54 protein-coding genes, 4 tRNA genes and 1 riboswitch (1 of these 59 only partly in view) are annotated in these 56,673 nt (G+C 60.8%); of the genes, 17 read left to right on the top strand and 41 right to left on the bottom strand.

Translation table 11 applies throughout. The features are described 5' to 3' along the window. The 6 genes from VLA07_RS25240 to VLA07_RS25265 form a co-directional block, all read right to left on the bottom strand. Positions 1-2,674: DUF6531 domain-containing protein (locus VLA07_RS25240; protein ID WP_333992267.1), on the bottom strand; the 2,674-nt coding region annotated here is incomplete at its 3' end. 246 nt (positions 2,675-2,920) lie between these two features. Then, complete coding sequence (locus tag VLA07_RS25245) at positions 2,921-3,319, bottom strand: sel1 repeat family protein (RefSeq protein WP_098967903.1); 399 nt, start codon at positions 3,317-3,319, stop codon at positions 2,921-2,923. After that, positions 3,320-3,691 carry a hypothetical protein gene (locus tag VLA07_RS25250; protein WP_003223109.1) on the bottom strand — a complete coding sequence of 124 codons (372 nt, stop codon included), beginning with the start codon at positions 3,689-3,691 and terminating at the stop codon, positions 3,320-3,322. Next, the gene (locus VLA07_RS25255) at positions 3,688-4,029 is read right to left on the bottom strand and encodes a helix-turn-helix domain-containing protein (protein WP_027613366.1); all 342 of its coding nucleotides are present in this window, start codon (positions 4,027-4,029) and stop codon (positions 3,688-3,690) included. The genes VLA07_RS25250 and VLA07_RS25255 overlap by 4 nt, the downstream gene beginning before the upstream one ends. A gap of 112 nt (positions 4,030-4,141) precedes the next feature. Further along, complete coding sequence (locus tag VLA07_RS25260) at positions 4,142-4,597, bottom strand: YkvA family protein (protein ID WP_027613367.1); 456 nt, start codon at positions 4,595-4,597, stop codon at positions 4,142-4,144. A gap of 294 nt (positions 4,598-4,891) precedes the next feature. After that, complete coding sequence (locus VLA07_RS25265) at positions 4,892-5,608, bottom strand: FKBP-type peptidyl-prolyl cis-trans isomerase (protein ID WP_007966725.1); 717 nt, start codon at positions 5,606-5,608, stop codon at positions 4,892-4,894. Positions 5,609-5,878: 270 nt separating this feature from the next. On the opposite strand from VLA07_RS25265, the gene VLA07_RS25270 reads away from it, so the two are divergent. Beyond that, positions 5,879-7,687 carry a di-heme-cytochrome C peroxidase gene (locus tag VLA07_RS25270; protein ID WP_333992279.1) on the top strand — a complete coding sequence of 603 codons (1,809 nt, stop codon included), beginning with the start codon at positions 5,879-5,881 and terminating at the stop codon, positions 7,685-7,687. After that, complete coding sequence (locus tag VLA07_RS25275) at positions 7,684-8,850, top strand: catalase family protein (protein ID WP_442969557.1); 1,167 nt, start codon at positions 7,684-7,686, stop codon at positions 8,848-8,850. Before VLA07_RS25270 ends, VLA07_RS25275 begins: the two co-directional genes overlap by 4 nt. 148 nt (positions 8,851-8,998) lie before the next feature. Here VLA07_RS25275 and VLA07_RS25280 read toward each other — a convergent pair. The 4 genes from VLA07_RS25280 to VLA07_RS25295 all read right to left on the bottom strand — a co-directional run bounded on the left by VLA07_RS25280 (position 8,999) and on the right by VLA07_RS25295 (position 9,542). Continuing rightward, a tRNA-Asp gene (locus VLA07_RS25280) sits at positions 8,999-9,075 on the bottom strand. Between the two features lie 19 nt (positions 9,076-9,094). Continuing rightward, a tRNA-Val gene (locus tag VLA07_RS25285) sits at positions 9,095-9,170 on the bottom strand. Between the two features lie 200 nt (positions 9,171-9,370). Beyond that, a tRNA-Asp gene (locus VLA07_RS25290) sits at positions 9,371-9,447 on the bottom strand. Positions 9,448-9,466: 19 nt separating this feature from the next. Beyond that, positions 9,467-9,542, bottom strand: a tRNA-Val gene (locus VLA07_RS25295). Between the two features lie 159 nt (positions 9,543-9,701). Here VLA07_RS25295 and rdgC point away from each other — a divergent pair. The 3 genes from rdgC to sugE all read left to right on the top strand — a co-directional run bounded on the left by rdgC (position 9,702) and on the right by sugE (position 12,168). Next, positions 9,702-10,622, top strand: a complete 921-nt coding sequence (gene rdgC / locus VLA07_RS25300; protein WP_003223096.1) for a recombination-associated protein RdgC — start codon at positions 9,702-9,704, stop codon at positions 10,620-10,622. Between the two features lie 146 nt (positions 10,623-10,768). Next, the gene (locus VLA07_RS25305) at positions 10,769-11,734 is read left to right on the top strand and encodes a bile acid:sodium symporter family protein (protein ID WP_096797726.1); all 966 of its coding nucleotides are present in this window, start codon (positions 10,769-10,771) and stop codon (positions 11,732-11,734) included. Positions 11,735-11,853: 119 nt separating this feature from the next. Then, positions 11,854-12,168 carry a quaternary ammonium compound efflux SMR transporter SugE gene (gene sugE / locus VLA07_RS25310; RefSeq protein ID WP_003223093.1) on the top strand — a complete coding sequence of 105 codons (315 nt, stop codon included), beginning with the start codon at positions 11,854-11,856 and terminating at the stop codon, positions 12,166-12,168. A gap of 99 nt (positions 12,169-12,267) precedes the next feature. Here the strand turns inward: sugE and VLA07_RS25315 are convergent, their stop codons facing one another. From VLA07_RS25315 to VLA07_RS25330, 4 genes are all read right to left on the bottom strand, one after another. After that, on the bottom strand, positions 12,268-14,142 hold the full coding sequence (locus VLA07_RS25315) for an MFS transporter (protein ID WP_333992281.1): 1,875 nt from the start codon (positions 14,140-14,142) through the stop codon (positions 12,268-12,270). 97 nt (positions 14,143-14,239) lie between these two features. Further along, positions 14,240-15,391, bottom strand: a complete 1,152-nt coding sequence (locus VLA07_RS25320) for a TDT family transporter (protein WP_333992282.1) — start codon at positions 15,389-15,391, stop codon at positions 14,240-14,242. Positions 15,392-15,496: 105 nt separating this feature from the next. Beyond that, positions 15,497-15,808 (bottom strand): cupin domain-containing protein, encoded by a 312-nt coding sequence (locus VLA07_RS25325; protein ID WP_115990372.1) that lies wholly within the window; start codon positions 15,806-15,808, stop codon positions 15,497-15,499. A 51-nt stretch (positions 15,809-15,859) separates the two neighbouring features. After that, positions 15,860-17,047 carry an MFS transporter gene (locus VLA07_RS25330; protein WP_333992284.1) on the bottom strand — a complete coding sequence of 396 codons (1,188 nt, stop codon included), beginning with the start codon at positions 17,045-17,047 and terminating at the stop codon, positions 15,860-15,862. A 91-nt stretch (positions 17,048-17,138) separates the two neighbouring features. Here VLA07_RS25330 and VLA07_RS25335 point away from each other — a divergent pair, with 91 nt between their 5' ends. Together VLA07_RS25335 and VLA07_RS25340 are read left to right on the top strand one after the other, a co-directional pair. Next, complete coding sequence (locus VLA07_RS25335) at positions 17,139-17,681, top strand: TetR/AcrR family transcriptional regulator (RefSeq protein ID WP_103369764.1); 543 nt, start codon at positions 17,139-17,141, stop codon at positions 17,679-17,681. 223 nt (positions 17,682-17,904) lie between these two features. Then, a complete protein-coding gene (locus tag VLA07_RS25340) occupies positions 17,905-21,381 on the top strand; it encodes a hybrid sensor histidine kinase/response regulator (protein ID WP_103369751.1) in 3,477 nt (1,158 codons plus the stop codon). 113 nt (positions 21,382-21,494) lie between these two features. Here the strand turns inward: VLA07_RS25340 and rmuC are convergent, their stop codons facing one another. Together rmuC and VLA07_RS25350 are read right to left on the bottom strand one after the other, a co-directional pair. Further along, entirely contained in the window at positions 21,495-22,859 is a 1,365-nt protein-coding gene (gene rmuC, locus VLA07_RS25345) for a DNA recombination protein RmuC (RefSeq protein ID WP_177325662.1), read from the bottom strand. Positions 22,860-23,034: 175 nt separating this feature from the next. Next, complete coding sequence (locus tag VLA07_RS25350) at positions 23,035-23,358, bottom strand: sel1 repeat family protein (protein ID WP_258679027.1); 324 nt, start codon at positions 23,356-23,358, stop codon at positions 23,035-23,037. Positions 23,359-24,368: 1,010 nt separating this feature from the next. On the opposite strand from VLA07_RS25350, the gene VLA07_RS25355 reads away from it, so the two are divergent. From VLA07_RS25355 to VLA07_RS25365, 3 genes are all read left to right on the top strand, one after another. Continuing rightward, positions 24,369-24,593, top strand: a complete 225-nt coding sequence (locus VLA07_RS25355) for a hypothetical protein (RefSeq protein ID WP_007962908.1) — start codon at positions 24,369-24,371, stop codon at positions 24,591-24,593. A 274-nt stretch (positions 24,594-24,867) separates the two neighbouring features. Next, positions 24,868-25,350, top strand: coding sequence for a hypothetical protein (locus VLA07_RS25360; protein WP_096797718.1), 483 nt, complete (start codon positions 24,868-24,870; stop codon positions 25,348-25,350). Between the two features lie 146 nt (positions 25,351-25,496). Continuing rightward, positions 25,497-26,768, top strand: coding sequence for an OmpP1/FadL family transporter (locus tag VLA07_RS25365; RefSeq protein ID WP_333992288.1), 1,272 nt, complete (start codon positions 25,497-25,499; stop codon positions 26,766-26,768). A gap of 202 nt (positions 26,769-26,970) precedes the next feature. Here the strand turns inward: VLA07_RS25365 and VLA07_RS25370 are convergent, their stop codons facing one another. The 14 genes from VLA07_RS25370 to cobO form a co-directional block, all read right to left on the bottom strand. After that, the gene (locus tag VLA07_RS25370; protein ID WP_247267666.1) at positions 26,971-27,528 is read right to left on the bottom strand and encodes a glutathione peroxidase; all 558 of its coding nucleotides are present in this window, start codon (positions 27,526-27,528) and stop codon (positions 26,971-26,973) included. A 55-nt stretch (positions 27,529-27,583) separates the two neighbouring features. Continuing rightward, positions 27,584-27,709 (bottom strand): hypothetical protein, encoded by a 126-nt coding sequence (locus VLA07_RS25375; RefSeq protein ID WP_256214479.1) that lies wholly within the window; start codon positions 27,707-27,709, stop codon positions 27,584-27,586. Then, positions 27,706-28,914: an MFS transporter gene (locus VLA07_RS25380; RefSeq protein WP_096797412.1), complete on the bottom strand. Its 1,209-nt coding sequence runs from the start codon at positions 28,912-28,914 to the stop codon at positions 27,706-27,708. Before VLA07_RS25380 ends, VLA07_RS25375 begins: the two co-directional genes overlap by 4 nt. Before the next feature lie 52 nt (positions 28,915-28,966). Further along, positions 28,967-29,371, bottom strand: a complete 405-nt coding sequence (locus tag VLA07_RS25385; protein ID WP_007950413.1) for a MarR family winged helix-turn-helix transcriptional regulator — start codon at positions 29,369-29,371, stop codon at positions 28,967-28,969. Positions 29,372-29,544: 173 nt separating this feature from the next. Continuing rightward, entirely contained in the window at positions 29,545-30,276 is a 732-nt protein-coding gene (locus tag VLA07_RS25390) for an adenosylcobinamide-GDP ribazoletransferase (RefSeq protein WP_330208012.1), read from the bottom strand. A gap of 1 nt (position 30,277) precedes the next feature. After that, a complete protein-coding gene (cobC, locus tag VLA07_RS25395; RefSeq protein WP_330208011.1) occupies positions 30,278-30,853 on the bottom strand; it encodes an alpha-ribazole phosphatase family protein in 576 nt (191 codons plus the stop codon). Then, positions 30,850-31,905, bottom strand: a complete 1,056-nt coding sequence (cobT, locus tag VLA07_RS25400; protein WP_333992292.1) for a nicotinate-nucleotide--dimethylbenzimidazole phosphoribosyltransferase — start codon at positions 31,903-31,905, stop codon at positions 30,850-30,852. Before cobT ends, cobC begins: the two co-directional genes overlap by 4 nt. Next, entirely contained in the window at positions 31,902-32,423 is a 522-nt protein-coding gene (gene cobU / locus VLA07_RS25405) for a bifunctional adenosylcobinamide kinase/adenosylcobinamide-phosphate guanylyltransferase (RefSeq protein WP_247267671.1), read from the bottom strand. The genes cobT and cobU overlap by 4 nt, the downstream gene beginning before the upstream one ends. Before the next feature lie 112 nt (positions 32,424-32,535). After that, positions 32,536-33,987, bottom strand: coding sequence for a cobyric acid synthase (locus tag VLA07_RS25410; protein WP_333992294.1), 1,452 nt, complete (start codon positions 33,985-33,987; stop codon positions 32,536-32,538). After that, positions 33,984-34,976, bottom strand: coding sequence for a threonine-phosphate decarboxylase CobD (gene cobD, locus VLA07_RS25415; RefSeq protein ID WP_333992295.1), 993 nt, complete (start codon positions 34,974-34,976; stop codon positions 33,984-33,986). Before cobD ends, VLA07_RS25410 begins: the two co-directional genes overlap by 4 nt. After that, complete coding sequence (gene cbiB / locus VLA07_RS25420; protein ID WP_097087506.1) at positions 34,969-35,877, bottom strand: adenosylcobinamide-phosphate synthase CbiB; 909 nt, start codon at positions 35,875-35,877, stop codon at positions 34,969-34,971. The genes cobD and cbiB overlap by 8 nt, the downstream gene beginning before the upstream one ends. Then, a complete protein-coding gene (bluB, locus tag VLA07_RS25425; protein ID WP_247267673.1) occupies positions 35,874-36,524 on the bottom strand; it encodes a 5,6-dimethylbenzimidazole synthase in 651 nt (216 codons plus the stop codon). Before bluB ends, cbiB begins: the two co-directional genes overlap by 4 nt. After that, positions 36,521-37,903 carry a cobyrinate a,c-diamide synthase gene (locus VLA07_RS25430; protein WP_333992297.1) on the bottom strand — a complete coding sequence of 461 codons (1,383 nt, stop codon included), beginning with the start codon at positions 37,901-37,903 and terminating at the stop codon, positions 36,521-36,523. Before VLA07_RS25430 ends, bluB begins: the two co-directional genes overlap by 4 nt. Further along, positions 37,900-38,511, bottom strand: a complete 612-nt coding sequence (gene cobO / locus VLA07_RS25435; RefSeq protein ID WP_333992298.1) for a cob(I)yrinic acid a,c-diamide adenosyltransferase — start codon at positions 38,509-38,511, stop codon at positions 37,900-37,902. Before cobO ends, VLA07_RS25430 begins: the two co-directional genes overlap by 4 nt. 82 nt (positions 38,512-38,593) lie before the next feature. Further along, a riboswitch (cobalamin riboswitch) is annotated at positions 38,594-38,824 on the bottom strand. Positions 38,825-38,987: 163 nt separating this feature from the next. On the opposite strand from cobO, the gene VLA07_RS25440 reads away from it, so the two are divergent. Beyond that, the gene (locus tag VLA07_RS25440) at positions 38,988-39,572 is read left to right on the top strand and encodes a hypothetical protein (RefSeq protein ID WP_330207380.1); all 585 of its coding nucleotides are present in this window, start codon (positions 38,988-38,990) and stop codon (positions 39,570-39,572) included. Between the two features lie 66 nt (positions 39,573-39,638). Further along, positions 39,639-40,952 (top strand): PQQ-dependent sugar dehydrogenase, encoded by a 1,314-nt coding sequence (locus tag VLA07_RS25445; protein WP_333992300.1) that lies wholly within the window; start codon positions 39,639-39,641, stop codon positions 40,950-40,952. A gap of 133 nt (positions 40,953-41,085) precedes the next feature. On the opposite strand, the gene VLA07_RS25450 is transcribed toward VLA07_RS25445, so the two are convergent. From VLA07_RS25450 to VLA07_RS25470, 5 genes are all read right to left on the bottom strand, one after another. Next, a complete protein-coding gene (locus tag VLA07_RS25450; protein WP_333992302.1) occupies positions 41,086-41,622 on the bottom strand; it encodes a C40 family peptidase in 537 nt (178 codons plus the stop codon). A 221-nt stretch (positions 41,623-41,843) separates the two neighbouring features. Beyond that, complete coding sequence (locus VLA07_RS25455; RefSeq protein ID WP_007962885.1) at positions 41,844-42,458, bottom strand: C40 family peptidase; 615 nt, start codon at positions 42,456-42,458, stop codon at positions 41,844-41,846. 225 nt (positions 42,459-42,683) lie between these two features. Continuing rightward, positions 42,684-43,388 (bottom strand): DnaA regulatory inactivator Hda, encoded by a 705-nt coding sequence (hda, locus tag VLA07_RS25460; protein ID WP_025111852.1) that lies wholly within the window; start codon positions 43,386-43,388, stop codon positions 42,684-42,686. A 219-nt stretch (positions 43,389-43,607) separates the two neighbouring features. Then, complete coding sequence (locus VLA07_RS25465) at positions 43,608-44,681, bottom strand: AI-2E family transporter (protein ID WP_202371114.1); 1,074 nt, start codon at positions 44,679-44,681, stop codon at positions 43,608-43,610. Positions 44,682-44,715: 34 nt separating this feature from the next. Further along, positions 44,716-45,774, bottom strand: coding sequence for a DUF2066 domain-containing protein (locus VLA07_RS25470; RefSeq protein WP_247267678.1), 1,059 nt, complete (start codon positions 45,772-45,774; stop codon positions 44,716-44,718). Between the two features lie 374 nt (positions 45,775-46,148). Here VLA07_RS25470 and purM point away from each other — a divergent pair, with 374 nt between their 5' ends. Genes purM through VLA07_RS25485 form a run of 3 tightly spaced genes read left to right on the top strand, consistent with a single transcriptional unit; the run spans position 46,149 to position 48,579 of the window. Continuing rightward, complete coding sequence (gene purM / locus VLA07_RS25475) at positions 46,149-47,207, top strand: phosphoribosylformylglycinamidine cyclo-ligase (RefSeq protein WP_027614051.1); 1,059 nt, start codon at positions 46,149-46,151, stop codon at positions 47,205-47,207. Then, a complete protein-coding gene (gene purN, locus VLA07_RS25480; RefSeq protein ID WP_047600250.1) occupies positions 47,207-47,857 on the top strand; it encodes a phosphoribosylglycinamide formyltransferase in 651 nt (216 codons plus the stop codon). Before purM ends, purN begins: the two co-directional genes overlap by 1 nt. A gap of 8 nt (positions 47,858-47,865) precedes the next feature. After that, positions 47,866-48,579 carry a DUF3108 domain-containing protein gene (locus VLA07_RS25485; protein WP_007962880.1) on the top strand — a complete coding sequence of 238 codons (714 nt, stop codon included), beginning with the start codon at positions 47,866-47,868 and terminating at the stop codon, positions 48,577-48,579. 193 nt (positions 48,580-48,772) lie between these two features. Here the strand turns inward: VLA07_RS25485 and VLA07_RS25490 are convergent, their stop codons facing one another. Both VLA07_RS25490 and VLA07_RS25495 read right to left on the bottom strand, forming a co-directional pair. Continuing rightward, positions 48,773-50,398, bottom strand: a complete 1,626-nt coding sequence (locus VLA07_RS25490; RefSeq protein ID WP_333992306.1) for a methyl-accepting chemotaxis protein — start codon at positions 50,396-50,398, stop codon at positions 48,773-48,775. Positions 50,399-50,536: 138 nt separating this feature from the next. Then, complete coding sequence (locus tag VLA07_RS25495; protein ID WP_442969558.1) at positions 50,537-51,583, bottom strand: amidohydrolase family protein; 1,047 nt, start codon at positions 51,581-51,583, stop codon at positions 50,537-50,539. Between the two features lie 130 nt (positions 51,584-51,713). Between VLA07_RS25495 and VLA07_RS25500 the strand changes: the two genes are divergently transcribed. Then, positions 51,714-52,130 carry an OsmC family protein gene (locus tag VLA07_RS25500; protein ID WP_027614046.1) on the top strand — a complete coding sequence of 139 codons (417 nt, stop codon included), beginning with the start codon at positions 51,714-51,716 and terminating at the stop codon, positions 52,128-52,130. A gap of 61 nt (positions 52,131-52,191) precedes the next feature. After that, a complete protein-coding gene (locus tag VLA07_RS25505) occupies positions 52,192-53,055 on the top strand; it encodes a pirin family protein (RefSeq protein WP_333992308.1) in 864 nt (287 codons plus the stop codon). A 146-nt stretch (positions 53,056-53,201) separates the two neighbouring features. Here VLA07_RS25505 and VLA07_RS25510 read toward each other — a convergent pair whose 3' ends face one another. From VLA07_RS25510 to VLA07_RS25525, 4 genes are all read right to left on the bottom strand, one after another. After that, a complete protein-coding gene (locus VLA07_RS25510; protein WP_333992309.1) occupies positions 53,202-53,930 on the bottom strand; it encodes a dienelactone hydrolase family protein in 729 nt (242 codons plus the stop codon). 68 nt (positions 53,931-53,998) lie between these two features. Next, positions 53,999-55,903, bottom strand: a complete 1,905-nt coding sequence (htpG, locus tag VLA07_RS25515) for a molecular chaperone HtpG (RefSeq protein ID WP_333992310.1) — start codon at positions 55,901-55,903, stop codon at positions 53,999-54,001. Positions 55,904-55,984: 81 nt separating this feature from the next. Beyond that, the gene (locus VLA07_RS25520) at positions 55,985-56,437 is read right to left on the bottom strand and encodes a PaaI family thioesterase (RefSeq protein WP_330207373.1); all 453 of its coding nucleotides are present in this window, start codon (positions 56,435-56,437) and stop codon (positions 55,985-55,987) included. Further along, on the bottom strand, positions 56,434-56,673 hold the 3' portion of the coding sequence (locus VLA07_RS25525; protein ID WP_333992312.1) for a PaaI family thioesterase. 237 nt of this gene lie beyond the right edge of the window; the window shows 240 of its 477 coding nt (coding positions 238-477); the start codon falls outside the window, past its right edge — the gene reads right to left on this strand; the stop codon is at positions 56,434-56,436. The genes VLA07_RS25520 and VLA07_RS25525 overlap by 4 nt, the downstream gene beginning before the upstream one ends.

Here is a 56,673-nt window from a genome sequence, read left to right on the forward strand (position 1 = left end):
TGATCTTGCGCGAGACGAGGTGCAGGTCGTCGTCATACTCGTAGCGGGTGATGTGCCCGAGTTCGTCGCGCTCGGCAGTGATCTGGCCGTAGGCGCCGTAGCTGTAGGCACGGGTAGCGCCCGTAGGAAAGGTCGTCTGAATTAGTCGGCCAACAGCGTCCCACTGCTGGCGGGTGATCGCGCCGTGCTCGTCACAAGTGGTCGTCCGTCGCCCCAGCGCATCGTAGGAAAAGCGCCGTACTCCACCGTCGGGCAGGGTTTCCTCGATCAGTTGCCCGAGGTCGTTCCACGACAACTTGTGCCGGCTGGTGTCCGGGTAGCGGATCGACAGCAACTGCCCGCGCGTGTCGTAGTAGTGATGGGTGACCTGGCCGTCAGGATCGACCGCCTCGGTGACATCGCCCTCGGCGTTGCGCCGAAACGTCCACACCGCCTCGCCGCGAGAACGGCTGTGCAGGAAACCGTTGCGGTACTCGTAGGACGTTGGCTCATCGTCCGGCGGAAGCAGCGCGATCAGCCGTCCGACGTCGTCGTAGCGATACTCGGTGACCGCGCCCAGCGGATCCTGCTCGGCGATCAGCCGGCCCTGATCGTCATAAGCCTTGAGGTGCTCAGCGCCATCGGCCTCGACCTTGCGCACCAGCCGTGCGCTGTCGTCGTGGACGTAGGTTTCTTCGCTGCCATCGACGTAGTGCACCGCGACACTGCCGTCATCGGCCCAGACGTAACGGGTGTCCATCTGCGCGAACGACGCCCAATGGCGCACGCAACGCGCCGACTTGCCCGAGCGTTCCCACTCCCAGAAAAAGCTCGCGCCGCCGGTCAGTTGCCGCTGCAGGATGACGTGCTGATCGTCGTAGTCGTAACGCTCGCTGTCACCGACCGCATTGGTCGCGGCCAACAACCGCTGACGCGCGTCGTAGCAATAACTGACCAGCGTTTGCTCGGTGCGCCAGCCATCAGCCTCCAACACCTGGTAATCAACCGCGACCAGATGCGCCCGGTCGTAGCGCAACAACAACGACCGACCCGCGCCATTGTCCAGGCGGACAATCCGCTGCTGATGATCGCGAGAAACGCTCAGACGATTGCCATACGCATCACTGATCGCCACCAACCGCCCGGCACGAAAGTGATAAAACCGCGCCGCATCCCCGGCCAGCGCGAGGATCAGTTCCTCCGGCTCATCGCCGAGAAAAATCGCTGCCCGCGACAAGCTGTTGTGAATCTGCGGCCGCTCAACACTGGGCAACGGAAACCGCGTGCGGCGGTTCTCGTGATCGACCCAGACCACCGCCTCGCCATCAAACTCCAGCCGATGCGCCAGCGAATGGCTCCAGCCAAACCCCAGCCCGACATCGATTTCCACCGCGCTGGTGCGGTACAGCCGGGTGAATTCGAACGGCAGCAAGCCATCGAGCGTGCCGTCGGTCAGGGTCAGCAGTTCTTCGCCGGTGACCATCGACACCGGACAGCCGTTGGTGCAGGTCAGCGGCGCGCAGTCGGCGCTGTCGCCGTTGGGGTTTTTCGCTTGATCGGGAGCGTCGTCGTGATGCTCGTTTTTCTTCAGGGCGGCATTGCGCTTCGCATCCCAGCGCAGTTGCATGCGCCCCTTTTTCACTCCGGCGGCAATGCCCCGCGCGGCGACAGTTTTGTATTGATCGACGTAATGGATGAACGTGTTGACGATGCCGAACATCGCCTTGACCAGGCGTTTCACAACCGAGAGCAACTGGGCGGCGCGATCCGCCAGGCGTAGCGTCAGATAAGCGATCCCGGCGCCAGCCCCGACGAATGTCAACACAACGCCGATCAGCACATCGATCAGCACCTGCACGATCATCATCGACGCCGTTTCTGCGGTTTTGCCGGCGATCTGACTGGGCGGCAGCATCTCCAGCCAGAGACTCGCACTGCGCAGCAGCAAACACAGCGCCGCCTCATCACTGACCAGCAACTGCAGCTTTTGCATGACATCCGGAGCTGATTCTGCGAGATGAATCAGATCAGCCGCGCCGCTTCCCAGCCGCTCGGCAAATGCGCCTGGATCCTTGAGAATCTCCGACAGCATGCCGATGCTGTCCCATACCCCCTCGATCGCCGCCCAGCTCCCGGCGAGCATGCCGTTGCCCGCCGCCGTCGCCACCGACTGCGACCACTGCGGCTTGAGCCCCTGCCACTCGCTGCGCAACCAGCCATCCAGCTCGCCGGTCAAGCCGTCGTAGGACTGGAACAGCGCCTCGATCTGCTCCGGGGTAACGTCGCTGTGCACCTGCACGCGATAGAACTTGCCTGGCGTACCGGTGAATGTTCCCCGGCCTTGCGCATCAAGTACGACGGGGAAAGTTTGGCCATCACCCACCGCCACCATATCCACCACGATGTCGCCCAGCGGAATGTCGTACACCGACTCGAATTTGCTCTCGATCGCCAGCACCCCGCTTTTCGGGCACTGCACGACGCCGGTGGCAAACTCACTGTCGCCCGTGCTGACCGCGGTGACGCGATCACCAAAGCGGATAACCCGCTCCATGCCCATCAGCGACGGCAGGTCCGCCGCGTGGCTGACCTGGTCGGCCGCTTTGCTGAACCAATACTCAAGCTGCTGGCGATAGAGGCTGAGGGAGTCGGGGAAGCTGTCGAGTTCCTGCTCGATACGGCTGACGGCTTCCATCAGCGCACGCAACGATGCGGGGTGGAATGAAAAACCGGGTCAAACATGAGCGTTCCCTCGCGCAGAAATTAGGCGCGGGGACTTTGCGGGGGATCAATCAGGAAAGAAGTCAGGCGAGTAGGTGTTTGCTGTAGGACTAATCTGCAAACGGCTGATTACTACAAAACGTATAGCGATAAACGCAAACGTGGCGTGAGGTTTCCCTCACGCCACGTTTATCGAACGATACAAAATGATTTACCGGGTTTAATCCCGAGCGCTCAACTCTTTGAGTTTGAGCTCGGCCAACGGGTGACCGGCCTTGGCGGCCAACGTCCACCAGCGCGCCGCTTCGGCCGGATCCGGCGCTTTGCTCGGCGTACCGGCCAAGCTGATCACGCCGACCTGATAAGCCGCTTTGCCATCACCGGCAAGCGCCGCCAGACGCAACAGCCGCACACCCTCTTCGCGGGCACCCAGGCCAACCCCGCGAAACGTCAGAATGTGCCCATAAAAGCTTTGCGCGCCGACATCGCCAAGATTGGCCATGCGCGCAAACTGCCCTTCGAGCCAGCGCCAGCCCCTGGGCTGGCGGACAAACCACGACCAGTGAAACAGCCTGCGGGCCAACCAGTAACTGGCCGACGCCTTGAGTCGTAAGAACACTCAGGCCTCCGCCGATTCCGGGTACTCGTATTCGAACACCCTGACCACTTCCGACGCATGCCAGGAGGCAGCCGCGACGCCATCGGAGGGCCCGGAGAAGCGTCCCAGGCGCTCGACACATTCAAAAAAACCGGTACGTGGCAAACGGCTGGCACCCTGGCTGATCACCAGCGAACTGCGCAACGGCTGTTCAGCCTTGGCGTCCAGCGCGGCCAGATGCTCAAGTGCCGCGGTCAGCGTCTGCATCGCCGGCGTCGGCAGTTGCAAACGTTCGAGCAAGGCTCGATAGGTCAACAGATGGCGCTGCCTGCGCGCTTGATCCAGCTCCCCGAGCAATCCGTCCCAATGTTGACGACTGATGCGTACGCTCACGATTCATCCCTCCAACCCGGCACCGTCAGTTCCCAGGCCAGGCTGCGACGAATCGCGGCGTCAGGTTGACGCTCGCCGCTTTCGATCATGGCCAGATAAGACGGGCTGATGCCTACCGTGCGGGCCAGCGCCTCGATGGCGATGCCCTTCCCTTCGCGCAAACTGCGTAGTTGATCCAGACCTGGAAGAATCGGGTCTGGCGTTGCGGCGGCCGGCGCTGGCGCCTGCTGCTGCGGTGTTTCGTTGATGCCTGCTGCTTTCAGTAGAGCCTGATACTGAACCCATGGCAGAACCGCATATTCGGGTTCGCCATCGCGTGCAATTATCTGAATATCCATGACTACCCCGTAGGACAACAACACTTAGCGAGTCGGCACTTTTCCCTAGAAGTGTAATCCTAACAGCGGCCAAGGTCGCGGGGGGTATCTATCTGTCTGCAGGCGAAGTGAATCAGGGCTTTTTCGGGCCCTGAAGCTGAAGTTGCTCGGGGGTATCAGGCAGGCGCTCGACCACCGCAAGTTTTTCCGGCTGCTGGCGGTTGCGCCAGAGCCGAAAAGCATTGAGCTCATCGTCGAGGGTTTTCATCAGCCAGGCCAGAACGGCGATGTCATCGAGCATACCGAACACCGGAATGAAATCCGGAATCGCATCCACCGGGCTGAGGAAGTACATCAGGCCCGCCACCACCGAGACGATGGCTTTCGGGCTGATTGCCCGGTATTCGCCACGCCAGTAAGCCAGACACAGCGCCTGGAGCAAACGCAGATCTTCCTTGAGTTTGCCAAGGCGATTGCCTTGCGCCGCTCCTTTGCTCGCCACCGCGAACAACAGGGTCGGCAGACGCCCACGCGCCAGCAATCGACCGGCGAGGGGCAGAAATCGGGCGAAATTCCACGGCGCTTTCATCTATTTCTCCCGTTGAAATGTTATCCACACAAATTGTGGATAACCTTGTGAACAGAGCTGCATTTCAGCGCTGAAAGCCCCGTTTTATAAGGGCCGCGCTCAGATCGGGCGTTTTTTACTCACATAAAAAACCCCAATATTTCATTGACTTGGCGGCTCAGGGCGTCTAGCGCTGGCAGCCTCAATCTCTAGGACTGCTGTAAGCGCCATCCGTTCGCTCTGTTTACCGCCAGCATCGTCCAGATGCAACAACGCCCCGCATATGCGAGGCGTTGTCTTCGAAGCTACAGCCGATTACTTGGCGGCGGCGTCTTCTTTGGCAGGATCCTTGATGGCCAGCAGTTCCAGGTCGAAGACCAGAACCGAGTTGGCCGGGATTGCCGGGCTTGGCGATTGCGCGCCGTAAGCCAGATCGCTAGGAATGTACAGTTTGTACTTCTCGCCAACGTGCATCAGTTGCAGACCTTCAACCCAACCCGGGATCACGCCGCTGACCGGCAGATCAATCGGGCTGCCACGTTCAACAGAGCTGTCGAACACGGTGCCGTTGGTCAGCTTGCCGGTGTAGTGAACAGTCACGACGTCGGTAGGCTTAGGCTGTGGGCCGTCGGCTTTCTTGACCACTTCGTACTGCAGACCGGAAGCGGTGGTGGTGACACCAGGCTTCTTGCCGTTTTCTTCGAGGAATTTCTTGCCGGCGGCTGCCGACTCTTCGCTCATCTTGGCCATGCGCTCTTCAGCACGCTTTTGCAGCGCGGCGAAGGCTTCGACCAGTTCTTCGTCTTTCAGCTTCTGTTCTTTCTTGCCGACGGCATCTTCGATGCCCTGGGCTACCGCTTTGGAGTCCAGATCATCCATGCCTTCCTGAGCAAGGCTCTTGCCCATGTTCAGGCCGATACCGTAGGAAGCTTTTTGCGCCGGGGTTTTCAGCTCTACGCTGGTCTGCGAATCACAACCCGCGAGGACCAGGCTAACCAGGGCTACCGCCGCCGCCAACCGATGCTGTTTCATGCTATTTCCTTGTTCATGCGCCGAAAGGGCAATCGAGTAAAGCCGCGAGCTTATCAGGCCGCCACGACCAATGGCTACCGGCATGAGAGCAGGAAATGTCCGATAAGTTCAGGGATTAAAACGCATTCGGGCCAAGGGACGATGAAGCTTCTGTCATCTGGAGCTGACAAGGGCTGATGAGACTTCATACGACAGTTGGCGTAATGGCCACTTGCCGCACCTGCAACAGCTGAGGCATAACAAGGCAACAACTCGACAAGGATGTTTATCTTGCGCCTCTTATACCGTGTGCTGGCATTGATCATAGTGCTGCTGGGCCTGGCTCTGGCAGTGATTCTGTACTACGTCGCCAACCCGAAACTGCCCTTCTATACCCCGGCCCAACAGGTGCATTACCTGCAGCAGTGGAGCGAGGAGGAACGCCAGACTTACTACTTCACGCCGCAGGGCACACAGGTCAAAGGCCTGCGCTATGAGTGGTTCGAGGCGCTGGAACTGCCCTTCTCGCAGCAGCGTTTCGCGTCCCCGGAATACCTCGCACGCTTCGGATTTCTGGTTGATCCACAGCAGAAAGCCACGTCGAACAACCCCGGCAATCTGCCGGTCGGTTTCGCCCGCCACGCGAATCCCGGTGGCAGCGAGCAATATCTCGATATCACCTGCGCTGCTTGCCACACTGGCGAATTGCGCTTCAAAGGCCAGGCCGTGCGAATTGACGGTGGTTCGGCGCAGCATGTCTTGCCTTCCAGCGTTCCTACATTGCGCGGTGGCAGTTTCGGACAAGCCTTGGTCGCGAGTCTGGCCTCGACTTACTACAACCCATGGAAATTCGAGCGTTTCGCCAAAAATGTTCTGGGCGATGACTACGAGACACGCCAGGAGCAACTGCGCAAAGACTTCAAGCAATCGCTGAACACCTTCCTCAAAGTCGCCTGGAACGACACGCATCGCGGCCTCTACCCGACCGAAGAAGGCCCGGGCCGCACCGACGCATTCGGCCGCATCGCCAACGCCACCTTCGGCGACGCGATCTCCCCCGCTAACTACTGCGTGGCCAACGCACCGGTGGACTACCCGCAACTGTGGGACATGTGGACGTTCGACTGGGTGCAGTGGAACGGCTCGGCGCAACAACCGATGGCGCGCAATATCGGTGAGGCACTGGGGGTCGGCGCCACGTTGAATTTCTTCGACAGCAATGGCCAGCCGCTGCAGGGCGATACCCGTTACGCCTCCAGTGTCCGCGTGCGTGATCTGCACAAAATCGAAGAAACCCTGCAACACCTGCAACCACCCGCCTGGCCGGAAGATGTCTTGGGTGCGGTGGACAAACCACTGGCTGCCAAGGGCCGCGCGCTGTTTGCCGAGAACTGCGCCGGTTGCCACGTGCCACGCGAGACTCAGGAGGGCGAACGCTGGGTGCAGCATTTGCACCTGCTGCCGGTGGAGGTGATAGGCACCGACCCGAATGCCGCGACCAACATTGCCAACCACCGTTTCGACCTGACGCCGCTGCAATGGGATCTGAAGGAGCTTGAGCAGATGGATGTGAAGCTGCATCCAACGCCCAAAGAGCCATTGGATCTGAGCCAGCTATCGGTGGCCAAGGGCCTGGCTTACGTCACCGCATTCGTCGAAAACCGCGCTTATCGCGAGGCTGGTGTCACCCCTCAGGAAAAGCCAAAACTTGATGGCTTCGGTCTGCCGATCGGCGTGCGCGAAAAAGTCGCTTACAAGGCCAGACCATTGGCCGGGGTTTGGGCCACCGCGCCGTTTCTGCACAACGGTTCAGTACCGAGCCTTTATCAACTGCTGTCACCGCAGGATGAGCGTGCCACGACGTTTTATAAAGGTTCGTTCGAATACGACCCGCGTCATCTGGGCTATCGCACCGAAGCCTTTACTAATGGCTTTCTGTTCGACACGCGGATTAGCGGCAACCACAACAGCGGTCATGAATTCCGCGCCGGCGAGCGTGGTAATGGGGTCATCGGCCGACTGCTGCAACCAGAAGAACGCTGGGCCTTGCTGGAGTACCTGAAAGTACTGGGCGGACCGTTGGAGGCGCAATTGCCATGATGATCAACCCGTACAAAAGACCGTCGATGTTCGCCCGCGTCTGGTTATGGCTGGGGCGCCTGCTGGGCAAAGCCCTACTGACATTGCTGATTATCGGCCTGCTGGGCTGGGCCATCGCCAGCGCGTGGTTCGCCTGGCAACACAGAGGTCCGGTGTCAGCGCAGGAACAGGTTCCCGCCGGTGAAGCAGCGATGACCCAGGACGTGATCCAGACCGCCGTACGCATCGTCGATCAACATCGCGAAAGCACGCGTTATCTGCGCGACGCGCATGCCAAGGCCCATGGTTGCGTGAAAGCCGAAGTGACGGTGCTGCCGGAACTGACACCTGCGTTGCGCCAAGGCGTATTCAGTGAGCCGGGCAAAACCTGGCAGGCGATGATTCGCCTTTCCAATGGCAACGCCTACCCGCAGTTCGACAGCATCCGCGATGCCCGGGGCATGGCAATCAAGCTGCTCGATGTGCCCGGCAAACCATTGCTCGGCGACCGTCAGCAGCGCCACGAGCAAGACTTCGTGATGTTCAGCCACCCGAACTTCTTTGTCAGCGATGTCGCCGAGTATCGTCAGAATGTGGCGGCTCAGGCTGACGGCAAAAAGATCATGGCGTTCTTTCCTGGCTGGAATCCGCGCAACTGGCAGATCCGCCACCTGTTCATCGCCATGGCGACCCTGGCGCCGCCACCGAACAGCCCGACGGCGACCACGTACTTTTCGGTATCGCCCTACAAATTCGGGGAGGCAAATGCGAAGTTCCGGGTCGCGCCGGATCCGGACAATTGCCCGGCGTATGCCCTGCCCCCGCAAAACCACGACCTGCCGAATTTCCTGCGCAGCGCCTTGAACCAGCAACTGTCGACGGATCGGGTGCCAGCGTGTTTTGTACTGCAGATTCAGCGCCAGGACGCGAACAAGTACATGCCGATCGAGGACACCAGCATCGAATGGCGCGAACAGGATTCACCGTTCGAAAGTGTGGCGCGAATCACTCTGCCTGCGCAGGACTTCGACACACCGGCGTTGAATCTGGCGTGTGACAACCTGTCGTTCAACCCGTGGTTTGGTATCGAAGCGCACCGACCGATTGGCGGGATCAACCGTTTGCGCAAAGCGGTGTATGAGGCGGTGAGCGATTATCGGCATAGCCGCAATGCTGAACAGTGAGAAGACGAGGAGATGATTTGTGGTGAGGGGATTTATCCCCTCACTACAAAGGCAGTGCAGAAATGCTCAAATCGCAGACAGCAAAAAGCCCGCACTAGGCGGGCTTTCTGTGGTGACCTGGCGTTCAGTGGGTCCAGGTGACCGAATATGGCGCAGCGGACGGGACTCGAACCCGCGACCCCCGGCGTGACAGGCCGGTATTCTAACCGACTGAACTACCGCTGCGCGAAACGCTTGAAACGAATGGTGGGTGATGACGGGATCGAACCGCCGACATTCTGCTTGTAAGGCAGACGCTCTCCCAGCTGAGCTAATCACCCTTCGCTTCGTTACGGGGCGCATTATGCCACAAGTTTTCGTAAAGTGTTGATTTAATTGAAGTTTTTTTTCAAATAAATCCGAAAACCGGTGAAACGATGCAACCCCGGTGGAACAAGGTACAAACTTGAGACAGAAAAAAACCCGCTTCAGCGGGTTTTTCCGTGGTGACCTGGCGTTCAGTGGTCCAGGTTACCGAATATGGCGCAGCGGACGGGACTCGAACCCGCGACCCCCGGCGTGACAGGCCGGTATTCTAACCGACTGAACTACCGCTGCGCTAAACACTTGAAACGAATGGTGGGTGATGACGGGATCGAACCGCCGACATTCTGCTTGTAAGGCAGACGCTCTCCCAGCTGAGCTAATCACCCTTCGCTTCGGTGTGGCGCGCATTCTACGGAGCGACCCAACCTCTGGCAAGCACTTTTTTAATTAATTTTCTCAGGCCTTCCAAAGGCTTAGAGAAGGGTTGGCCTATGACCCGGCGAAGACAATAATGCCCCCCTTTGTATAAAGGAGAGACTCACCCCATGTGGTTCAAAAACCTGCTTATCTATCGCCTGACCCAAGACCTGCCTGTCGATGCCGAGGCGCTGGAAACTGCACTGGCCACCAAACTGGCGCGTCCATGTGCAAGCCAGGAGTTGACCACCTACGGTTTCGTCGCGCCGTTCGGCAAAGGCGAAGATGCGCCACTGGTGCACGTCAGCGGTGACTTCCTGCTGATCGCTGCGCGTAAAGAAGAACGCATTCTGCCGGGCAGCGTCGTGCGCGATGCGGTCAAGGAGAAGGTCGAAGAGATCGAAGCCGAGCAGATGCGCAAGGTCTATAAGAAGGAACGCGATCAGATCAAGGATGAAATCATCCAGGCGTTCCTGCCGCGCGCCTTTATCCGTCGTTCGTCGACCTTCGCCGCGATCGCGCCGAAACAGGGCCTGATCCTGGTCAACTCGGCCAGCCCGAAACGTGCCGAAGACCTGCTTTCCACAATGCGTGAAGTGCTCGGCACCCTGCCCGTGCGTCCGCTGACCGTGAAAACCGCACCGACCGCCGTGATGACCGAGTGGGTCACCACCCAGCAAGCCGCCCCGGACTTCTTCGTTCTGGACGAATGCGAGCTGCGCGATACCCACGAAGACGGCGGCATCGTGCGTTGCAAGCGTCAGGACCTGACCAGCGAAGAAATCCAGCTGCACCTGAGCACCGGCAAAGTAGTCACCCAATTGTCGCTGGCCTGGCAGGACAAGCTGTCGTTCATGCTTGACGACAAGATGACCGTCAAACGCCTGAAGTTCGAAGACCTGCTGCAGGATCAGGCGGAACAGGACGGTGGCGACGAGGCCCTGGGCCAACTGGACGCCAGCTTCACCCTGATGATGCTGACCTTCGGCGACTTCCTGCCGGCACTGGTGGAAGCGTTGGGCGGTGAAGAGACTCCGCAGGGGATCTAAAACCCTTGTGAAATCCCAATGTGGGAGCGGGCTTGCTCGCGAAAGCGGTGTGTCATTCAACATTAACCTGACTGACCCGCCGCTTTCGCGAGCAAGCCCGCTCCCACAATTGGTTTTGTGGTGTAACTAATAATAAGGATCGGGCCATGCGCGCACTGGCTGCACTGAGCCGCTTTGTCGGCAATACCTTCGCTTACTGGGTTCTGATTTTCGCGGTGATCGCGTTCCTGCAACCGGCGTGGTTCCTCGGCCTCAAAGGCGCAATCGTGCCGCTGCTGGGGCTGGTGATGTTCGGCATGGGCCTGACCCTCAAACTCGATGACTTCGCTGCCGTCGCCCGCCATCCGTGGCGTGTGGCTTTGGGCGTGGTCGCACATTTCGTGATCATGCCCGGTGTGGCGTGGTTGCTCTGCCAGATCTTCCACCTGCCGCCGGAAATCGCCGTCGGGGTGATTCTGGTCGGCTGCTGCCCAAGCGGCACCTCCTCCAACGTCATGACCTGGCTGGCCCGCGGCGATCTGGCACTGTCGGTGGCGATTGCCGCTGTCACCACCCTGCTCGCTCCGCTGCTGACCCCGGCATTGATCTGGCTGCTGGCTTCGGCATGGTTGCCGGTGTCGTTCATGGAGTTGTTCTGGTCGATCCTGCAAGTGGTGCTGCTGCCGATCGTGCTCGGCGTGGTCGCGCAACGCGTGCTCGGCGACAAGGTGCGCCACGCGGTGGACGTGTTGCCACTGGTGTCGGTGGTCAGCATCGTGATCATCGTCACCGCCGTAGTAGCTGCCAGTCAGGCGAAGATTGCCGAATCCGGGCTGCTGATCATGGCCGTGGTGATGCTGCACAACAGCTTCGGCTACTTGCTGGGTTACTTCACCGGACGTCTGTTCAAGTTGCCACTGGCGCAGCGCAAGTCGCTGGCGCTGGAAGTCGGCATGCAGAATTCGGGGTTGGGCGCGGCCTTGGCCAGCGCGCACTTTTCGCCGCTGGCGGCGGTGCCGAGCGCGTTGTTCAGCGTCTGGCACAACATTTCCGGGGCGTTGCTCTCGACGTACTTCCGGCGCATGAGCGAGAAAGAAGACCGTGAGGCGCTGGCGCAGCAGCCGGCCGACTGAACGGCAAACTTGATCCCCGGATTAATGCTCGGCAGACTGTTGCGCTACGCGGGGACGACCCTGCGGCTCGATCGAGTTATCAATCTGGGGACGGCCCCGTCAATCGATGGAGGTCTCTTATGTCCTGGATCATTCTGTTTTTCGCCGGCCTGTTCGAAGTCGGCTGGGCCGTCGGCCTGAAATACACCGACGGCTTCACCCGCCCGCTCCCCACCGTCCTGACCGTTGCGGCCATGGCCATCAGCCTTGGCCTGCTGGGTCTGGCAATGAAGGAATTGCCGCTGGGTACGGCTTATGCAATCTGGACCGGGGTCGGTGCCGTGGGCACGGTGATTGCCGGGATCATTCTGTTTGGCGAGTCGATGGCGTTGATTCGGCTGGCCAGTGTGGCGTTAATCATTACCGGGTTGATTGGTCTGAAGGTCAGCGCTTAGGCCACTGGCCTCTATCGCGAGCAGGCTCACTCCTACAAGGGGTACGCGCTTCAAATGTAGGAGTGAGCCTCCTCGCGATGGGGTCATATCAGGTAACAACTACCTGACAGTCCCGCGTAACGCTCCCACCAACCCCTGTAATTTCGCCGGCTGCGCCGCCTCAACCTCGACCGCCGAGCCCGCCACCAACGTCACCCGCGACCACAACCGCTTGAACAGCCCCTTGTTCGGATCGCGGCTGAAGAAACTCCCCCACAACCCTTGCAACGCCAGCGGAATCACCGGCACCGGCGTTTCTTCGAGAATCCGCGTCAGTCCGCCCTTGAACTCGTTGATCTCGCCATCGGTGGTCAACTTGCCTTCGGGGAAGATGCACACCAGCTCACCGTCCTTCAGATACTGGGCAATCCGGGTGAAGGCTTTTTCGTAGATCTGGATGTCTTCGTTGCGTCCGGCAATCGGAATCGTCCCCGCCGTGCGGAAGATAAAGTTCAGCACCGGCAGGTTGTAGATTTTGTAATACATGACAAAGCGAATCGGCCGACGCACCGCGCCGCCAATCAACAGCGCATCGACGAACGACACGTGGTTGCACACCAACAGCGCCGCGCCCTCGTCCGGGATCGCCTCAAGGTTGCGGTGCTCGACGCGGTACATGGAATGGCTGAGCAGCCAGATCATGAAACGCATGCTGAACTCGGGGACGATCTTGAAGATGTAGGCGTTGACGCCGATGTTCAACAGCGACACCACCAGGAACAGCTGCGGAATCGACAGTTTGACCACACTCAGCAACACGATCGAAACAATCGCCGAGACCACCATAAACAGTGCGTTGAGAATGTTGTTGGCGGCAATCACCCGCGCCCGCTCTTTCTCGGCGGTGCGCGACTGGATCAACGCGTACAGCGGCACGATATAGAAACCGCCAAAAATGCCGAGGCCGAGAATGTCGACCAGCACCGCCCAGGTATGCGCAAAGCCCAGCACTTCAGTCCAGCTGTGGCCGGTGACGCTCTCGGGGATTCCGCCGGAATGCCACCACAGCAACAGGCCGAACACGGTCAGACCGAACGAACCGAACGGCACCAGTCCGATCTCGACCTTGCGCCCGGAGAGTTTCTCGCAAAGCATCGAACCCAGCGCAATCCCTACCGAGAACACCGTGAGGATCAGCGTGACTACGGTTTCGTCGCCGTGCATCCATTCCTTGGCGTAGGCCGGGATCTGCGTCAAGTAAATCGCCCCGACAAACCAGAACCACGAGTTGCCGACAATCGAACGCGACACCGCAGGCGTCTGGCCCAGACCGAGTTTCAGCGTGGCCCAGGACTGGCTGAAGATGTTCCAGTTCAGACGCATTTCCGGCGAGGCCGCCGCCGCGCGCGGAATGCTGCGACTGGCGAGATAACCGAGCACCGCAATTCCGACAATCGCGGTCGACACCAGTGGCGCGTAATGGGTCGAGGACATGATGATCCCGGCGCCGATGGTTCCGGCAAGGATCGCCAGAAACGTACCCATCTCCACCAGACCGTTGCCGCCGACCAATTCATCCTCGCGCAACGCCTGCGGCAGGATCGAATACTTGACCGGCCCGAACAGCGCCGAATGCGTGCCCATGGCAAACAGCGCCACCAGCATCAGCTGCAGGTGATCGAACAGGAAACCGATCGATCCTACGGCCATGATCGCGATTTCCGCGAGTTTGATCAGACGGATCAATGCGTCCTTGGCGAATTTTTCCCCGAACTGCCCGGCCAACGCCGAAAACAGAAAGAACGGCAGGATAAACAGCAGCGCGCACAGGTTGACCCAGATCGAACGGTCACCTTCGATGGTCAGCCGATACAGAATGGCGAGGATCAGCGATTGCTTGAACACGTTGTCGTTGAACGCGCCCAGCGACTGCGTGATGAAAAACGGCAGAAAGCGCCGAGTGCGAAGCAGGTTGAACTGTGAGGGGTGACTCATCTTCCGTGTTTCCCTGAGGTCGGTAGAGAATGGCCTGGATCTGCTTATTGGAATCTCGATCGGCGATCCAGGCCACACCTTACCTAAACTTTTCAGGTTATTTCTTCAACCCTGCAATACAAGGTGAGACAAACAGCTCACCGCGCCACGCGCCTTGCACGGTGCGTTTACCGACGATCAGCCACATCACCGCCAGCAGGCTCACCAGCATGCAGCCGACCACGCTGAAAAAACCGAGGTTCAGCGTGCTGGCGAGCTTGAGGGTCGCCAGCGAATACACGCCCAGCGGGAAGGTAAAACCCCACCAGCCGAGGTTGAACGGGATGCCGTCACGCAGGTAACGCGCGGTGATCAGCAGCGCCATCAACATCCACCACAAGCCGAAGCCCCACAGGGTGATACCGGCGACCAGCCCCACGCCAGCAGCGATTTCACCGATGCCCGGCAGGCCGTTGGCGGCGAAGATCGCCGGTGCATCAGCGCCCAGCAGCAACATGCCCAACGCACCGGTACCGATCGGGCCGAGGGCCAGCCAGCTCGAAGCGGCCATGTTTTCGTGGGGCAGTTTATGCAGGGCCATGCGCAGCAGCAGGATGGTAAGAATGCTGAACGCCACCGGCAGGGAAAATGCCCAGAGCACGTAGCTGGTGGTCAGCACCACCAGTTGCGCATGGGCATCAGCCAGATGCGGCGCGAGCAAGCCACCGCTGGCCGCTGCCACTTCTGCGGCGACTACCGGCAACAGCCAGACCGCGGTCATCTGGTCGATGCTGTGTTCCTGGCGGGTAAACATCATGTAGGGGATCAACACGCCGCAGGCCAGCGACATCGCCACGTCGAGCCACCACAGTACTTCGGCAAGATGAATCACCCCCTCACCCCAGCGTGGCAGACCGAACAGCAGAAAGCCGTTGATGATGGTCGCCAGGCCCATGGGAATGGTGCCGAAGAACATCGATACGGTGGAGTGGCCGAAGATCCGCCGCGCTTCATCGAAGAATAAAATCCAGCGCGCGGCATAAGCGAAGGTAAACAGGGTGAACAACAGAATGTTGAACAGCCACAACCCTTCGGCCACCGCGTGCAACCCGGGAATCGCCACCGGCAGTTGCGCCAGCGCCAGGGCCAGCACGCCGGTACCCATGGTCGCGGCGAACCAGTTCGGGGTGAATTGACGGATCACTTCACGCGGATGCTGAAGCTGGCTGAACGGCTTGATGCCGGGTTTGGCAATGTTGGGGCAAGTCATCATGAACTCCTGTCCTCTGGTGAGGTTGAGCCCATGGTAGAACCGAATCGAATATCTATATAACGGGTAATTTCTCTATCTGTTATCTACTTTACAGATAAGCAGTCAAACACTGCCTTCGCTCTCGATCACCAGAATCCGCGCCGCGCCCCGTGGATGCGCCACGTGCTCGGTGCCGACCGAGGCGTAGAAGATATCGCCAACCTCAAGCAGCACCTGTTTTTCTTCGCCCTGTTCGCGATAGTGCATCTGCACCTGCCCATCGAGCACCACGAACACTTCCTCGCCATCGTTGACGTGCCATTTGTACGGCTGATCAGTCCAGTGCAGACGCGTGGTGATACCGTTCATGTTGGCGATGTCCAGCGCACCCCAGGCACGCTCGGCGGTGAACGACTTGCTGCGGATAATCTTCATCGGTCGATCCGTGAAAAGAAGGCCGGACAAAGGTAGCTGAAACCATCACGTTTATGGAGTGCTGCAAGCCTTCACTGCTTGCGGGCGCAGGCTGAGCAACAGCGCGGCGACGGCAAGGACGATCAATCCGGCGCCGTAGCCGTCGGTGGTCGCCAGCAACCCATAGGCTCGGGTCAAATGCCCGGCCAACAAGGCCGGCAGGCAGAACGCCAGATAACTCAGCGCGTAGTACGCCGACATCAAACCGGCCCGTTCATGCGGCAGGGCCAACGGCACCAGGCTGCGCACCGCGCCGAGGAAACCCGAGCCAAAGCCGCAACCGGCAACCAGTGTGCCGAGGAAAAACAGCGCCAGACTGGCGCTGTGCACGCCGAGCAAAATCAGCAGCACGCCGATAGGCAGCAGACTGGCGCCGATTTGCAGGGCTTTGCCGGCGGGACGAATGCGCAAAGTGAAGATCATCAGCGCCCCGGTCACGGTCAACGCCGAAACGGTAGCGCCGCCGATCAGGTTCGAAGTCGAACCGGTAGCAGTGCGCACCAGCGACGGTGCCAGTGAGGCAAAAAAGCCGCCGAGGGCCCAGGTTGCGGTGTTCAGCGGCAGCACACGCCATAAGGTCGAACGCGCCTGAACCGGCACATGCAGGGTCGGCCGCAGTGAAGCCCAAGCCCCGGATTGCGGGGTGACGCTTTCCGGCAGACGCCAGACATACACCGCCTGCAACACAAACAGCGCCAGCAGCAGCCAGTAAGTCAGTTGCAACGGCGCCGGGGCGAACTCGGCCAGCAAGCCGCAGCCCATGCTGCCCAGCGCCATGCCGAGCAACGGTGCGACGCTGTTGATCAACGGCCCTTGCTGACGGTCGGTGTCGAGCAGCGTCGCGCTCAAAACAGCGGTGGCCATGCCGGTGGCAAAACCCTGCAATACGCGGGCGCTGATCAGCCAGGCAACACTGTCGGCGCTGATAAACAGCAACATCGCTAGCGCATTGAGCAGCACGGCAGTGAAAATCACCGGTTTACGTCCCAGGTGATCGGACAGCGATCCGACCGTCAGCAGCGCCGCCAGCAGACTCAGCGCATACACGCCGAAAATCAGGGTCAGCACCGCTGCCGAGAAGTGCAGTTGATCCTGATACAGGTGATACAACGGCGTCGGCGCCGTGGAAGCGGCGAGAAAACTGAGTAAGGTGATCGCCAGAAAAATCAGGCTGCCACGGTTGGAAGCAAGGCTGGTCATGGGCACACTCCGCAAAAGCTAATTTTTTGCTTTTGCGGAGTGTGCTCCCGGCTTTGGCTTAAAGCAAATTCTTTGTGTTAAGGTCTGACGCATGGCTATTAAAGAAGGTTTACGCCCCGGTGGCCGCAGTGCCCGGGTGCAAGAGTCGATTCATTCGGCAGTTCGCGCGCTTCTGCAAGAACAGGAGCGCAGCAGCGTGACCGTCCCGCAAATCGCGGCGCGCGCCGGGGTCACGCCGTCGACGATCTATCGGCGCTGGGGTGATCTGGCGGCGTTGCTCGCCGACGTCGCCCTCGCCCGCATGCGCCCCGACAGCGAACCGGCGGTGACCGGTGACCTGCGCGGTGATATCCGCGCCTGGGCCGAACAGTATCTGGACGAGATGAGCTCGGAGCCGGGGCGCAACATGATGCGCGATGTGCAGGCCAGCGCCACGCCGGGGTACTGCGTGACGATTCTTGGTGGGCAGTTGCAGACCATCATTGACCGCCACCCCGATGAAGCAGCGCCGAGCGTTGATCGGTTGATCAATCTGGTGGTGGCGCCGGTGGTGTTCCGGATTCTGTTTTCGGCGGCGGCGCTGGAGGTGGATGAACTGCATCGGTTGATCGATATCGCACTGCAACAGGACTGACGCCATCGCGAGCAGGCTCACTCCTACTATTGGAATGCGTTCCACCTGTAGGAGTGAGCCTGCTCGCGATGGGGCCTGATGAGTCACCCCAAAAACCACCCGGTTTCAAACCTGCGACACCCCGCCACGCCACGACCTTGGTCGACACTGACTAACCGCCATACTCATGCGAGACTGTCCGCCCGGGCAGGACTGCCGGGGAGTCTTTTGTCGGGAGTGTTGCATGTCGCTGTCCACCGGGCTGATCGCCGCCGTCGCCCTGGCCTATATGGCCATCATGTTCGCCATCGCCTTCTACGGCGACCGTCGCAGCACGCCGTTGCCGCCGCGGATGCGCGCGTGGGTGTACAGCCTGTCACTGGCGGTTTATTGCACCAGTTGGACGTTCTTCGGCGCCGTCGGCCAAGCCGCCGAACAGCTGTGGTCATTCCTGCCGATCTACCTCGGACCGATCCTGTTGCTGCTGGGCGCGCCGTGGGTCCTGCAGAAAATGGTGATGATCAGCAAGCAGGAGAACATCACCTCGATTGCCGACTTCATCGCCGCGCGCTACGGCAAATCTCAATCGCTGGCGGTGGTGGTGGCGCTGATCTGTCTGGTTGGCGTCCTGCCCTATATCGCTCTGCAACTCAAAGGCATCGTCCTTGGCGTGAACCTGCTGATCGGCGCCGGGGCCGACGCCATGGGCACCCGCGCCCAGGACACCGCGCTGATCGTCTCGCTGGTATTGGCGCTGTTCACCATCGTCTTCGGTACGCGCAACCTCGATGCCACCGAGCACCACCGCGGCATGGTGCTGGCGATTGCCTTTGAATCGCTGGTCAAGTTGTTCGCCTTTCTCGCCGTTGGCGCGTTCGTGACCTATGGCCTGTACGACGGTTTTGACGACCTGTTCAATCAGGCGATGCTCGCGCCGCGCCTTGAGGAATACTGGAAGGAAACGATCAACTGGCCGTCGATGGTGGTGCAGACCGGGGTGGCGATGATGGCGATCATCTGCCTGCCACGGCAGTTTCACGTCACGGTGGTGGAGAACATCGACCCGCAGGACCTGCGCCTGGCCAAGTGGGTGTTTCCGGCGTATCTGGCGCTGGCCGCGCTGTTCGTGGTGCCGATCGCCCTCGCCGGGCAGATGATGCTGCCGAGTCACGTGTTGCCCGACTCGTTCGTGATCAGCCTGCCGCTGGCCCAGGCCCATCCGGCCCTGGCGTTGCTGGCGTTCATCGGCGGCGCGTCGGCGGCCACCGGCATGGTGATTGTGGCCAGCGTGGCACTGTCGACCATGGTTTCCAACGACATGCTCTTGCCGTGGTTGCTGCGCCGTAACAACGCCGAGCGCCCGTTCGAAGTGTTCCGCCAGTGGATGCTCTCGGTGCGCCGCGTGAGCATCGTGCTGATTCTGTTGCTGGCCTACGTCAGTTACCGCTTGCTCGGCTCCACCGCAAGCCTCGCAACCATCGGCCAGATCGCCTTCGCCGCCGTCACCCAACTGGCCCCGGCGATGCTCGGCGCGCTGTACTGGAAACAGGCCAACCGTCGCGGGGTGTTCGCCGGTCTGGCCGCCGGCACGTTCCTCTGGTTCTACACGCTGATTCTGCCGATTGCCGCCCACAGCCTCGGCTGGTCGTTGAGCACGTTTCCCGGTCTGGCGTGGCTGCACAGCAACCCGCTGAACCTGCCGATCACCCCGCTGACCCAAGGCGTGGTGCTGTCGCTGGCGGGCAACTTCACGTTGTTCGCCTGGGTCTCGGTGCTGTCGCGTACGCGGGTTTCGGAGCACTGGCAGGCCGGGCGCTTCATCGGTCAGGAAATCAGCGCGCGGCCGAGTGCGCGTTCGATGCTCGCAGTGCAGATCGATGATTTGCTGCAACTAGCGGCACGCTTTGTCGGTGAAGAACGTGCGCGGCAGAGCTTCATTCGTTTCGCTTACCGCCAGGGCAAGGGCTTCAACCCGAACCAGAATGCTGACGGCGAATGGATCGCCCACACCGAACGTCTGCTGGCCGGTGTGCTCGGCGCTTCGTCGACGCGCGCGGTGGTAAAAGCCGCGATCGAAGGTCGGGAAATGCAGCTGGAGGACGTGGTCCGTATCGCTGACGAAGCCTCGGAAGTCCTGCAGTTCAACCGCGCCTTGCTGCAAGGCGCGATCGAAAACATTACCCAGGGCATCAGCGTGGTCGACCAGTCGCTGAAGCTGGTGGCCTGGAACCGCCGCTATCTGGAGCTGTTCAACTACCCGGACGGTTTGATCAGCGTCGGCCGGCCGATTGCCGACATCATTCGCTACAACGCCGAACGCGGCTTGTGCGGTCCGGGCGAGGCGGAAGTCCACGTTGCCCGGCGCCTGCACTGGATGCGTCAGGGCCGTGCGCACACCTCCGAACGCTTGTTCCCCAACGGCCGGGTGATCGAGCTGATCGGCAACCCGATGCCCGGCGGCGGTTTCGTCATGAGTTTCACCGACATCACCGCGTTCCGCGAAGCCGAGCAGGCGCTGACCGAGGCCAACGAAGGTTTGGAGCAACGGGTCAGCGAGCGTACGCAAGAGCTGTCGCAGCTCAACGTTGCACTGACCGAAGCCAAGGGCCATGCCGAGGCCGCGAATCAGTCGAAAACCCGTTTCCTCGCCGCCGTCAGCCATGACTTAATGCAGCCGTTGAACGCCGCGCGCCTGTTCTCTGCCGCCCTGTCCCATCAGGACGACGGCTTGAGCAGCGAGGCGCAGAAACTGGTGCAACACCTCGACAGTTCGCTGCGCTCGGCAGAAGACCTGATCAGCGACCTGCTGGATATTTCCCGCCTGGAAAATGGCAAGATCAACCCCGATCGCAAACCGTTCGCGCTCAATGAGCTGTTCGATACGCTCGGCGCCGAATTCAAGGCGCTGGCCCAGGAACAAGGCCTGAAGTTCCGTGTGCGCGGCAGCCAGTTGCGCATCGACAGCGACATCAAATTGCTGCGGCGGATTCTGCAGAACTTCCTGACCAACGCTTTCCGCTATGCCAAGGGCCCGGTGCTGCTGGGCGTACGTCGGCGCGATGGCGAGTTGAGCCTGGAAGTGTGGGATCGCGGGCCGGGAATTCCGGAAGACAAACAACAAGTGATTTTCGAGGAGTTCAAGCGCCTCGACAGCCATCAGACCCGCGCCGAAAAAGGTCTTGGGCTGGGCCTGGCGATTGCCGACGGTTTATGTCGCGTGCTCGGCCATACCCTGCGCGTACGTTCGTGGCCGGGGCGCGGCAGCGTGTTCAGCGTCAGCGTACCGCTGGCCCGGGCGCAGTCGGTGCCGCTGCCGGTGCACACTGCGGTCGAGTTGAATGGCAAGTTGCACAGCGGTGCGCAGGTGCTGTGCATCGACAACGAAGACAGCATTTTGATTGGCATGAACAGCCTGCTGAGCCGTTGGGGCTGTCAGGTATGGACGGCACGCAATCGCGAGGAATGCGCGGCGCTGCTTAACGAGGGTGTGCGGCCGCAACTGGCACTGGTCGACTATCACCTCGATCACGGCGATACCGGAACCGAGCTGATGGCGTGGTTGCGCACCACGCTGGGTGAGCCGGTACCGGGTGTGGTGATCAGCGCCGATGGTCGCCCGGAGACGGTGGCGCAGGTGCATGCGGCGGGGCTGGATTATCTGGCCAAACCGGTGAAACCGGCGGCGTTGCGGGCGTTGTTGAGTCGGTATGTGCCGCTGTAACCGTTTGACTTGAGTGTTGCAGCGCTACCACTGACGCCTTCGCGAGCAAGCCCGCTCTCACCTTTGGAATGCATTTCACTGTGGGAGCGAGCCTGCTCGCGAAGCTCTTCGGGTTATTCCGGGAGCTCGACCAGCCCATCGACATCGGTCATCGCCCGCTCCAGCAGATCCGCGGGCAAACTCTTGCTGGCCCGCGCGCCGAGCAATTTGAGCTGCTCACTGCGGCTGACCAGGTTGCCGCGCCCTTCCGTGAGTTTGTTGCGCGCCGAGCTGTAGGCCTTGTCCAGCTGCTGCAGGCGATTGCCGACTTCGTCCAGATCCTGAATGAACAGCACGAACTTGTCGTACAGCCACCCGGCCCGCTCGGCGATTTCCCGGGCGTTCTGGCTTTGTCGCTCCTGCTTCCACAGGCTGTCGATCACCCGCAGAGTCGCCAACAGCGTGGTCGGGCTGACGATCACGATGTTGCGGTCGAACGCCTCCTGGAACAGCGCCGGCTCGGCCTGCAATGCGGCCGAAAACGCCGCTTCGATCGGCACGAACAGCAAGACGAAATCGAGGCTGTGAAGGCCTTCCAGACGCTTGTAATCCTTGCCGGCGAGGCCTTTGACGTGGCTGCGCAGAGACAGCACGTGCTGCTTGATCGCGACCTGCCCGAGGGTGTCATCTTCGGCGGCAACGTACTGCTGATAGGCAGTGAGGCTGACCTTGGAATCGACCACTACCTGCTTATCGCCCGGCAGGTAAATGATCACATCCGGCTGGAAGCGCTCGCCGTCCGGCCCCTTGAGGTTGACCTGCGTCTGGTACTCGCGGCCCTTCTCCAGACCGGCGTGTTCCAACACCCGCTCAAGAATCAGCTCACCCCAGTTGCCTTGGGTCTTTTGGCCTTTGAGGGCGCGGGTCAGGTTGGTCGCTTCGTCGCTCAGGCGCAGGTTAAGCGCTTGCAGACGCTCCAGCTCCTTGGCCAGCGAAAAGCGTTCACGGGCTTCGGCCTGATAGCTTTCTTCCACACGTTTTTCGAAAGACTGGATGCGTTCCTTCAGCGGATCGAGCAACTGGCCAAGGCGCTGTTGACTGGTTTCGGCAAAGCGCTGTTCACGCTCATCGAAGATCTTCCCCGCCAGCTCGGCGAACTGCGCGCGCAGCTCATCGCGCGAGCCTTGCAGGTCGTTGAGGCGCTGCTGATGGCTTTCCTGTTGCTCGCGCAGTTCGGCGTTGAGCGACGCGGCCTGAGCGTCGAGACGGCGCAATTCGGCCTCTTTGTTGGCGCGCTCGATGTTCCAGGCGTGGGAAGCGTCACGGGCGTCATCGCGCTCGATCTGCAGCAGCTCGACTTCGCGGCGCAGAGCCGCCAGCTCCGCCTGCTTGGCGGCATTGGCCTGGCCGAGGTCGACGATTTCATCGCGGCTGGCCTCCAGCTGTGCGTTGAGCCCGTCCTGCGCCAGTTGCGCCATGGCCAGGCGCTCTTCAAGCAAGGCGACCTCGGCTTGCCGGTCGCTGGCCCGCCGCTGCAGTTGCCAGGCCAGCGCCAGCAGCGGCAATCCCGCGCCCGCCAGACCCAGCAACACGCTGGTCAAGTCCATAGCCATAGCCACTCCTGCCGATTCGATAAAGCCTGAAGGTTAACCAAGGCGTGGGGCGTTGGACAGCTCAGTCTTCGAGCAGACCAAGCTCCCGTTGTGCACGGCGGTCACCGGCGCGAGCGGCCTGACGCAGCAGATCCTGCCCGATGCGCCGATCACGGGCATTGCCGCACTCGCGGCACATCAATTGGCCGAGACGACTTTGCGCGGCGACCACGCCTTCGCGCGCCGGTTGCTTGAGCAGACGCCCCGCCAGATGTTTGGCATTACGGCTTTCGCCCAGGCGCGGGCTGTCGAGCAGCCATTCGGCCACACGCACGGAAAATCGCTTGGGAGGGGTAACACGGGGGTGTTCGGAGGTAACAGAGTCTGATACTGAGCGAAACTTCATAAAACACTGTGGGACAGATCGGAAGGCGCGCCACTCTACTCTCTTTTTCGTACAGGTAAAGTCGAAAAAAACCCGGCACGCCCGTCCTAGAGCAAGCGCTAGGGACAATCCACAGAAGCTGTGGATAACTCAGTGGACAACCGCTCTCGAACCTCCGCAAAGCCTTGTGGAATGGGGCTCGCAGTCAAACTGACGATTTTTTCACCAACAAAAAAAGACGATATTTTTCATTGACTTAAACTTTTGATACAGGCAGCCATCGGGGTCAGGATTGATATGACAGCAAGGTTACCGTCTGCGCAACTAATGTGCACAAGTACCTGTTACCCGGTTATATCGATGCGCTTTTTTGGCCCGTTTTGCGCTTCGGACTGGGGATAAGCGGGTTGGCGCTGGGCATGGCTGCACGCTTTTGTGGCGACGGATGGTTTCTTCGCGAGCGGGCTCGCTCCTACAATCGGCCCCGTTCTCCTGGGGGAGCGAGCCTGCTCGCGAAGGGGCCAGCCCTGTCCCCCGTGATCCGCGCCACCGACCGAAATCTTTTTTTGCCGCCGGGTTTGCATTGCCCAGGACGTTCCGTTACTATCCGCGGCGTTAGTACCAAGCTGAAAGTCAATTCCGGTCGAACACATCCCCACGGTCAACCTTCTTCCCAGAAGCCCTTCACCGAAAAAAGCGGGAACGACCCCTCGATGGTTTCTAGGTAAATCTTGCGCCGACACTGCCTTTGAATGAATGCAAAGGGTGTTGCGAAGACCACTTACTCTGACCGAACCAGCCTGCAAATTGATCAGGATCTTCACCCCGGGCCCAGAACCTTTGCCCTCGATGTGTTGCCTGTCCTCCTAAGTACCTACCTGCCAGCCCAAGCGCGCCAACTTATCAGCGCTTCAAACTGGCTGCTTTGTTCCAGTCGGGTTCTTTGTACGACCAATGGTGGTCGACATTACTGGAACGTTTTAACGTTGCACGGTTCTTATCCGTGTCATTTGTAGGAACACCTAATAACTATGTCTACTCAAATCCAGACTCAGGATGCCATTCGCACCCTAACCAACGCTTTTGCCCCAATGAATTGCCTGATCATGGCCGCTCGCAAAGGCTGCTTCAGCTTCACCGTGGTCAATGAACACGGGATCGCTCGCCACAGCGAGCGTCTGTACCCCGATCAATACTCCAGCGCCGAACCGCTGCAGGCCATTATTGATCGTACGCGTCAGGCATTGATTGCCTGAGAGCCGAAAAGGCTGCAGAAGCAAAAGCCCCGCACAAAATGCGGGGTTTTTTATTGCCCGATATTTCGCTTTTAGCCCTTCAGGCCTAAGCACCTTCGGATATAACGCCTGTGGCTCGCTGCCGGAAATATTTTAAAAACAGGCCTTTACGTCGCGAATATGACACTACACTTCAACTCAAGCGGCTTGATCCGCTTTCGGCGAGCCTGATTCGATCCACCGCTGCCAAGGCCCCTTCAGGTATCGCCGCCCAATTACAAGATCCGAGGGTTTTATGGGTATCGCTGCCAGCGAACTGTGCCGCTATGTGATCCGTCCCACACTGATTTATCTGGGACGCCACTGCGCAACTGCCGAATCCCTGCTGCTGGGCATTGCCGCCAGCCAGTCCGCCCTCGGTTCCGCCCTGCATGACCGCCGTGGCCACGGCCTCTACCGGATTGCCGAGCACCGCCACCAGGCCCTTTGGGATCACTATCTGGCACTCGATCCGGAGCGTGCGAGCCTGGTTCGCGGCCTCGCCAGCCAACATGCTTTTTTGAGCGGCCCGCACCTGGAATTGACCGTCAACCTGCGTTACGCCACCGCCATCGCCTGGCTGCTGGTAGAAGAACAACACACCACCCTCCCCGCCCCGGACGATCTGCTGGGCATGGCGCGAATCTGGCGTCAGACCTTCCAGCCGCAAGGTCGTCTGCGCGACTTCACCTACGCCTGGCAAACCTGTGTTTCACCGGTGAATCAGGTCGCGTGTTGACTGGCGAGTTTCAGAAGATCGCTCAACAGGTCGCGAATCTGGTCGGATTGTCCTACAAAACCGCTCTAACTCAAGCCATAGGGACTATAGCGCTGGGACGAAAATGTTGGTAATTTTCGCCCCGGTGATCACCAGGAGTTCTAATAATGAAAAAAGTCATGCTCAAAACCACCCTTAGCCTCGCCGTTACCATGGCATCCACCCAGATCTTCGCAGCTGGCTTTGCCATCAACGAACACAGCATCAGCGGGATGGGCACTGGTTACGCTGGGCGATCCTCTTCTGCCGACGACGCAAGCACTGTTTATGGCAACCCTGCCGGCATGTCGCGCCTCACGCGCGAACAAGTCACTGGCGGTGTTGCATTTCTCGATGCCAAGACCGATATCAGCGACGCCAGCTCCAGCCCTAACGGCGGCAGCAACAAAGGCGACATGGTGCCCTTCACCTCCGTACCTATGGGCTTCTACGTCAAACCGATCGACGAGCATTGGGCATTCGGCCTCGGCGTATACGTGCCGTTCGGCCTGATTACCGATTACGAAAACGGCTTCGCCGGCCGTTACTTCGGCAGCAAGTCCGAAGTACAGGTCATCACTTTCCAGCCGACTGTCAGCTACAAGTTCAACGACGTGGTGTCGATCGGTTTCGGCCCGACCATCAACCGCATCGACGGCACCCTCGAGTCCAACCTCTCGGTGACTCAGCTGGCGCCGGACGGCAAGGTCAAGATCAAGGGTGACGATACCGCGCTGGGCTACAACATCGGCGTACTGGTACAGGCCACCGACACCACTCGCCTGGGTCTGACCTACCACTCGAAAGTCGACTACAAGCTCGAAGGCAACACCAAGGTCAACTACGGCGCACTGGCCGCAGTCGGTCTGGGTGCCAGCCAGAAGTACGACGCTTCGCTGAAGATCACCACCCCTGAATCCGTGGACTTCTCGGTTACTCAGGCGATCAACGACCGCTGGAACGTCTATGCCGGTTCGACCTGGACCCGCTGGAGCCAGCTGAAGAAGATCACCGTTGAAAACTCGGGCGTGCAGCCGCTGCTGGCCGGTCAGTTCGGCGAGATCACCGAAGACCAGAACTGGCACGACTCCTGGGCTTACGCGGTGGGTACTTCGTACCAGTTGAACAAGGAATGGGTACTGCGTACCGGTCTGACCTTCGACCAGGCGCCGACCAACAACGTCGACCGTTCGCCACGCATTCCTACTGGCGACCGCACCATCTTCAGCATCGGTGCCGGCTGGAGCCCGACCGAAGATCTGACCATCGACGTCGCTTACTCGTACCTGAAGGAAGAGTCGGTCAAGATCCACAACCAGAACGATCGTGGCCAGACCTACGATGCCAAGTATGAAAACTCGGCAAACGGTTTCGGTGTTGGCGCAACTTACCGCTTCTGATGCTGCACGGCGAGGCTAAACCCTCGCCCACAAAAAAGCCCCGCTCTCTTTACAGAAAGCGGGGCTTTTTAATACCTGTTCAAACACCACAGAGTAAATGTGGGAGCGGGCTTGCTCGCGAATGCGGTCTGACATCCAGAACAAGTGCTGAATGATCCGCAGCCCTCGCGAGCAAGCCCGCCCCCACAAAAAGCGTGTGTTATCAGTTGAGCGGTTTTGAGGCGATGGCCTTTTCAACTGCCGCAATGAACTCTGGATCATCCGGCTTGGTCAGGCTGGAGAAGTTCGCGACCACCTTGCCCTGACGGTCGATCACGTATTTGTAGAAATTCCACTTCGGCGCGCTGCTCTGCTCGGCCAGCACCTTGAACAGGTGAGTGGCGTCATTGCCACGGACTTTCTGCGGCTCGGTCATGGTGAACGTCACACCGTAGTTGGCGTAGCAGACCTTGGCGGTTTCGGCGCTGTCCCTGGACTCCTGCTTGAAGTCATTGGACGGCACGCCGAGCATTTCCAGGCCTTGCGCCTTGTAATGCTGATTGAGCGCTTCGAGGCCCTCGAACTGTGGGGCGAAGCCGCAGAAACTGGCGGTATTGACCACCACCAGCGGCTTGCCGGCGTAGCGCTGGCACAGATCGACGGATTCCTTGGCGCGCAACTTGGGCAACGAACCTTGCAGCGCCTCCGGACAGTCAGCGGCCTGGGCCAGTCCGGTCAACGCCATCAGCAACGCGGGTACAGCACACCAGCGCATGAGCATGTCGGGGCATCCTTTGAGCAGTCATCAGACTCCCGACGTTACTCGCCATCCAAGCCTACAAGCAAGCGCCCAGGCCCAACTGCATTAACGCCAGGCCGCCCTGATGCCAGCCCCACCACACCAGCGCCAGCAACAGCGCGCCGAGTGCGGTGAAGGCGATTTGTGGCCAGGAGCGCTTCATACGGCGCCGACAGCCGGCTGCAGACGCGCCACCGGACGCTCGCGCACCGGCCAGTTCAGCGCGGCGGCCAGCAGGCTCAAAAGAATCGCCACTTGCCAGATCAAGTCATAACTCCCGGTACGGTCATACACCACCCCACCCAGCCAGCCGCCGAGGAACGAACCGAGCTGGTGAAACAGGAACACTATCCCGCCGAGCATGGACAGATTGCGCACGCCAAACAGGGTCGCCACCGTACCGTTGGTCAATGGCACCGTCGACAGCCACAGGAAGCCCATGGCCATGCCGAACAAGTACGCCGAGGTCGTCGTCACCGGCAGCCACAGAAACAGCACGATCACCACCGCACGCAGCAGGTACAACGCCGTCAGCAAACGCGGCTTGGACATGCGCCCGCCGAGCCAGCCGGCGGTGTAAGTGCCGAAGATATTGAACAGACCGATCAGCGCCAGCACCGTGGTGCCGACCGTGGCCGGCAGATGCTGATCAACCAGATAAGCCGGCAGATGCACGCCAATGAACACCACCTGAAAGCCGCAGACGAAAAAGCCGAACGCCAACAGCCAGAACCCCGAGTGCGAGCAGGCTTCGCGCAATGCTTCGGACAAGCTCTGCTCATGGCCGAGCACCGGCAGCGGCTTGTCCTTGAGCATGCTCACCAGCGGCACAATCATCGCCACCAGCAGGCCAAGCACCAGCAGCGCCGCCGACCAGCCGAGCCAGCCGATCAAACCCAGCGTGCCCGGCAACATCGCAAACTGGCCGAACGAACCGGCAGCACTGGCTATGCCCATGCCCATGCTGCGTTTTTCCGGCGGTACGGCACGGCCGACTACACCGAGAATCACCGAGAACGAAGTGCCGGACAGGCCAATACCGATCAACAGACCGGCACTCAGCGACAGGGTCAGCGCCGAATCGGACAGCCCCATGCACACCAGGCCCGCGGCATACAGCACGCCGCCGACCAGCACCACTTTCGCCGCCCCGAAACGGTCAGCCAGCGCGCCAGTGAACGGCTGCGCCAGACCCCAGATCAGGTTCTGCAGGGCGATGGCGAAGGCAAACACTTCGCGCCCCCAGCCGAACTGCGCACTCATCGGCGACAGGAACAGACCGAAGCCGTGTCGCACGCCCAATGACAACGCCAGAATCAGCGCACTTCCCAGCAACACCCAACCGCACGTACGCCACATCGATGTCATTGTTATTCTCCGTTCGCGGGTATATACCCGCTTAAATCCGGAAAAACCGGCTTCAGGCCAGTTCATCCAACAGTCGCAGCAAGGTTTCACGCTTCTCGGCGCCCAGACGATCGATCAATCGCTGTTGCGCCGCTTCCCAGGCCGGCAGCGCGGCCGCGAGGCGCTGTGCACCGGTTTCGGTGAGCCGGACGATGCGGTTACGCATGTCCTCGCCCTCGGCCAGCGCCACCAGGCCCTCGCCTTCGAGCACCCGCAGGTTGCGCCCCAGGGTGCTGCGATCCAGACCCATGGCTTCGGCCAGTTCCGAGATGCTCGGTTGATCCAGACGCTGCAGATTGCACAGCAAAGAATACTGGGCAACGTTGATCCCGAAGCCGTCGAGAGCGCCGTCGTAATGCCTGCTGACGCCACGAGCGGCGCGACGCAGGTTGGTGCACAAACACTGAGAAGGAAGCATGATGCGTGTATATACCCGCGACTGTGTTAAATCAAGTTACATGTAGTTATTCAAGGACATTTCCGGCGCCTGACGGGCCGCCTTCGCGAGCAAGCCCGCTCCCACAGGGGAATGCATTCCAAGGGTGGGAGCGGGCTTGCTCGCGAAGAGGCCGACACGGTTATAGAGAAATCTCAGGACAACGCCAACCCCACCAACACCGCCATCTCCAGCAATTCCAGCAACGCCCCCGCCGTATCGCCGGTGGTTCCGCCCAGCCGCCGCATCATCACCCGCCGCAGCCAGACAAACCCGACCAACGCGACAACCAGCGCAACAATCGCTTTCACCCCGCCGATCAACAAACAACCCAGCGCACACGCCCCAAGCACCCACCAGCCGGCCCGGCGCGGCAGATGATCCGCCAGTGCCTGCCCCAACCCACCCGCGCGCACATACGGCGTGGTCAGAAACAGCCCCAGCAACGCCGCGCGCCCGAGCAGCGGCACGATGATCAGCATCACTGCATGCCCTTGCTCGATCAGCGCCAGCAACGCGCAGAACTTCAGCAGCAACACCAACACCAGCGTCACCACCGCGATCGGCCCGCTGCGCGGATCCTTCATGATCGTCAACGTGCGCTCGCGATCACCGAAACCACCGAGCCAGGCATCGGCGCTGTCGGCCAGTCCGTCGAGGTGCAGCGCGCCGCTGAGCAGCACCCACACCGTCAGCAACAGCGCCGCATGCAGGAGCAATGTCGCGCCGGTCAATGCCAGGTTCAATACCCAGAGGATCACTCCGAACAGCAGCCCCACCAGCGGATAAAACAACAGCGAACGCCCAAGCTGTTGCGGCTCCGGCATCCCCGGCAGACGAATCGGCAAGCTGCTGAGAAATTGCAGGGCGATCCACAGTGGCAGCATCTCAGTAACCTTCCTTGAGCACGCCATCGGCTTCGACGCTGAGCGCAAACAGCGAAGCATGCGCGACTTCGACATTGAGCAACTGCTCACGCGGCAAACCACGCGCCTGCGCCAGCAACAGGCGCATCACGCCGCCATGACTGATCAGCAAAATGCGTTCACCGGCATGGGCCTGATGCAAACGCGCAACCGCGCCCAGCACGCGAGCCGCAAACTCACTGACCGGCTCACCCTGCGGCGGGGTGAAGGCATAGGGATCAGCCCAGAACAGCCCCAGCGCTTCGGCATCAGTCTCCATCAACGCCGCTGCGCTCTGGCCTTCCCAGGCACCGAAGTGCAGTTCCTGCAGATCCTTGTCCAACTGCACCGGCAGATTCAGTTGTTCGCCCAGCTCTGCAGCGAACCGCGCGCAACGCTGCAGCGGCGAACTGATCAGCCGATCCCACGGCCCGCCCGCCAGCACCGCGGCACGCATCTGTGCCCACCCCTTTTCGGTGAGCGCATCATCGAGACTGCCGCGCAAACCGCCGCCCAGCTCAGTCTCACCATGGCGCAGCAGGTCCAGACGCAAGGTCATGCCGGACGATCCGCCACTGCGGCTTCGGCGAACGTCGCCATCTGCCCATGCAGGTCGCAGGCCAGACGCAACAGTGGCACGGCCAACGCCGCCCCGCTGCCCTCGCCCAGACGCAGGCCGAGCTCCAGCAACGGTTCGGCGTTAAGGGTTTCCAGCACATGGCGATGGCCCGGCTCGGCGCCACGATGACCGAACAGCAGCCACTCGCGGCAGGCTGGATTCAGCCGCACCGCGACCAACGCGGCGACCGTGCAGATAAAGCCGTCGACCAGCACCGCGACGCCTTCCTGCGCACAAGCCAGGTACGCACCGACCAGTGCGGCGATTTCAAAACCGCCGAGGTTGAACAGGGTTTGCAGCGCATCGCCACGTTGCGCCGCGTGCAGCGCCAGTGCGCGCTCGATCACTTGTGCTTTATGGCTGACGCCTTCGGCATTCAACCCGGTGCCGGGACCGGTCAGGTGCACCACCGGGCAATCGAGCAAGGCACACGCCAGCGCACTGGCGGCAGTGGTGTTGCCGATGCCCATTTCGCCGCCGATGAACAACTGCGCGCCCGCCGCTTTGGCGCGCAGCACGCTGTCACGACCGGCCTGCAAGGCGAGCTCGCCCTGCGCCTGGGTCATCGCCGCGCCCTTGGCGAAGTTCGCCGTGCCCGGCCCAATGTTCAGATGACGCACGCCCGGCAGATTCAACGACGGCGTCACGGTGCCCAGATCGACCACTTCCAGACGCGCATCGAGCTGCCGCGCCAGCACGCTGATCGCCGCGCCGCCGCTGACGAAGTTGAGCAGCATCTGCCCGGTGACTTCCTGCGGGAACGCGGAAACGCCTTCCGCGACCACCCCGTGATCACCGGCAAAAATCGCGATCCAGACTTGGTCGAGCGTCGGCTTGATCTGTCCCTGCAATCCGGCCAGTTGCACCGCCACGCTTTCGAGGCGACCGAGGGAGCCGGCCGGTTTGGTCAGTTGCTGTTGGCGCGCCGCCGCCTGTTCAACGATCTCGGCATTCACGGATTGGCACGGGTTCAACCACCACGCTTGAGTCATAACGCAGGTCCTTTCAGGGTCAGGGGCAGGCCGGCGACGGTCAGGACGACTCGCTGACAACGCTCGGCCAGAGCTTGATGCAGCCAACCGGCTTCATCGACGTAGCGGCGAGTCAATTCGCCCAGCGGCACGACACCCATTCCGGTCTCGTTGCTGACAAAAATGATTTCCCCCGGCAATGACGCCAGGCAGTCCAGCAGGGCTTCACGCTCGGCGGCGAGACGCGCGGCGTCATCGAGCATCAGCAGATTGGTCAGCCACAGGGTCAGGCAGTCGACCAGCAGGCAACGCTCGGCACTGGCGTTTTCACGCAGGACGCGGGCCAGTTGCAGCGGTTCTTCGATCAACGCCCATTCGGCCGGACGCCGGGCGCGGTGATGGGCGACGCGTTCGTTCATCTCACCGTCCAGCGGCTGGCTGGTGGCGATGTAAGTGACCGCCAGTTGGCTGTCGCTGGCGAGTTTTTCCGCCAGGCGACTTTTGCCGGAGCGGGCGCCGCCGAGGATCAGTTGGAGCATGGTTCATTCCTTCAAATTAGCGGTGTACCGACTTCAGTCATCGCGAGCAGGCTCACTCCTACAGGAGATCGCATTCCCCTGTAGGAGTGAGCCTGCTCGCGATGAATCCACCTCAAATCCCGCAGAGCTGACGCAACAATTCAGTATCCAGATGCTGCTCCACCAGATCCGCCAACCGCTCGATATCGCGCTCGCGCAAGCCGTGGTAATCCACCTCCTGCACATCGCTCAACCCGGCCCAACGCAGCAACGCGGCACTGGCTTGCGGTGATTCGAACAAGCCATGCAGATAAGTGCCGAACACCTGCCCGTCCAGACTCTGCGCGCCGTCGCAACGACCGTCATCCAGATGCACCGCCGCGTTCTCCAGCGCCGGCCCTACCGTCACGCCGGCATGGATTTCATAGCCACTGACCTTGGCGTTTTCCAGCGCCAGACACCCGCGTACATTGCGCAACTGCTTCTCGGCTTCAAGCGTGGTTTCGAACGCCAGCAAGCCCAGACCTGCACTGGAACCCCGCGCGCCTTCCAGGCCCAGCGGATCGTGCACCTGCTCTCCGAGCATTTGCAGACCGCCACAGATCCCCAGCAACTTGCCGCCATACCGCAGGTGCCGATTGATCGCCGTGTCCCAGCCATTGGCACGCAGATACGCCAGATCGCTGCGCACGCTTTTCGAGCCGGGCAGGATGATCAGGTCGGCGGCAGGGATCGCCTGCCCCGAGCCGATGAATTGCAGATCGACCTGCGGGTGCAAACGCAGCGGATCGAAATCGGTGTGATTGCTGATGCGCGGCAGCACCGGCACCACCACTTTCAGCACTTGCTCGGCCTTGTCGGTCTGGCGCTGGTCGATGCCGTCCTCGGCCTCCAGGTGCAGATCCATCACGTACGGCAGCACACCAACCACCGGTTTGCCGGTGCGCTGCTCCAGCCAGTCGAGCCCGGGTTGCAGCAAGGCGATGTCACCGCGAAAACGGTTGATGATGAAGCCCTTGACCCGCGCCTGTTCGCTCGGCGACAGCAGCTCCAGCGTGCCGACCAGATGCGCGAAAACGCCGCCGCGATTGATGTCGGCGATCAGCAGCACCGGGCAATCCACCGCTTCGGCAAAGCCCATGTTGGCGATGTCCCCGGCACGCAGATTGATCTCGGCCGGCGAGCCAGCGCCTTCGACCATCACCAGCGGATACGCCGCGCTGAGCCGCTGGTGCGACGCGAGCACCGCTTGCATGGCGATGGCTTTGTAGTCGTGATAGGCCACCGCGTTCATGCTGGTGACCGCACGGCCATGGATGATCACTTGCGCGCCGGTGTCGCTGTTGGGCTTGAGCAGCACCGGGTTCATGTCGGTGTGCGGTTCGAGATGCGCCGCTTGCGCCTGCACCGCTTGCGCCCGGCCGATCTCGCCGCCGTCGGCGGTCACCGCGCTGTTGAGGGCCATGTTCTGCGGCTTGAACGGCACCACCGCCACGCCCTGACGGGTGGCCCAGCGGCACAGCGCCGTCACCAGCGTGCTTTTACCGGCGTCGGACGTGGTGCCCTGCACCATCAAGGTTGTCATTGGGTTTCCTTGGCGAAAGCTTGCAGCGCTTGTTCGAGACGCGCTTCTTCAGCGGCGTTGGCAGGCAGGCCGAAACGCAGGCTGCTGTTGTGGGTGAAGATGCGCAGGAGGATGCCGCGTCGGGCCATGAACTCGTGCAGCGCAGGCGCGTGCTCGGTGATCAGCCACTGAAACAACGCGCAACCGCCCTGAGGTTTGAAGCCATAGCGCTCCAGCAACAACGCGAGGCGCTCACTGGCTTCATCGCTGCGAATGCGTTGCCGGGTGTGCGCTTCGGTGTCTTGCAGGCAAGCCTGACCGAGCACCCGCGTCGGCCCGCTGACCGCCCAGGGCCCGACCTGCTCCGCGAGCAATCTGAGCAATTTACGCTCGGCCAGCACGAAGCCCAGACGCACCCCGGCCAGACCAAAAAACTTGCCGAACGAACGCAGCACAATCAATCCGATCTGGTTGGCATGCGGCGCCAGACTCAGCTGCGGCGTGTTATCCATGAACGCTTCATCGACCACCAGCCAGCCGCCACGCTGGGCCAGCCGCGCGTGCCAGTCGAGCAGCCGCGCCGGGGTCAGACTAAGGCCGGTGGGGTTGTTCGGATTGACCACCACCAGCACGTCGAGGCTATCGAGAAAGAATTCGACTTCCTGCTCCAGCACTTCGCGCACGATGTAACCGCTGCGGCGCCAGGCCTCGGCGTGCTCGGCATAACACGGCGACAACACACCGACCTTGCCGGCGCGGCGCAAACGCGGCAGCAACTGAATCGCCATCTGCGAACCGGCCACCGGCAGCACCTGCGAGGTGCCGTAATAATCGCACGCGGCCTGCTCCAGGCCGTCGTCGGTTTCCGGCAAGCGTGCCCAGGCGCGCAACGGAATCTCCGGGACCGCAAACGGCCACGGCGCGAGGCCGCTGGACAAGTCGAGCCAGTCAGCCTCGGCAATCCCGTAATCGAGTGCAGCCTTGCGCAGCCGGCCACCGTGCTCAAGCATAGAATTCAGCCCCCACGCAGAGAATCAGCAGCCATAACCATACCCCGCGCTGGACCAATTGCCAGCCGCGATCAATCGAATCGGCATCGGCCGGCGAACCTTCGCCCAGTTGCGGACGCTCATGCAGTTCGCCGTGATAGATCGCCGGGCCGCCCAGTTCGACATTCAATGCACCGGCACCGGCCGCCATCACCGGACCGGCATTCGGGCTGTCCCATTGCGGGCCCTGGCTGCGCCAGCATTTCCAGGCGAGCCGGGTGTTGCCCAGCAGCGCGTAGGTCAGCGCCACCAGCCGGGCCGGAATATAGTTGAGCACGTCGTCGATTTTTGCCGCGCACCAGCCGAAGCGTTCGAAGCGTTCGTTGCGATAGCCCCACATAGCGTCGAGCGTATTGCTCAGGCGATAGAGCACCACGCCCGGCGCGCCGGCCACGACAAACCAGAACAGCGCGGCGAACACCGCGTCACTGCCGTTCTCCAGTACCGACTCGGTGGCCGCGCGCGCGACGGCGGTGCTGTCCAGTTCGCTGGTCTGGCGACTGACCAGATAGCCGACGCGTTTGCGCGCCTCTTCCAGATCATCAGCGCGCAAGGCGGCGGCTACCGGCGCGACATGCTCACCGAGGCTGCGCATGCCGAGGGCGCAATACAGCGCAAGAATCTCGACGATCCAGCCTACATACGGTGCCCAGGAAAACGCGGTGGCGAGCAAGGTCAGCGGCAGCACCGCAATCACCCAGGCGGTGACCCCGTGACTGCGCCAGCCACGCCCGCCCGCATTGAAACGGCGCTCGATGCGCCCGGCAAAATTGCCGAACGCCACCAGCGGATGCCAGCGTTTCGGTTCACCCAGCAGCGCATCCAGCGCGACCGCGGCGACACTCAACAACGCCACACTCATTGACTCACTCCCCAATAATTTTCGTACAGCAACTCATTGAGCGGCCGCGCCTGCGCCCACCCTTCGAGTACCAGCATCGGCGCCGGATAGAATTCCTTGACCGGCCCCAGACACAACACCGCCAACGGCTTGGCCCCGGCCGGCAACTGCAGCAGATCGGCCAGTGCTTGCGGTTCGAACAGCGACACCCAGCCCATGCCCAGTCCTTCGGCACGGGATGCCAGCCACAGGTTCTGAATCGCGCAGGACAGCGAGGCCATGTCCATTTCCGGCAGCGTACGACGGCCGAAAATGTGTTTTTCGCGATCGTCCATCAGTGCTGCGACCAACACCTCGGCGCAGTCGTTGATGCCTTCGACTTTGAGTTTCATGAACTCATCGCTGCGCTCGCCGAGGGCTTCGGCGGTACGCACACGTTCTTCTTCGACGAGGTTCTGGATCTGCCCGCGCAGGGCACGATCGCTGATGCGGATGAAGCGCCATGGCTGCATCAGGCCGACGCTGGGCGCCTGATGCGCGGCTTCGAGTAGACGGCGCAGCAGCTCCGGCTCGACCGTGCCGCCGGTGAAGTGGCGCATGTCGCGGCGTTCGGCGATGGCTTTATAGACCGCTGTGCGCTCGGCCTCAGTGAATGCGTTGTCGCTCATGGCCTCTTCGCGAGCAAGCCCGCTCCCACAGGGGTTAGGTGATCCAATGTGGGAGCGGGCTTGCTCGCGAAAGCGGCCTCAAGATCTGGCACAAACAGTGCCGCGATAGCCGCAGGATTCGACGGAAAGTAGAAATGCACGTACGACGCCGTCATCCGCCCTTCCCGATAAACCGCCTCGGCCCCGCGCCCGCCATTCGGGCTGATGCCCCGGGCAATCGGCGTCAGTTCGGTGCTGGTCAGGGAATGGTGATAGGTGTGACCGCGCAACGAACCTTCCGGCAGATCCACCGCTTGCAGTGCCAGTGCCGCCAGACGTTTTTGCATCACCGCCTCACCGCGCAGCAGCCCCACCAGTTCGGCGCGGGTGCCGTCGACATCGGTCAACGCGTCGAGCAGATAGAGCATGCCGCCGCACTCGGCGAGCAGTGGTTTGCCGGCGGCGTGGTGCGCACGGATTGCATCAAGCATTGCCACGTTTTGCGATAGCGCGACATGGTGCAATTCCGGATAACCGCCGGGCAGATACAGACTGTCGGCCTCGGGCAGATGGGTATCGCGGATCGGCGAGAAGAAACTCAACTCGGCGCCCATCGCCCGTAACAGGTCGAGACTGGCGCCGTAGGTGAAGGCAAAGGCCTCATCGCGAGCGACAGCAATGCGCACGCCGTCGAGCAGCGGTTCAGCGCTGATCATTTCAGGCGCGGCGAATTCCACGGCCGGTGGCAGCGCTACCTCGCAACTGCTGGCCAGTGCTTCAGCCGCCGCGTCGAGACGCAGATCCAGATCATTCAGTTCACTGGCCTGCACCAGACCGAGATGGCGGCTCGGCAACTCGATCCCGGTCTCGCGGGACAGCGCGCCGTACCAGCGCAAACCTTCGGTGAGGCTGCCTTCGAGCAATTGCGCATGACGCAAGGTGCCGACACGGTTGGCCAGCACGCCGGCAAAAGGCAAATCCGGCTGGTAACGCGCCAGCCCCAACGCCAATGCGCCGAAGGTCTGGGCCATGGCGGTGCCGTCGATCACGCCGAGCACCGGCACGCCGAAATGCCGCGCCAGATCGGCGCTGGACGGCGTGCCGTCGAACAGGCCCATCACGCCTTCGATCAGGATCAGATCGGCTTCGGCGGCGGCTTCCCACAACAGACGGCGGCTTTCCTGCTCGCCGACCATCCACATGTCCAGTTGATACACCGGCGCACCACTGGCGCGCTCGAGAATCATCGGGTCGAGGAAGTCCGGGCCGCACTTGAACACGCGCACCTTGCGCCCCTGGTTGCGATGCAAGCGAGCGAGCGCGGCAGTGACGGTGGTCTTGCCCTGACCGGAGGCCGGCGCGGCGATCAGTACCGCCGGGCAGTGACGTGGTTGATTCAAAGTTCGACGCCTTTCTGCGCTTTGATGCCAGCCTGGAAGGCGTGTTTGAGCATGCCCATTTCGGTGACGGTATCGCCCATCTCGATCATTTCCGGCTTGGCCGCGCGACCGGTGACGATCACGTGTTGCATCGGCGGACGCGCCTGCAGGTCGCTGAGCACTCGATCCAGATCGAGGTAGCCGTGCTTGAGGGCGATGTTCAGTTCGTCCAGCACCACCAGGCCGATCGACGGATCACGCAGCAGCTCGCGGGACACTTCCCACGCGGCTTCGGCAGCGGCGATGTCACGTTGACGATCCTGGGTTTCCCAGGTGAAGCCCTCGCCCATCACGTAAAAACGCACTTGCTCGGGGAAGCGGCGGAAGAACAGTTCTTCGCCCGTGCTGTTGCGACCCTTGATGAACTGCACCACGCCGCACTGCATGCCATGGCCCATGGCGCGGGCGAGCATGCCGAACGCCGAGCTGCTTTTGCCTTTGCCATTGCCGGTCAGCACCAGCACCAGGCCGCACTCGTCAGGCGAATTGGCGATGCGCTCGTCGATCACGGCTTTTTTGCGCTGCATGCGCGCCAGATGGCGTTCGTCGCGCTCGGGGGAATCGGTCATTGGGGGAGCTCTCCGTTGAGGCTGGATAACGGCGGGCAGGCACAAGAATAGACGGCAAAAAGCCTGGCATCGCCCACCGTGATGCCGCTGGATGGATCAGGCCGGTCTCCGGGCTCATGAGCGGCGAATCGCCTGACTGCGCGCCTTCCCGTGTCGGTCGACACAGTGGCTCAATGCACAGTTTTCACTCATTTACCGTTGCGGGGGCAGCGCCGGGATCGTGATCGTGCTTCGCCTGAAGACAACCCTCACCGGCTTCCCTGTTTCACTCTGTCGACATGCGTCACAGAGCACCTGAAACAAGCCGCGAAGGTTAGAGGGTTGGGGGTGGAGCGTCAATTAAAGAGGGGGCCGTCGGGCGAATAACTGCCGTCGATCAATTATCTGACGCCAATCTTGTGCCACACTGAGACAAGTGATATCAAAGAGCCATGCTTTTGATTGAAAAGCACATCACAACAATAAGGATGATGACGATGCAAGGCATGATCATCAGCAACCCGCGCCTGGAATTCCTGCGCCCGATGCTGGAACGCTGGTTTGACTGTATCGACCGCTACAACGCCATTCGCGGCGACAACGACACCCCTTACTGGCATGACGAGAACGCCAATCTCGGCTTGCTCTCCGCGGCAGCCTGGATGGCCGAGCTGGTGACCCTTTGTAATACCTCGACCCGAAAGCAGAACGAGGATGGCGAGCGCAATGCCCGCGCCGATCTGTTCATCGCCGGCGCCGAAGACCGCGCCTACCTTCAGGCCACCCAGCGCTGGCCACGGGTCAACAACCTCAATCTGACCCAGGCCCTGCTGGACATCACCAGCGACGCCAAACGCATCAGTTTTGCCAGTGACCTCAAGCTCGGTTGCCTGTTCGTCGCCCCGCAAAAAGCCCAACACAGCGCCAGCCCCGAAGAGTTGCAGGACATGGTCGACGACCTGCAAAAGGAACACTGCTGCGCAGTGGCCTGGTATTTCCCCTACGCCTACCGCAAGTTGCGCAGCGAAGCGGGTAACTATCACCCAGGCATCGCCGTGCTGTTCAAAGAGGCCCGTGGTTGAGCGGTTGAACCATCGGGGGCGCGCACTCCTCTATGATTAGGCATGCATTCATAGGGAAGATCAGTAATGCGCAAAACCCAACTCGCTCTCGTCATCGCCCTCGCCGGAGGGCTCGCCGCCTGCGGTGAATCCTCCAGCCTGCAAGTTTCTGACGGCACCGGTCCGTCACCGAAGCTGCCTGAACCAAACAAAACTTTGATCCCGACGGTGAACATCGCCCCGGCGGTCGGCTGGCCCGCCGGCGGTAAACCGACCGCCGCAGCCGGCACGCAAGTCGCTGCATTCGCCGAAGGCCTCGACCATCCGCGCTGGCTCTACGTGCTGCCCAACGGTGACGTGCTGGTGGCGGAAACCAACGCTCCGCCCAAGCCTGACGACAGCAGCGGCATTCGTGGCTGGGTGATAAAGAAAGTCATGGGCAAGGCCGGCGCTGGTGTGCCGAGCCCAAACCGCATCACCCTGTTGCGCGACGCCGACCACGACGGCGTGGCCGAGACCCGCACGGTGTTTCTGCAAAACCTCAATTCGCCGTTTGGCATGACCCTGGTCGGTAACGATTTGTACGTCGCTGACACCGATCGCCTGCTGCGCTTCCACTACGAATCCGGCGCGACCGAGATCAAGACTCAGCCGATCAAAGTCACCGATCTGCCGGGCGGCACGCTGAACCATCACTGGACCAAAAACGTCATCGCCAGCAAGGACGGCAGCAAGCTGTACGTCACTGTCGGCTCGAACAGCAACGTCGGCGAGAATGGTCTGGATAAAGAAGAAGGTCGCGCGGCGATCTGGGAAGTCGATCGCGCCACCGGCAACCACCGGATCTTCGCCTCGGGCATCCGCAACCCCAACGGCCTCGCGTGGGAACCGACCACGGGTGCGCTGTGGACAGCGGTCAACGAGCGTGACGAGATCGGCAGCGACCTGGTGCCGGACTACATCACCTCGGTCAAGGACGGCGGCTTCTATGGCTGGCCCTTCAGCTATTACGGTCAGCACGTGGATGTGCGGGTGAAGCCGCAGAATCTGGATCTGGTGGCCAAAGCTATCGCCCCGGACTACGCCGTCGGCCCGCACACTGCCTCGCTGGGCCTGACCTTCGCCGAAGGCAACAGCCTGCCGGCGCAGTTCAAGGAGGGCGCGTTCATCGGCCAGCACGGCTCGTGGAACCGCAAACCGCACAGTGGCTATAAAGTGATCTTCGTACCGTTCGCCGCTGGCAAGCCGAACGGAGCACCGGTGGATGTGCTGACCGGTTTCCTCGACAAGGACGAAAACGCTTTGGGTCGCCCGGTAGGCGTGGTGATCGACCAGCAAGGTGGTTTGCTGGTGGCGGATGATGTGGGGAACAAGGTTTGGCGGGTTTCGTCCGCCAAGTAACTTTGGCCGGCCCCAAAACAACTGTAGGAGTGAGCCTGCTCGCGATGAAGGTGTCACATTCAACATCAGTGTTGATTGATCAACCGCTATCGCGAGCAGGCTCACTCCTACATTGGATTGTGAGCTATTTGAACTACGGGTTATGTGCCAGATGCTCAGGCTGCAACACCCGCTTGGCACTCAGATACGCCCTCTGCCAGTACGCCTTCGACAGGCTGTCCAGCTTCACCGTGCCGCCGGTGGCCGGCGCGTGCACGAAGCGCCCTTCGCCGACGTAGATCCCCGCATGACTGACCTGCGAGCCGCCATTGGTGGCGAAGAAGATCAGGTCGCCGGTCTGCAAACCCTCTTTGCCGACATTCGGCGCCTGCATCACGATCATCTCGCGGGTGGAGCGCGGCAAGGAGATACCGGCGGCATCGCGGTAGACGAAACCGATCAGGCCACTGCAATCAAACCCGGAATCCGGTGTGTTGCCGCCCCAGCGATAAGGCGTGCCAACCAGACCCAGCGCGCGAAACAGCACGTCTTCAGCAGCAGGCGAAAAAGCCTGGGAAGGCCCGAATACCACCGGAGCGCGTACCACTGGCGCAGGCGGCGGAGTGCGGCTGGCGCAGGCGCTGAGCAGCGCTGCGAAGAAAATCACTGTGAGGCGGGCCGACATCGTCATAAGCAGAACATCCTGATCTGGCTGCGGCTTTCTCTGCCGAATGGACAGAAACAAAACCGCCTGCGCAGCACGCAGGCGGTTTGCCATCAATATAGATACAGGATTCTAGCGGCTACGCGGCAAACTTCAAGTAAGACTTTAACTTCACCTTGTAAAGTCTAGGTCTACTCCCTTGCCGGGCACCGTTTTTGTCGCCACGGACGTGGCGACAACGGGGGGAATTACTTGCGAGCGGTGACTACGGTCGGAGCCATCGCGAGGGCGCGCTTGGCTTCGATGAAGGTCTTGCTCCAGTAGCTGTCACCCAGGCTGTCGATGCGAACACCGCCGCTGCGACGACTGCTGGAGTGGATGAACTGATTGTCACCCAGGTAGATCCCGGCGTGGCTTACACGACCGCGACGACCATTGGTGGCGAAGAACAGCAGATCGCCCGGCTCAAGGTTGCCGCGCGAGACCAGAGGCGCATCCACGTTGATCATTTCACGGGTGGAGCGCGGCAGATTCATACCGGCTTCTTCGCGGAACAGATAACCGATGAAACCGCTGCAGTCGAAGCCGGCTTCAGAGGTACCGCCGAAACGGTAACGGGTACCGATCAGGGACATGCCGCGTTCAAGGATACTGTCGGCCAGAACCGGGAGCTCGTACGGCTTCTTGTTGAAGTCCGAGAGTTCTTTTTCTGTGTCCAGCTCTTCCTGGTAAATAACGGAAGACTGGGCAGTGGCAGAATTTTTAACCTGTTGAGGCTGCTCTTGAACTGGAGAATGAGCAGCGCAACCGAACAACAGGGTGACGAGTGCGAGAGGCACGAGGGGTGCGAAGCGATTTAGCATGGGCACGACCGTGGCTGAAGTTGTAAAGAAGCCGAGACTATGCCCGCTATCGGCCTCATTTGCAAATTCAATCGATCTTTTTGTGACTTCCCGGTTTCTCGTTTACATCTAAGCGCTTAAGCCCATTTGACTCGATACGCGGTCTGCATACGATGCGGAAACGCGGATTTTCTGGCGCCTGAAATATGTCGAAACGTGCTGAAAGCCTCGTATTTCAAGGGCTGGCTACCAACCGAGGGTCTCTTTCAGGAACGGAATCGTCAGCTTGCGTTGCGCCTGCAACGAGGCCTGATCCAGCTGTTCGAGCAGGTCGAACAATGCACTCATGCTGCGGGTGCCGCGAGTCAGAATAAAGTGTCCGACTTCATCGGTCAGATGCAGACCGCGACGCGACGCGCGCAATTGCAGGGCACGCAATTTGTCTTCATCGGAGAGCGGACGCATCTGGAAGATCAGCGCCAGGGTCAGGCGCGATTTGAGGTCAGCCAGCTTCACCGGCAGCTCGCGCGGCGAGGTTGAAGCGGCAATCAGCAAACGTCGACCGCTGTCACGCAGGCGGTTGAACAGATGAAACATCGCCTCTTCCCAGTCCGGCTTGCCGGCAATCACCTGCAAGTCATCCAGGCAGACCAGTTCGTACTGCTCAAGGTTGTCGAGGATTTCGATACCACGATCCATCAGCTCGGCCAGCGGTAGATACACCGCCGGCTCACCCATCTGCTCGAAACGCAGACATGCCGCCTGCAACAGATGCGTACGCCCTACCCCATGCTTGCCCCACAGGTAGATGAGGCTTTCGGTCCAGCCGGCGTCGGCTTCGCATAGGCGCTCGACATAGCCGAGTGCAGCGGCATTGGCGCCTGGGTAGTAGTTGATGAAGGTGGCGTCGTCACGCAGACGCACACCTAGGGGCAGCTGAATCGGTTTCATGCTGACTGAACAGTTCTCAAGGAACCGTTAGTGGCCTCTGTGTAAAGTTTGCGAAGTTTATACCCGTGAAGCTGAGCGCACAATGCGACAGACCCCAAGCAAAATCAAAGGTTTGCGTTAACACGCTGGTTTTATGACAGTTTCTCTGACGCGGTATCGAACGAACCCACCGCAAAACCCGGGCCAACCCGGCACAATGCCGGGCCGCCCGTGATCGGATTACAACTCGGGCTCATCTGCCCCGCTGTAGATATCCGAGTCCTTGTACAAATCGTGCACGTGACGCACCAGCACCATGATCACCGCCGCCACCGGCAATGCCAGCAGCACTCCGGTAAAGCCGAACAGCTCGCCGCCAGCCAGAATCGCGAAAATCACCGCCACCGGATGCAGGCCGATCCGGTCGCCGACCAGCAGCGGCGTCAGCACCATGCCTTCCAGCGCCTGCCCGACCATGAACACGGCTACGATGCCGATCATCGGGTACAGATCGCCACCGAACTGGAACAGCCCGGCAATCAGCGCCGCGCCAATCCCGATCACAAAACCCATGTACGGCACGATTGCCGCGAGGCCTGCGATCAGGCCGATCAACAGCCCCAATTCCAGACCAACAATCATCAGACCCGCTGCGTAGATCACGCCCAGCGCCAGCATGACCAGCAGTTGTCCGCGCACGAACGCGCCGAGCACTTCGTGGCACTCAGCTGCGAGCGAGACGATGGTTTCTTCACGATCACGCGGCAACAGGCTGCGGATCTTGGCCATCATTACGTCCCAGTCGCGCAGCAGATAAAAACTCACCACTGGGATCAGCACCAGATTCGCCAGCCAGCCGATCAGCGCCAGACTCGAGGCCGTCGCCTGACTCAGCACCACACCGACGATGTCAGTGGTCTGCCCCATGTGTTCGCTGATCGCCGCCTTGACCTTGTCGAACTTCCAGAAGCCGTCAGACAGGCCCAGCTTCGATTGCGCCCACGGCAGCGCCGTGTGCTGCAGCCAGTCAAGCATTTGCGGCGCCAACTCATACAAACGCACCAACTGCTTGGCAAGCATCGGCACCAGCACCAACAGCAACGTGGTGACGATCAGAGTGAACAAGGCGAACACCGCGATCACACCCCAGGTTCGCGACAAACCGAGTTTCTCCAACCGATCCACCAGCGGATCGAACAGATACGCCAGCAGCAACGCCACCAGAAACGGCGTGAGGATCGGATGCAGCAACCAGACAAATGCGCAAAGCAGGACTACCCCACCGAGCCAGAACCAACGCCGCGTATCGGCCATTTACCACTCCCACTGCTTCTATATAAGGAAAGACTTACCAGCGAAACCGCAACGAAGGTGCTACCGGTGCAGGCGCCGGAGCCGCAACAGGCGCTGCACCTGCCACCGCTGGCTGCGGCGCTGCCACTGGCGTCGGTGCTTCGGCCGGCAACTCCTGCAACTTCGCCAACGACAACTGCGCGCGCAACTGATCGGCACTGCCGTTGACCCGATACACGATGCGATCACCATCGACACTTTGCAGACGCACACCGAACGGTTCGAGTAACCGCAGCAGTGTGGCGTAATGCTCCAGATTCATGCCCTGCACTTCCAGGGTCTGTTGGCCCGAAGCACCAGGCTTGGCGACAAAGCGCGGCGCCAGACGCTCGGCCACCGCCAGCATCACCGCATCGGCCACGGCAGCCTGGTCGGCGCCCTGCACACTGCCGGCCTCTTTCTGATCGCCCAGCCACAGATGCCACTTGGCCTGCCACTGCCCGCCCTCTTCGTGCGCATGCACCGCCAGCAACGCATCCGCGCCGTAACGCTCCGAAGCGCCGCGCAATGGCGCGGGATCGGTGCCATCCAGCACTGGCGCGGTAGCCACCAGTTGCTCACTCAGATCCGCCAGCGGCAAACGCAGCGGCAAGCCGCGATGCTGAGCCGCAGAGCGCAACGGTGCAGCCGCTGCCTGACCGTCGCCGACCAGGCTCGAACCTTCAGTCGCATCATTCAGCCACCAGCTCAGAATCGACGGCCGACTCGCCCCCCACAATGACAGCCCGGCCCGGCGCAGCGCCTGCTCGGTGGTGGCCGGATCGAAATCGACCTTGAGCACCTCCGGCGGCCCGGCATCGAAACCGAACTGACTGATGATCTGCTGCGGATCCTTGCGAATCGCCGCCAGCCCGGGATTTTGCGGCGCCTTGGGGTCACCGGTCAGGCGCAACACCAGCGTATCCAGTGCCGCCTGAGTGGCGCGATCACGCTCTTCCGGCGCCTGACTACTGACCGGCTGGCGCACTTGATAGAGACCCTTGAGGTTTTCGGCATGACTCGCCAGGCTGACCAACGACAAACAACCCACAACCAACAATTTACAAAAACGCATGGAAAATTCCCGTCGACAGGAGCGGCTGGAACAGGCCGCGTGAACCGGTTAAGCAAGGCTGTGACAATCTGCCATCGCAAAACATTCACACGCTAGCGGTAAGTTTTTGCACAGTGATAACGATAGACGGTTAATCGGCACACCTTATACAGGCAGCCGCCCGGCACAATTGCAAAAAATTTCAGTCGATTATGCCCCTGCCCGTCGGCGCGAGGATGGCCGCTGCCCCTCAAGCCTGATAAAATCGCGCGCCTTCGCAGACCGGCAACAGCCGGGCACCCCGAAATTCGCGTAAGGCCATCGCCCTCTCGATTTCGATGTTCCCGCTGAACTCGGTCGTTACCCCTGAATCCCCTCCCCTAAAGGCCTGGATCATGAGCAAGCAACCCTCCCTGAGCTACAAGGACGCCGGTGTAGACATCGACGCCGGTGAAGCATTGGTCGAACGCATCAAGAGCGTCGCCAAGCGCACTGCGCGCCCGGAAGTCATGGGCGGCCTGGGCGGTTTCGGCGCCCTCTGCGAGATCCCGGCCGGTTACAAACAGCCGGTGCTGGTTTCCGGTACTGATGGCGTCGGCACCAAGCTGCGCCTGGCGCTGAACCTGAACAAGCACGACAGCATCGGCCAGGACCTGGTCGCCATGTGCGTCAACGATCTGGTGGTGTGCGGCGCAGAACCGCTGTTCTTCCTCGACTACTACGCCACCGGCAAGCTGAACGTCGACGTAGCTGCCACCGTGGTCACCGGTATCGGTGCAGGCTGCGAACTGGCTGGCTGCTCCCTGGTCGGCGGCGAAACCGCTGAAATGCCTGGCATGTACGAAGGCGAAGACTACGATCTGGCCGGCTTCTGCGTCGGCGTCGTGGAAAAAGCCGAAATCATCGACGGCTCGAAAGTCGCCACCGGTGACGCACTGATCGCCCTGCCATCGTCCGGCCCGCACTCCAACGGCTACTCGCTGATCCGCAAGATCATCGAAGTGTCGGGTGCCGACATTGAAACCGTTCAGCTCGACGGCAAGCCACTGACCGAACTGCTGATGGCCCCGACCCGCATCTACGTGAAGCCGCTGCTCAAGCTGATCAAAGACACCGGCGCGGTCAAAGCCATGGCCCACATCACCGGTGGCGGCCTGCTGGACAACATTCCGCGCGTTCTGCCAAAAGGCGCTCAGGCCGTGGTTGACGTGGCCAGCTGGACTCGCCCGGCGGTCTTCGACTGGCTGCAAGAGAAAGGCAACGTCGACGAGACCGAAATGCACCGCGTACTGAACTGCGGCGTCGGCATGGTGATCTGCGTGGCTCAGGAGCACGTTGAAGTGGCCCTGAACACCCTGCGTGATGCCGGCGAGCAGCCTTGGGTCATCGGCCAGATCGCTGCCGCTGCCGAAGGCGCTGCCCAGGTTGATCTGCAGAACCTTAAGGCTCATTAATGTCCGCAACCTGTGATGTCGTGGTGCTGTTGTCCGGCACCGGCAGTAACTTGCAGGCTCTGATCGACAGCACGCGGACCGGCGACAGCCCGGTCCGCATCGCTGCGGTGATTTCCAACCGCGCCGACGCCTACGGCCTGCAACGCGCCAGTGACGCGGGTATCGCCACCCGCTCGCTGGATCACAAGGCTTTCGAAGGTCGCGAGGCCTTCGATGCTGCCCTGATCGAACTGATCGACGAATTCAAACCGAAACTCGTGGTACTGGCCGGCTTCATGCGCATTCTCAGCGCTGATTTCGTGCGTCACTACCAGGGTCGTCTGCTCAATATCCACCCGTCGCTGCTGCCCAAATACAAAGGGTTACACACTCATCAGCGCGCGCTCGAGGCCGGCGATGCGGAGCACGGCTGCTCCGTGCACTTCGTCACCGAGGAACTCGATGGTGGACCACTGGTCGTACAGGCAGTAATACCGGTAGAGTTGCACGACACGCCGCAGACACTTGCGCAGCGAGTGCATGTCCAGGAACACCTGATCTACCCGATGGCTGTACGCTGGTTTGCCGAAGGCCGACTGGCACTCGGTGAGCAAGGTGCTTTACTGGATGGCCAGTTACTCGCGGCCAGCGGCCACTTGATTCGACACTAGGAGATTTTATGCGTCGCGCCCTGCTCTTCGCTTGCGCTCTGCTCGCCCTGCCTTTCGCGCAGGCGGCAGACCTTCAACCGTTCTCCGCCAGCTACACCGCCGACTGGAAACAGTTGCCCATGAGCGGCACCGCCGAACGCAGCCTGACCAAGGAAGCCAACGGTGTCTGGAAACTCAGCTTCAAGGCGTCGATGATGATCGCCAGCCTGACCGAAGAAAGCACGCTGACCCTGGACAAGGACACCCTGCTGCCACAGTCCTACCACTTCGAACGTGGTGGTCTGGGCAAAGCAAAAAAGGCTGATCTGGACTTCGACTGGAACAGCAAGATGGTCACCGGCACCGACCGTGGCGACGCGGTGAAGATCCCGCTGAACCGTGGCATGGTCGACAAGTCGACCTACCAGCTGGCGCTGCAGCATGACGTGGCCGCCGGCAAAAAGACCATGAGCTATCAGGTGGTCGACGACGGTGAAGTCGACACCTATGACTTCCGTGTATTGGGTGCCGAGAAAGTCGACACCAAGGCCGGCAAGATCGATGCAATCAAGGTAGAGCGCGTGCGTGACCCGACACAAAGCAAGCGCATCACGGTGCTGTGGTTCGCCAAGGACTGGGATTACCTGCTGGTGCGCCTGCAACAGGTTGAAACCGACGGCAAGGAGTACAACATCATGCTCCAGGACGGTACGGTCAACGGCAAAACCGTTAAAGGCAGCTGATCCGCCGCTACAACGAAAAGCCCCGCAGATGCGGGGCTTTTTTGTGCCTGCGATTTCCAGGCGACACACAAATACTGTGGGAGCGGGCTTGCTCGCGAAGGCGGCCTGCCAGCTAACGAAGATGTATCTGATACAACACCTTCGCGAGCAAGCCCGCTCCCACAGGGGGTGAGTGCAATCGTCAAGGGTCAGCTCAGACCGAAAATTTGGCCACCATATTGTTCAAATCCACCGCCAGCCGCGACAGCTCCTGGCTCGCCGCACTGGTCTGATTTGCTCCCGCCGACGTCTGCATCGCCAGATCGCGGATGTTCATCAGGTTGCGGTCCACCTCCCGCGCCACCGCTGCCTGCTCCTCCGAGGCGCTGGCGATCACCAGGTTGCGTTCATTGATCAAGGTGAACGCCGAGGCAATTTCCTCCAGCGCCAAACCCGCAGCCTTGGCCAGTTCCAGAGTCGAATTGGCGCGGACGCTGCTCTGTTGCATCGAACTGACCGCAGAATCGGTGCCCTGCTGAATGCCACCGATCATCTGCTCGATTTCCTGGGTCGATTGCTGGGTGCGATGGGCCAGCGCCCGCACCTCATCGGCCACCACCGCGAAGCCACGCCCGGCATCCCCGGCCCGCGCCGCCTCAATCGCTGCGTTCAGTGCCAGCAGATTGGTCTGCTCGGCAATCGAGCGGATCACGTCGAGCACTTTGCTGATGCCGTGAACCTTCTGCGCCAGATCCTCGACCTGCGTTGCATTGGACGTGACGTCGTCAGCCAGAGACTGGATCGAAGTCACCGTCTGATTGACCTGCTCGCGCCCATGCTGGGCAATCCGGTCAGACTCGCGCGACGCCTCGGAAGTCGCCACGGCGTTGCTCGCGACCTCTTCCACGGCAGCGGTCATCTGATTGACCGCCGTGGCGGCCTGCTCGATCTCCAGGCTTTGCTGGTGCAGCCCGCGCGTGGCGTCCTCGGTGACGCAACTCAGTTCCTCCGAGGCCGACGCCAACTGGCTGGACGACTCGGAAATCTGCCGGATGGTGTCGCGCAGGTTGTGCTGCATGCTTTTCAGCGCCTGCAGCAGCCGCGCCGGTTCGTCCTTGCCGGAGATGTTGATATCGCCCGTCAGATCGCCACCAGCCACCACTTCCGCCACGCCGAGTGATTGCGCCAGCGGCAGGACGATGCTGCGGGTCAGCAGCAGCGCCAGACCGATGGTGATCAATGCGGTAATGCCAATCATCACCCCGACCCACACCCGCGAATTGATGAAAACCAGGCGCGCGGCTTCGGTGGCAAGGTTGGCGTTGTGCTTGTTCAGCTCGACCAGCTCCTTCAGGGTGACCGCCATGTCGTCGGCCAACGGGCTCATTTCACCGTTGAGAATCGCCGCCGCCTCCTCCACCCGATTCTGTGCGGACAACTGCATGACCTGCGCCTGAAACTCCAGATACCGGTGCTCGGCAACCTTGAAGCGGTCGAACAACTTGCGCTCTTCGGGCAGCACGATCAACACGTCATAGCGTTGTTGCGCTTCGCTCAAGACACCGCGCAGGTCATTGAGCTTGGCGACATTCTGCGCCAGCGCCTGCGGGTCACGATTGAGCAGCAGGCGCATGGTCAGCGCACGCAGGCGCAACATGTCCTGACTCATCTCGCCGACCGCCATGACGCTCGGCAGCCAGTTGTTGTCGACCTCATCAGACTGGGCGCGCATGTTCGCCATTTGCAGCAGGGCGAACGCCCCCAGGGCAAACACCATCAGCGCCAACACACCAAAACCCAGGCCGGCTCGCGGCGCGATATTGAGACTACGGATGCTCATGACTCTGGTTCCTTCCAAAAGCGCTGCATCAACCCTGCAGCTGGTTGCTCTAGAAGGTATCGGCCCGGCGAAAATTTGCGTAAGACCAAAAGGTGATATCAAAAGGCCTTGATACTTCGAACCCTCGGCATTAACGATTCAGCGCGGTTTCCCGGACTTTGCCGCTGTTCGCGGCAATATCGCCAGGAAGTTATCCCGGGCGACCTTACGCGCAATTTCTTCAGGCAAGGCATCAAGGAACGGCGTGAAGCTGCGCATTTCCTGACCGAGCTTGTTGAATCTGCCTACAACATCCGAACCCACCATAAAGCGCTCAGGGTATTTCTCGACCAATGCCAGCCATTCCGCACGCGGCTTGCCCTGCTCGTCCAACAGATACGGCGTGAGCATGCTCCACGACAGATCAATGAACAGATTCGGATAAGCCTCAAGCATCCGACTCACCGTCGGCAGGAGGAATTTCAGTTGCGTCTGGTGCCGATGAATTTCCGCGCTGGTGCCGGCGTGCGCCCAAATGAACCGGGTGTGCGGGTGATTACGCAGGGGTTCTTCGATTTCCTTCAAGTACAGCGGATTTTTCTCACGCTTGGAGGTGATGTTGGAATGCAGCATCACTGGCAGATCGTTTTCGGCAGCCAGGTGATAAATCCGCTTCATCGCTTCGTTGTTGGCCCGTGGCGTATCGCCAGCGGTCAACGCCGTCAGGTCGTCATGGCGGGTGAACACTTCGCCGATGCCCTGCCACAGCCCCGGATACAGATCGAGCATGCGCTGAATGTGCGCTGCGGAGTTCTTGTCATTGGGGTTGAAGCCCGACAGGAACGGATGAAAGTGCAGACGCTGCTCCGGCGTCAGTTTCTGCACGGCATCAGCGACGATCACGTCGGTGGCGCTGTACCAATAGGCATCGGCGTCATCGCCGGCGTAATAACGCGGACGCTTGGGTTCGTCCTCATGCCATTTCTTCGCCACGGGAATCCCGGAAATCATCACGTGATCGATGGAATTGTCCTTCATCGCTGTGAGCAATTTCGCCATGCCGGCGGTTTCCTGGAAAAAATCCACGTAATGCAGGTGCGCATCGCTGTAGGTGTAATCGCGCGCGCTGGCGCTACCGGCAAATGCCAGCAGGCAGGCAAGACTCAAACGAAACAAGGACACAAGTAATCTCCGGCAGGTAGGCATAGCCTAGACCTTGAGCCGATGACAAGGGTTCATCCTGTAGGAAAGTGGAACGCGGCTCTGTAGGAATGCTCTATAACTGCAAGGTCCTTTTTTGATCGCACGACTTTTTCCTACTGCCAGTGAGGTTGCCATGACTGTTACCGTCAATACCGTCTCCGCCGAAGGTTTTCGTCACACCGTACAGATCGATGACCACGAATTGTTTGCCGACGTGCCGAAGTCTGCCGGCGGCGAAGGCTCGGCCCCCGAGCCACACGACTACTTCGACGCCGCGCTCGGTGCCTGCAAGGCACTGACACTGAAGATGTACGCGAAGAAGAAAGACATCCCGCTGACCGGCGTGGGTGTCGAGGTCAAACGCGACAACAGCGAAGAGCAAAAAGGCAAATACGCCCTGCACGTGACGCTTACCCTCAAGGGCGTCCTCACTGATGCCCAACGTGAAGAGTTACTGCGCGTGGCTGATCGCTGCCCGATCCACAAACTGATGACTACCACCGACGTCAGCATCGAAACCCACGCCCCACAAGGCTTCGACAGCCAGTAATCACCCTCTTGCCAGCGGCGGGTTATGCTTCTGGCATCACCCGCTCAGCCTGGAATGCACCATGGATAAGCAACCACTGATCATCCGCCCGCGCGCCGAAGACGTCGAAGGCCAGCCGATCCTGCGCCCGCTGCCGTCAGCCAAATGCCGCAGCATCGGGCCTTTCGTGTTTTTCGACCACATGCTCGAAACGGTTTATCCAACGGGCAAAGGCATGAACATCCGACAGCATCCGCACATTGGTCTGTCGACCCTGACCTACCTGTTCGAAGGGCAGATCCAGCACAAGGACAGCCTCGGCTCCGATCAGGTGGTCAGTGCTGGCGATGTCAGCTGGATGACCGCCGGCAGTGCGATTGCCCACGTCGAGCGCACGCCCGAGCCGCTGTGGGAGCAAAGCTTCACCATGCACGGTTTGCAAATCTGGCTCGCTTCGCCCAAGGATCACGAGCAAGGCCCGGGACATTACAGCCATCACCCGGCGGCAACCTTGCCGGTCAGCGATAACCTTGGTGTGCAGATTCGGATGATCGCCGGGTCAGGCTTTTGCCTGGAATCGCCGGTGCCGGTGCTTTCTCCTACGCTGTACGCCGAAGTGAAGATGCAGACCGCCACCACTTTGCTGATCCCGACCGAGCACGAAGAACGCGCGATTTATGTGCTGAGTGGCGATGCGCAGTTGAATGGCGAGCCCCTCGAACCCCATGCGCTGGCGGTGTTGCCGGCCGGGGAACAGATGAGCCTGTTCGCCGAGAGTGACGTGCACGCGGTGGTGTTTGGCGGCGCGCCGCTGGACGGGCCTCGGCGGATCAACTGGAATTTCGTCGCGAGCGATCCGGCGGCGATTGATGAGGCGCGGCGTAAATGGGCGGCCGGGGATTGGCCGACGGTGCCGGGGGAAATCGAGCGGATCGAACTGCCCTGAGTGTTGTGTCGCTAGAGGGTAAGCCTTCGCGAGCAAGCCCGCTCCCACAGGGGGAATTGTGGTGTGTATGAGTTCTGAGTACACATCACAATCCCCCCTGTGGGAGCGGGCTTGCTCGCGAAGAGGCCAGTAAAGGCGCCGAAAAATCAGCCCTTGAACACTTCTTCCAGCAAATCATGCATCGACTTGAACGCACGCTTGGCAGTCTTCGCGTCGTACATCATCTTGTCCGGCACATTGGCATGTGGATCGGTGAACGAGTGCACCGCACCGCCATAGCTGAGCAACTGCCAATCGACCTTCGCCGCGTTCATTTCATCTTCGAACGCCGGCAATTGCTCTTTTGGCACCAACGGGTCGGAGGCACCGTGCAGCACCAGCACCGAGCCCTTGATGTTCTTTGCATCCGCCGGGTTCGGCGAGTCGAGCGTGCCGTGGAACGACACCGCCGCCTTCACCGGTGCACCGGTACGCGCCAGATCCAGTGCGCAGCAACCACCGAAGCAGAACCCGAACACCGCCAGTTTTGAGGTATCAACCGCCGCCTCACCCTGCTTCTGCAACTGCTCGAACGCTGCCTGCATGCGCTTGCGCAGCAGTGCGCGGTCGTTCTTCAGCGGCATCATCGCCGCGCCGGCCTCGTCAGCGTTCTGCGGACGTACTGCCTGGCCATACACGTCAGCAATCAACACCACGTAGCCCTTGGCCGCGACCGATTTGGCGATTTCTTCCGCCCCGGCGCTGACGCCCATCCAGTTCGGCGCCATCAGCAGGCCCGGGCGCGCGCCCTTGTGCTCGGTGTCGAACGCCAGACGACCTTCATAGGGCTGGCCATCCAGCTGATAGACCACGGAACGTACAGTAACTTGGCTCATTTCTGACTCCTGATTAGTTAAACACCAGAATGAAAAAACCCGCCGAAGCGGGTTTTTCTACAACGTGATCAAGCTGACAGTTCAACCAGCAGCTTGTTCAGACGGGTCACGTACGCGGCCGGGTCTTTCAAGCTTTCGCCAGCCGCCAGAGCGGCCTGATCGAAGAGGATGTGCGACAGGTCGCCAAAACGCCCTTCGTTCTGCTCGCCGTCGAGTTTCTCGATCAGCGGGTGGCTCGGGTTGAATTCGAAAATCGGCTTCGACTCCGGCACTTTCTGCCCGCTGGCTTCGAGGATCTGGCGCATTTGCAGGCCCAGGTCCTGTTCGCCGATGGCCAGAATGGCTGGCGAATCGGTCAGACGGTGAGAGACGCGAACCTCGGCAACGGAGTCGCCCAGCGCGGTTTTCAGGCGCTCGACCAGACCTTCTTTGGACTTGGCGACTTCTTCTGCAGCTTTCTTGTCCTCTTCCGAGTCCAGGCTGCCCAGATCAAGGTCACCGCGTGCCACGTCGACAAAGGTCTTGCCGTCGAATTCGCTGAGGTAGCTCATCAGCCACTCGTCGATGCGATCGGTCAGCAGCAGCACTTCGATGCCTTTCTTGCGGAAGACTTCCAGGTGCGGGCTGTTCTTGACCTGCGCGTAGGTTTCGCCGGTGAGGTAGTAGATCTTGTCCTGACCTTCCTTGGCGCGCGCCAGGTAGTCAGCCAGACCGACAACTTGCTCGCCGTCGTCGCCTTGGGTCGATGCGAAACGCAGCAGACCGGCAATTTTTTCCTTGTTGGCGAAATCTTCTGCCGGGCCTTCTTTCATGACCTGACCGAAGTTTTTCCAGAAGCCCTTGTATTGCTCAGGCTCGTTCTTCGCCAGTTTTTCCAGCATGTCCAGCACGCGCTTGGTCAGCGCCGACTTCATCGAGTCGATGATCGGATCTTTCTGCAGGATTTCCCGCGACACGTTCAGCGACAGGTCGTTGGAATCGACCACGCCCTTGATGAAGCGCAGGTACAGCGGCAGGAACGACTCGGCCTGATCCATCACGAACACGCGCTGCACGTACAGCTTCAGGCCTTTCGGCGCTTCACGCTGGTACAGATCGAACGGCGCACGGGCCGGCACGTACAGCAGCGAGCTGTACTCGAGCTTGCCTTCGACCTTGTTGTGGCTCCAGGCCAGCGGGTTTTCGAAGTCGTGAGCGATGTGCTTGTAGAACTCCTGGTATTCCTCGTCCTTCACTTCAGTGCGCGGACGGGTCCACAGGGCGCTGGCGCGGTTGACGGTTTCCCATTCAACGGCAGGCTTCTCTTCGCCTTCAGCGGCAGTGACTTCTTTCGGCAGTTCGATCGGCAGCGCGATGTGGTCGGAGTATTTCTTGATGATGTTGCGCAGACGCCAGCCGTCGGCGAACTCGTCTTCAGCGGACTTCAGGTGCAGGACGATACGGGTGCCGCGCTCTGGTTTGTCGATGGTGGCGACTTCGAACTCGCCCTCGCCTTTCGACGACCAGTGCACGCCTTCGCTGGCCGGAGTGCCGGCGCGACGGGAATACACATCAACCTGGTCGGCAACGATGAACGCCGAGTAGAAGCCGACACCGAATTGGCCGATCAGGTGCGAATCTTTCTTCTGATCGCCCGAGAGATTCTTCATGAAATCGGCGGTGCCCGACTTGGCGATGGTCCCCAGGTGGGTGATCACATCGTCACGGTTCATGCCGATACCGTTGTCTTCGAGGGTGACGGTCTTGGCGTCCTTGTCGAAGCTCACACGGATTTTCAGTTCAGCGCCACCTTCGAGCAACTCAGGCTTGGCCAGGGCTTCGAAGCGCAGCTTGTCGACAGCGTCAGAGGCGTTCGAGATCAATTCGCGAAGGAAGATTTCCTTGTTGGAATACAGCGAATGGATCATGAGGTGCAGCAGCTGCTTTACCTCGGTCTGGAAGCCCAGGGTTTCCTTTTGAGTTTCCACACTCATGGTCATCAAACTCCAATCAGATGGCAGTGGCCGCGACCTTGAGGGTCGGCGGCGGGTTGTTCACTGAGTTGGGGGCAGCGTTCAGGATTTCAAGGGCTCATCAATTTTGAAATGTGCACGGGCGGTGGCAATCGGTTCGCTCTCGGTGCTTTGCCAGGCCGTGATGGCGACGTTGGCCACGCGCCGGCCCTGGCGACAGACCTGACATTTGGCCCAAGTGTCGCGAAACTGCCCGGCGCGCAGATAATCCAGAGAAAAGTCGATGATCTTCGGCACCCCGGGCGAACCGGTGAAGATCAGCAAATGCAACGCGGCTGCCAGCTCCATGAACCCGGCAATCACCCCGCCATGGATCGCCGGCAATAAAGGGTTACCAATGTTGTCCTTGTTCGCCGGCAGCTTGAACAGCAATTCATCGCCGACCCGGGAACATACGACGCCGATCAGCCCGGCGTAAGGAATTATCCGCAACAACGGCGCGTAATCGCCCTGAGCGTGAGCCTGCAGCAGCTGTTGCTTCCAGTCATCGCTCATCGATTTTCTCCTTTGACCTTGCCGCCAAATCCCTGGGTACCTTTCAGGCCCTTACCCATGCGCATGAATGTACCGACGACATGGGCGATCGGCTGATTCGGGTCATCCTGATAGGCAAAGCCGCGAGCGAAGATCACATCGGTGGTGACCCGGTAACACTGGGCAAAGCCATAGACATCCTTCTTCGGCTCGGCGGCATGCATGTAGTCGATACGCAGGTCCATGGTCGGGCAGAC

Source organism: Pseudomonas sp. S3(2024), from assembly GCF_036861315.1.
GTDB classification, from domain to species: Bacteria; Pseudomonadota; Gammaproteobacteria; order Pseudomonadales; family Pseudomonadaceae; genus Aquipseudomonas; species Aquipseudomonas putida_A.

Coding starts and splice junctions, on each gene's coding strand:
- VLA07_RS25320 (WP_333992282.1), bottom strand. CDS start 15,391: ATGACTTGCCCCAACATTGCCAAACCCGGCATCAAGCCGTTCAGCCAG.
- VLA07_RS25315 (WP_333992281.1), bottom strand. CDS start 14,142: ATGAGTCACCCCTCACAGTTCAACCTGCTTCGCACTCGGCGCTTTCTG.
- VLA07_RS25275 (WP_442969557.1), top strand. CDS start 7,684: ATGATGATCAACCCGTACAAAAGACCGTCGATGTTCGCCCGCGTCTGG.
- VLA07_RS25490 (WP_333992306.1), bottom strand. CDS start 50,398: ATGAGCATCCGTAGTCTCAATATCGCGCCGCGAGCCGGCCTGGGTTTT.
- VLA07_RS25455 (WP_007962885.1), bottom strand. CDS start 42,458: ATGCTAAATCGCTTCGCACCCCTCGTGCCTCTCGCACTCGTCACCCTG.
- VLA07_RS25305 (WP_096797726.1), top strand. CDS start 10,769: ATGCGCGCACTGGCTGCACTGAGCCGCTTTGTCGGCAATACCTTCGCT.
- VLA07_RS25450 (WP_333992302.1), bottom strand. CDS start 41,622: ATGACGATGTCGGCCCGCCTCACAGTGATTTTCTTCGCAGCGCTGCTC.
- VLA07_RS25385 (WP_007950413.1), bottom strand. CDS start 29,371: ATGCTTCCTTCTCAGTGTTTGTGCACCAACCTGCGTCGCGCCGCTCGT.
- sugE (WP_003223093.1), top strand. CDS start 11,854: ATGTCCTGGATCATTCTGTTTTTCGCCGGCCTGTTCGAAGTCGGCTGG.
- htpG (WP_333992310.1), bottom strand. CDS start 55,903: ATGAGTGTGGAAACTCAAAAGGAAACCCTGGGCTTCCAGACCGAGGTA.
- VLA07_RS25500 (WP_027614046.1), top strand. CDS start 51,714: ATGACTGTTACCGTCAATACCGTCTCCGCCGAAGGTTTTCGTCACACC.
- VLA07_RS25375 (WP_256214479.1), bottom strand. CDS start 27,709: ATGAAGCGCTCCTGGCCACAAATCGCCTTCACCGCACTCGGCGCGCTG.
- VLA07_RS25445 (WP_333992300.1), top strand. CDS start 39,639: ATGCGCAAAACCCAACTCGCTCTCGTCATCGCCCTCGCCGGAGGGCTC.
- VLA07_RS25410 (WP_333992294.1), bottom strand. CDS start 33,987: ATGACAACCTTGATGGTGCAGGGCACCACGTCCGACGCCGGTAAAAGC.
- VLA07_RS25390 (WP_330208012.1), bottom strand. CDS start 30,276: ATGCTGCCACTGTGGATCGCCCTGCAATTTCTCAGCAGCTTGCCGATT.
- cobO (WP_333992298.1), bottom strand. CDS start 38,511: ATGACCGATTCCCCCGAGCGCGACGAACGCCATCTGGCGCGCATGCAG.
- VLA07_RS25325 (WP_115990372.1), bottom strand. CDS start 15,808: ATGAAGATTATCCGCAGCAAGTCGTTCACCGCCGAGCGTGCCTGGGGT.
- VLA07_RS25365 (WP_333992288.1), top strand. CDS start 25,497: ATGAAAAAAGTCATGCTCAAAACCACCCTTAGCCTCGCCGTTACCATG.
- VLA07_RS25355 (WP_007962908.1), top strand. CDS start 24,369: ATGTCTACTCAAATCCAGACTCAGGATGCCATTCGCACCCTAACCAAC.
- VLA07_RS25265 (WP_007966725.1), bottom strand. CDS start 5,608: ATGAAACAGCATCGGTTGGCGGCGGCGGTAGCCCTGGTTAGCCTGGTC.
- rdgC (WP_003223096.1), top strand. CDS start 9,702: ATGTGGTTCAAAAACCTGCTTATCTATCGCCTGACCCAAGACCTGCCT.
- VLA07_RS25350 (WP_258679027.1), bottom strand. CDS start 23,358: ATGAAGTTTCGCTCAGTATCAGACTCTGTTACCTCCGAACACCCCCGT.
- VLA07_RS25360 (WP_096797718.1), top strand. CDS start 24,868: ATGGGTATCGCTGCCAGCGAACTGTGCCGCTATGTGATCCGTCCCACA.
- hda (WP_025111852.1), bottom strand. CDS start 43,388: ATGAAACCGATTCAGCTGCCCCTAGGTGTGCGTCTGCGTGACGACGCC.
- VLA07_RS25380 (WP_096797412.1), bottom strand. CDS start 28,914: ATGACATCGATGTGGCGTACGTGCGGTTGGGTGTTGCTGGGAAGTGCG.
- VLA07_RS25255 (WP_027613366.1), bottom strand. CDS start 4,029: ATGGATATTCAGATAATTGCACGCGATGGCGAACCCGAATATGCGGTT.
- VLA07_RS25340 (WP_103369751.1), top strand. CDS start 17,905: ATGTCGCTGTCCACCGGGCTGATCGCCGCCGTCGCCCTGGCCTATATG.
- VLA07_RS25260 (WP_027613367.1), bottom strand. CDS start 4,597: ATGAAAGCGCCGTGGAATTTCGCCCGATTTCTGCCCCTCGCCGGTCGA.
- cobD (WP_333992295.1), bottom strand. CDS start 34,976: ATGCTTGAGCACGGTGGCCGGCTGCGCAAGGCTGCACTCGATTACGGG.
- VLA07_RS25520 (WP_330207373.1), bottom strand. CDS start 56,437: ATGAGCGATGACTGGAAGCAACAGCTGCTGCAGGCTCACGCTCAGGGC.
- VLA07_RS25370 (WP_247267666.1), bottom strand. CDS start 27,528: ATGCTCATGCGCTGGTGTGCTGTACCCGCGTTGCTGATGGCGTTGACC.
- VLA07_RS25330 (WP_333992284.1), bottom strand. CDS start 17,047: ATGACCAGCCTTGCTTCCAACCGTGGCAGCCTGATTTTTCTGGCGATC.
- VLA07_RS25465 (WP_202371114.1), bottom strand. CDS start 44,681: ATGGCCGATACGCGGCGTTGGTTCTGGCTCGGTGGGGTAGTCCTGCTT.
- VLA07_RS25505 (WP_333992308.1), top strand. CDS start 52,192: ATGGATAAGCAACCACTGATCATCCGCCCGCGCGCCGAAGACGTCGAA.
- VLA07_RS25440 (WP_330207380.1), top strand. CDS start 38,988: ATGCAAGGCATGATCATCAGCAACCCGCGCCTGGAATTCCTGCGCCCG.
- cbiB (WP_097087506.1), bottom strand. CDS start 35,877: ATGAGTGTGGCGTTGTTGAGTGTCGCCGCGGTCGCGCTGGATGCGCTG.
- VLA07_RS25495 (WP_442969558.1), bottom strand. CDS start 51,583: ATGCCTACCTGCCGGAGATTACTTGTGTCCTTGTTTCGTTTGAGTCTT.
- purN (WP_047600250.1), top strand. CDS start 47,207: ATGTCCGCAACCTGTGATGTCGTGGTGCTGTTGTCCGGCACCGGCAGT.
- cobU (WP_247267671.1), bottom strand. CDS start 32,423: ATGCTCCAACTGATCCTCGGCGGCGCCCGCTCCGGCAAAAGTCGCCTG.
- VLA07_RS25485 (WP_007962880.1), top strand. CDS start 47,866: ATGCGTCGCGCCCTGCTCTTCGCTTGCGCTCTGCTCGCCCTGCCTTTC.
- VLA07_RS25335 (WP_103369764.1), top strand. CDS start 17,139: ATGGCTATTAAAGAAGGTTTACGCCCCGGTGGCCGCAGTGCCCGGGTG.
- cobC (WP_330208011.1), bottom strand. CDS start 30,853: ATGACCTTGCGTCTGGACCTGCTGCGCCATGGTGAGACTGAGCTGGGC.
- purM (WP_027614051.1), top strand. CDS start 46,149: ATGAGCAAGCAACCCTCCCTGAGCTACAAGGACGCCGGTGTAGACATC.
- VLA07_RS25470 (WP_247267678.1), bottom strand. CDS start 45,774: ATGCGTTTTTGTAAATTGTTGGTTGTGGGTTGTTTGTCGTTGGTCAGC.
- cobT (WP_333992292.1), bottom strand. CDS start 31,905: ATGACTCAAGCGTGGTGGTTGAACCCGTGCCAATCCGTGAATGCCGAG.
- bluB (WP_247267673.1), bottom strand. CDS start 36,524: ATGAGCGACAACGCATTCACTGAGGCCGAGCGCACAGCGGTCTATAAA.
- VLA07_RS25510 (WP_333992309.1), bottom strand. CDS start 53,930: ATGAGCCAAGTTACTGTACGTTCCGTGGTCTATCAGCTGGATGGCCAG.